Annotated in this window: 58 protein-coding genes (2 of these 58 cut by a window edge); 41 read left to right on the plus strand and 17 right to left on the minus strand. The window is 63.9% G+C overall.

All coding sequences use genetic code 11. From position 1 onward, the window contains the following. The 4 genes from petA to AQZ52_RS01275 all read left to right on the plus strand — a co-directional run. Nucleotides 1–48, plus strand: partial view of a ubiquinol-cytochrome c reductase iron-sulfur subunit gene (gene petA, locus AQZ52_RS01260; RefSeq protein WP_067906143.1) — the 3' end only. Its footprint begins 516 nt before the window's first position; only the last 48 of its 564 coding nucleotides appear in the window; the start codon falls outside the window, past its left edge; its stop codon occupies nt 46–48. Nucleotides 49–59: 11 nt separating this feature from the next. Further along, nucleotides 60–1,352: a cytochrome b gene (locus AQZ52_RS01265; protein ID WP_067906144.1), complete on the plus strand. Its 1,293-nt coding sequence runs from the start codon at nt 60–62 to the stop codon at nt 1,350–1,352. A 34-nt stretch (nt 1,353–1,386) separates the two neighbouring features. Further along, complete coding sequence (locus tag AQZ52_RS01270; protein ID WP_067906145.1) at nt 1,387–2,223, plus strand: cytochrome c1; 837 nt, start codon at nt 1,387–1,389, stop codon at nt 2,221–2,223. Nucleotides 2,224–2,300: 77 nt separating this feature from the next. Then, entirely contained in the window at nt 2,301–2,837 is a 537-nt protein-coding gene (locus AQZ52_RS01275) for an adenine phosphoribosyltransferase (RefSeq protein ID WP_067906146.1), read from the plus strand. A gap of 69 nt (nt 2,838–2,906) precedes the next feature. Here AQZ52_RS01275 and AQZ52_RS01280 read toward each other — a convergent pair whose 3' ends face one another. Then, a complete protein-coding gene (locus AQZ52_RS01280) occupies nt 2,907–3,551 on the minus strand; it encodes a YqaA family protein (RefSeq protein ID WP_067906147.1) in 645 nt (214 codons plus the stop codon). 267 nt (nt 3,552–3,818) lie between these two features. On the opposite strand from AQZ52_RS01280, the gene AQZ52_RS01285 reads away from it, so the two are divergent. The 18 genes from AQZ52_RS01285 (at nt 3,819) to AQZ52_RS01375 (ending at nt 19,339) form a co-directional block, all read left to right on the plus strand. Beyond that, nucleotides 3,819–4,349: a hypothetical protein gene (locus tag AQZ52_RS01285; RefSeq protein WP_067906148.1), complete on the plus strand. Its 531-nt coding sequence runs from the start codon at nt 3,819–3,821 to the stop codon at nt 4,347–4,349. Nucleotides 4,350–4,402: 53 nt separating this feature from the next. Then, a complete protein-coding gene (locus tag AQZ52_RS01290; RefSeq protein WP_240481511.1) occupies nt 4,403–5,677 on the plus strand; it encodes a DNA-packaging protein in 1,275 nt (424 codons plus the stop codon). 77 nt (nt 5,678–5,754) lie between these two features. Further along, entirely contained in the window at nt 5,755–6,918 is a 1,164-nt protein-coding gene (locus tag AQZ52_RS01295) for a phage portal protein (RefSeq protein WP_067906150.1), read from the plus strand. Further along, nucleotides 6,915–7,220 carry a DUF6127 family protein gene (locus AQZ52_RS01300; RefSeq protein WP_067906151.1) on the plus strand — a complete coding sequence of 102 codons (306 nt, stop codon included), beginning with the start codon at nt 6,915–6,917 and terminating at the stop codon, nt 7,218–7,220. The genes AQZ52_RS01295 and AQZ52_RS01300 overlap by 4 nt, the downstream gene beginning before the upstream one ends. After that, nucleotides 7,220–7,678, plus strand: coding sequence for an HK97 family phage prohead protease (locus AQZ52_RS01305; RefSeq protein WP_067906152.1), 459 nt, complete (start codon nt 7,220–7,222; stop codon nt 7,676–7,678). Before AQZ52_RS01300 ends, AQZ52_RS01305 begins: the two co-directional genes overlap by 1 nt. A gap of 86 nt (nt 7,679–7,764) precedes the next feature. Then, nucleotides 7,765–8,943, plus strand: a complete 1,179-nt coding sequence (locus AQZ52_RS01310) for a phage major capsid protein (protein WP_067906153.1) — start codon at nt 7,765–7,767, stop codon at nt 8,941–8,943. A gap of 126 nt (nt 8,944–9,069) precedes the next feature. Then, a complete protein-coding gene (locus AQZ52_RS01315) occupies nt 9,070–9,618 on the plus strand; it encodes a head-tail connector protein (protein ID WP_067906154.1) in 549 nt (182 codons plus the stop codon). Between the two features lie 158 nt (nt 9,619–9,776). Then, entirely contained in the window at nt 9,777–10,172 is a 396-nt protein-coding gene (locus AQZ52_RS01325) for a DUF3168 domain-containing protein (RefSeq protein ID WP_067906156.1), read from the plus strand. A 54-nt stretch (nt 10,173–10,226) separates the two neighbouring features. Then, a complete protein-coding gene (locus AQZ52_RS01330) occupies nt 10,227–10,634 on the plus strand; it encodes a phage major tail protein, TP901-1 family (protein ID WP_067906157.1) in 408 nt (135 codons plus the stop codon). Further along, entirely contained in the window at nt 10,631–10,963 is a 333-nt protein-coding gene (locus tag AQZ52_RS01335) for a gene transfer agent family protein (RefSeq protein ID WP_067906158.1), read from the plus strand. Before AQZ52_RS01330 ends, AQZ52_RS01335 begins: the two co-directional genes overlap by 4 nt. Next, nucleotides 10,960–11,157 (plus strand): phage tail assembly chaperone, encoded by a 198-nt coding sequence (locus AQZ52_RS01340; protein ID WP_067906159.1) that lies wholly within the window; start codon nt 10,960–10,962, stop codon nt 11,155–11,157. Before AQZ52_RS01335 ends, AQZ52_RS01340 begins: the two co-directional genes overlap by 4 nt. Continuing rightward, a complete protein-coding gene (locus tag AQZ52_RS01345) occupies nt 11,150–11,728 on the plus strand; it encodes a tail tape measure protein (RefSeq protein WP_067906160.1) in 579 nt (192 codons plus the stop codon). Before AQZ52_RS01340 ends, AQZ52_RS01345 begins: the two co-directional genes overlap by 8 nt. Before the next feature lie 16 nt (nt 11,729–11,744). After that, a complete protein-coding gene (locus tag AQZ52_RS01350; protein WP_067906161.1) occupies nt 11,745–14,099 on the plus strand; it encodes a DUF2460 domain-containing protein in 2,355 nt (784 codons plus the stop codon). Between the two features lies 1 nt (nt 14,100). Further along, nucleotides 14,101–14,931, plus strand: coding sequence for a DUF2163 domain-containing protein (locus AQZ52_RS01355; protein ID WP_067909170.1), 831 nt, complete (start codon nt 14,101–14,103; stop codon nt 14,929–14,931). After that, nucleotides 14,928–15,338, plus strand: coding sequence for a hypothetical protein (locus AQZ52_RS01360; protein WP_067906162.1), 411 nt, complete (start codon nt 14,928–14,930; stop codon nt 15,336–15,338). Before AQZ52_RS01355 ends, AQZ52_RS01360 begins: the two co-directional genes overlap by 4 nt. Before the next feature lie 5 nt (nt 15,339–15,343). Continuing rightward, nucleotides 15,344–17,560: a GTA baseplate fiber-binding domain-containing protein gene (locus AQZ52_RS01365; protein ID WP_067906163.1), complete on the plus strand. Its 2,217-nt coding sequence runs from the start codon at nt 15,344–15,346 to the stop codon at nt 17,558–17,560. Between the two features lie 19 nt (nt 17,561–17,579). Next, a complete protein-coding gene (locus AQZ52_RS01370; RefSeq protein ID WP_067906164.1) occupies nt 17,580–18,035 on the plus strand; it encodes a DUF2793 domain-containing protein in 456 nt (151 codons plus the stop codon). 194 nt (nt 18,036–18,229) lie between these two features. Continuing rightward, a complete protein-coding gene (locus AQZ52_RS01375; protein WP_067906165.1) occupies nt 18,230–19,339 on the plus strand; it encodes an OmpA family protein in 1,110 nt (369 codons plus the stop codon). Nucleotides 19,340–19,530: 191 nt separating this feature from the next. Here AQZ52_RS01375 and AQZ52_RS01380 read toward each other — a convergent pair whose 3' ends face one another. The 7 genes from AQZ52_RS01380 to AQZ52_RS19190 form a co-directional block, all read right to left on the minus strand. Next, the gene (locus AQZ52_RS01380; RefSeq protein WP_240481400.1) at nt 19,531–21,093 is read right to left on the minus strand and encodes an MFS transporter; all 1,563 of its coding nucleotides are present in this window, start codon (nt 21,091–21,093) and stop codon (nt 19,531–19,533) included. Next, complete coding sequence (gene queC / locus AQZ52_RS01385; RefSeq protein WP_067906166.1) at nt 21,065–21,769, minus strand: 7-cyano-7-deazaguanine synthase QueC; 705 nt, start codon at nt 21,767–21,769, stop codon at nt 21,065–21,067. The genes AQZ52_RS01380 and queC overlap by 29 nt, the downstream gene beginning before the upstream one ends. 49 nt (nt 21,770–21,818) lie before the next feature. Further along, nucleotides 21,819–22,391: a DUF3617 domain-containing protein gene (locus AQZ52_RS18955; RefSeq protein WP_240481401.1), complete on the minus strand. Its 573-nt coding sequence runs from the start codon at nt 22,389–22,391 to the stop codon at nt 21,819–21,821. Continuing rightward, complete coding sequence (gene hslO / locus AQZ52_RS01395; RefSeq protein ID WP_067906168.1) at nt 22,388–23,296, minus strand: Hsp33 family molecular chaperone HslO; 909 nt, start codon at nt 23,294–23,296, stop codon at nt 22,388–22,390. The genes AQZ52_RS18955 and hslO overlap by 4 nt, the downstream gene beginning before the upstream one ends. A gap of 2 nt (nt 23,297–23,298) precedes the next feature. Further along, nucleotides 23,299–24,225, minus strand: coding sequence for an ornithine carbamoyltransferase (argF, locus tag AQZ52_RS01400; protein ID WP_067906169.1), 927 nt, complete (start codon nt 24,223–24,225; stop codon nt 23,299–23,301). Next, nucleotides 24,222–25,415, minus strand: a complete 1,194-nt coding sequence (locus AQZ52_RS01405; protein WP_067906170.1) for an aspartate aminotransferase family protein — start codon at nt 25,413–25,415, stop codon at nt 24,222–24,224. The genes argF and AQZ52_RS01405 overlap by 4 nt, the downstream gene beginning before the upstream one ends. A gap of 140 nt (nt 25,416–25,555) precedes the next feature. Next, entirely contained in the window at nt 25,556–26,338 is a 783-nt protein-coding gene (locus AQZ52_RS19190) for a cold-shock protein (RefSeq protein ID WP_067906171.1), read from the minus strand. Nucleotides 26,339–26,592: 254 nt separating this feature from the next. Between AQZ52_RS19190 and AQZ52_RS01415 the strand changes: the two genes are divergently transcribed. The 4 genes from AQZ52_RS01415 to AQZ52_RS01430 are packed head-to-tail and all read left to right on the plus strand — an operon-like array spanning nt 26,593 to nt 29,290. Beyond that, on the plus strand, nt 26,593–27,384 hold the full coding sequence (locus AQZ52_RS01415; RefSeq protein ID WP_067906172.1) for a TerC family protein: 792 nt from the start codon (nt 26,593–26,595) through the stop codon (nt 27,382–27,384). A gap of 28 nt (nt 27,385–27,412) precedes the next feature. Next, entirely contained in the window at nt 27,413–27,847 is a 435-nt protein-coding gene (locus tag AQZ52_RS01420; protein ID WP_067906173.1) for a protein tyrosine phosphatase family protein, read from the plus strand. Nucleotides 27,848–27,863: 16 nt separating this feature from the next. Further along, nucleotides 27,864–28,304, plus strand: a complete 441-nt coding sequence (locus AQZ52_RS01425; RefSeq protein ID WP_067906174.1) for a hypothetical protein — start codon at nt 27,864–27,866, stop codon at nt 28,302–28,304. Then, nucleotides 28,301–29,290 (plus strand): sterol desaturase family protein, encoded by a 990-nt coding sequence (locus AQZ52_RS01430; protein WP_082697487.1) that lies wholly within the window; start codon nt 28,301–28,303, stop codon nt 29,288–29,290. The genes AQZ52_RS01425 and AQZ52_RS01430 overlap by 4 nt, the downstream gene beginning before the upstream one ends. Here the strand turns inward: AQZ52_RS01430 and AQZ52_RS01435 are convergent. Genes AQZ52_RS01435 through AQZ52_RS01455 form a run of 5 tightly spaced genes read right to left on the minus strand, consistent with a single transcriptional unit; the run spans nt 29,231 to nt 35,907 of the window. Beyond that, nucleotides 29,231–30,700: a hypothetical protein gene (locus AQZ52_RS01435; protein WP_067906175.1), complete on the minus strand. Its 1,470-nt coding sequence runs from the start codon at nt 30,698–30,700 to the stop codon at nt 29,231–29,233. The two genes, AQZ52_RS01430 and AQZ52_RS01435, sit on opposite strands and share 60 nt — an antisense overlap. A 40-nt stretch (nt 30,701–30,740) precedes the next feature. Next, a complete protein-coding gene (gene wecC / locus AQZ52_RS01440) occupies nt 30,741–32,060 on the minus strand; it encodes a UDP-N-acetyl-D-mannosamine dehydrogenase (protein WP_067906176.1) in 1,320 nt (439 codons plus the stop codon). Further along, entirely contained in the window at nt 32,050–33,171 is a 1,122-nt protein-coding gene (gene wecB / locus AQZ52_RS01445; RefSeq protein WP_156424740.1) for a non-hydrolyzing UDP-N-acetylglucosamine 2-epimerase, read from the minus strand. The genes wecC and wecB overlap by 11 nt, the downstream gene beginning before the upstream one ends. A gap of 53 nt (nt 33,172–33,224) precedes the next feature. Next, on the minus strand, nt 33,225–34,211 hold the full coding sequence (locus tag AQZ52_RS01450; RefSeq protein ID WP_067906178.1) for an agmatine deiminase family protein: 987 nt from the start codon (nt 34,209–34,211) through the stop codon (nt 33,225–33,227). 4 nt (nt 34,212–34,215) lie between these two features. Then, on the minus strand, nt 34,216–35,907 hold the full coding sequence (locus AQZ52_RS01455; protein ID WP_082697488.1) for a M28 family metallopeptidase: 1,692 nt from the start codon (nt 35,905–35,907) through the stop codon (nt 34,216–34,218). Between the two features lie 128 nt (nt 35,908–36,035). Here AQZ52_RS01455 and glnE point away from each other — a divergent pair, with 128 nt between their 5' ends. The 6 genes from glnE (at nt 36,036) to AQZ52_RS01485 (ending at nt 43,990) form a co-directional block, all read left to right on the plus strand. After that, the gene (gene glnE / locus AQZ52_RS01460) at nt 36,036–38,765 is read left to right on the plus strand and encodes a bifunctional [glutamate--ammonia ligase]-adenylyl-L-tyrosine phosphorylase/[glutamate--ammonia-ligase] adenylyltransferase (RefSeq protein WP_067906180.1); all 2,730 of its coding nucleotides are present in this window, start codon (nt 36,036–36,038) and stop codon (nt 38,763–38,765) included. Continuing rightward, on the plus strand, nt 38,762–39,235 hold the full coding sequence (locus AQZ52_RS01465) for a peroxiredoxin (RefSeq protein WP_067906181.1): 474 nt from the start codon (nt 38,762–38,764) through the stop codon (nt 39,233–39,235). Before glnE ends, AQZ52_RS01465 begins: the two co-directional genes overlap by 4 nt. A 7-nt stretch (nt 39,236–39,242) precedes the next feature. After that, nucleotides 39,243–40,037: a ferritin-like domain-containing protein gene (locus AQZ52_RS01470; RefSeq protein WP_067906182.1), complete on the plus strand. Its 795-nt coding sequence runs from the start codon at nt 39,243–39,245 to the stop codon at nt 40,035–40,037. 190 nt (nt 40,038–40,227) lie between these two features. Next, entirely contained in the window at nt 40,228–40,947 is a 720-nt protein-coding gene (locus AQZ52_RS01475; protein ID WP_067906183.1) for a M23 family metallopeptidase, read from the plus strand. 178 nt (nt 40,948–41,125) lie between these two features. Then, nucleotides 41,126–42,664 (plus strand): acyl-CoA synthetase, encoded by a 1,539-nt coding sequence (locus tag AQZ52_RS01480; RefSeq protein WP_067906184.1) that lies wholly within the window; start codon nt 41,126–41,128, stop codon nt 42,662–42,664. Between the two features lie 24 nt (nt 42,665–42,688). Beyond that, entirely contained in the window at nt 42,689–43,990 is a 1,302-nt protein-coding gene (locus AQZ52_RS01485; RefSeq protein ID WP_067906185.1) for a cytochrome P450, read from the plus strand. A 9-nt stretch (nt 43,991–43,999) separates the two neighbouring features. Here the strand turns inward: AQZ52_RS01485 and galU are convergent, their stop codons facing one another. Then, entirely contained in the window at nt 44,000–44,899 is a 900-nt protein-coding gene (gene galU, locus AQZ52_RS01490; protein ID WP_067906186.1) for a UTP--glucose-1-phosphate uridylyltransferase GalU, read from the minus strand. A gap of 126 nt (nt 44,900–45,025) precedes the next feature. On the opposite strand from galU, the gene murA reads away from it, so the two are divergent. The 3 genes from murA (at nt 45,026) to AQZ52_RS01500 (ending at nt 47,234) form a co-directional block, all read left to right on the plus strand. Then, the gene (gene murA, locus AQZ52_RS01495) at nt 45,026–46,309 is read left to right on the plus strand and encodes a UDP-N-acetylglucosamine 1-carboxyvinyltransferase (protein WP_067906187.1); all 1,284 of its coding nucleotides are present in this window, start codon (nt 45,026–45,028) and stop codon (nt 46,307–46,309) included. Beyond that, entirely contained in the window at nt 46,309–46,479 is a 171-nt protein-coding gene (locus AQZ52_RS18355) for a hypothetical protein (RefSeq protein ID WP_156424741.1), read from the plus strand. The genes murA and AQZ52_RS18355 overlap by 1 nt, the downstream gene beginning before the upstream one ends. Before the next feature lie 158 nt (nt 46,480–46,637). After that, nucleotides 46,638–47,234: a chromate transporter gene (locus tag AQZ52_RS01500; protein WP_240481402.1), complete on the plus strand. Its 597-nt coding sequence runs from the start codon at nt 46,638–46,640 to the stop codon at nt 47,232–47,234. Here the strand turns inward: AQZ52_RS01500 and AQZ52_RS01505 are convergent. After that, nucleotides 47,223–47,459, minus strand: a complete 237-nt coding sequence (locus AQZ52_RS01505; RefSeq protein ID WP_067906189.1) for a ribbon-helix-helix domain-containing protein — start codon at nt 47,457–47,459, stop codon at nt 47,223–47,225. The genes AQZ52_RS01500 and AQZ52_RS01505 overlap by 12 nt on opposite strands. A 61-nt stretch (nt 47,460–47,520) precedes the next feature. Here AQZ52_RS01505 and AQZ52_RS01510 point away from each other — a divergent pair, with 61 nt between their 5' ends. Next, nucleotides 47,521–48,288 carry a helix-turn-helix domain-containing protein gene (locus AQZ52_RS01510; RefSeq protein WP_067906190.1) on the plus strand — a complete coding sequence of 256 codons (768 nt, stop codon included), beginning with the start codon at nt 47,521–47,523 and terminating at the stop codon, nt 48,286–48,288. Between the two features lie 44 nt (nt 48,289–48,332). On the opposite strand, the gene phbB is transcribed toward AQZ52_RS01510, so the two are convergent. Both phbB and AQZ52_RS01520 read right to left on the minus strand, forming a co-directional pair. After that, nucleotides 48,333–49,055: an acetoacetyl-CoA reductase gene (gene phbB / locus AQZ52_RS01515; RefSeq protein ID WP_067906191.1), complete on the minus strand. Its 723-nt coding sequence runs from the start codon at nt 49,053–49,055 to the stop codon at nt 48,333–48,335. A 113-nt stretch (nt 49,056–49,168) separates the two neighbouring features. After that, nucleotides 49,169–49,990 carry a hypothetical protein gene (locus AQZ52_RS01520; protein ID WP_067906192.1) on the minus strand — a complete coding sequence of 274 codons (822 nt, stop codon included), beginning with the start codon at nt 49,988–49,990 and terminating at the stop codon, nt 49,169–49,171. Between the two features lie 349 nt (nt 49,991–50,339). Here AQZ52_RS01520 and AQZ52_RS01525 point away from each other — a divergent pair, with 349 nt between their 5' ends. The 5 genes from AQZ52_RS01525 to AQZ52_RS18970 form a co-directional block, all read left to right on the plus strand. Further along, entirely contained in the window at nt 50,340–50,807 is a 468-nt protein-coding gene (locus AQZ52_RS01525; protein WP_067906193.1) for a DUF3576 domain-containing protein, read from the plus strand. Nucleotides 50,808–50,872: 65 nt separating this feature from the next. Then, entirely contained in the window at nt 50,873–53,419 is a 2,547-nt protein-coding gene (gene leuS / locus AQZ52_RS01530) for a leucine--tRNA ligase (protein ID WP_067906194.1), read from the plus strand. A gap of 58 nt (nt 53,420–53,477) precedes the next feature. Then, nucleotides 53,478–53,906, plus strand: coding sequence for an LPS assembly lipoprotein LptE (gene lptE / locus AQZ52_RS01535; RefSeq protein WP_082697489.1), 429 nt, complete (start codon nt 53,478–53,480; stop codon nt 53,904–53,906). A gap of 7 nt (nt 53,907–53,913) precedes the next feature. Beyond that, nucleotides 53,914–54,948, plus strand: coding sequence for a DNA polymerase III subunit delta (gene holA, locus AQZ52_RS01540; protein ID WP_067906196.1), 1,035 nt, complete (start codon nt 53,914–53,916; stop codon nt 54,946–54,948). Between the two features lie 198 nt (nt 54,949–55,146). Then, nucleotides 55,147–55,580, plus strand: partial view of a sugar transferase gene (locus AQZ52_RS18970; protein WP_240481403.1) — the 5' end (the start) only. Its footprint extends 1,000 nt past the window's final position; 434 of the gene's 1,434 nt are visible here — the first part of the coding sequence; its start codon is at nt 55,147–55,149; the stop codon falls past the right edge of the window.

Below are 55,580 nucleotides of genomic sequence, written 5' to 3' on the forward strand. Positions count from 1 at the left end.
GTGCCCCCCCATGAATTTTCTTCCGACACTGTCGTGAAGATCGGCTGAGGACTGACACGATGAGCTTTCCCTGGGCGAACGAATACAAGCCGACCAACCCGCTGATGCAGTGGGTCGACGACCGGCTTCCCCTCCCCCGCTTTGTCTACAACGCGGTCGGCGCCGGCTATCCTGTGCCGCGCAACCTCAACTACATGTGGAACTTTGGCATTCTTGCCGGTTTTGCGCTGGTTCTGCAGATTGTGACGGGTGTTGTCCTCGCGATGCACTACGCCGCTAATGCCGGCGTGGCTTTTGACAGCGTCGAGCACATCATGCGCGACGTGAACTGGGGCTGGATGCTCCGCTATGGCCACGCCAACGGCGCCAGCATGTTCTTCATCGTGGTCTACACCCACATCTTCCGCGGCTTCTTCTATTCCTCGTACAAGGCCCCGCGCGAGATGATCTGGCTCTTGGGCGTGGTGATCTTCCTGCTCATGATGGCAACCGCCTTCATGGGCTACGTGCTGCCCTGGGGCCAGATGAGCTTCTGGGGCGCCAAGGTGATCACCGGCCTGTTCTCGGCGATCCCGCTGGTCGGCACGCCGCTGCAGCAGTGGCTGCTGGGCGGCTTCGCGCCGGACAACGCCGCGCTCAACCGCTTCTTCTCGCTGCACTTCCTCCTGCCCTTCGTGATCCTGGGTGTGATCATCCTCCACGTCTGGGCGCTGCACATCCCCGGCTCGTCGAACCCGACCGGCGTGGAAGTGAAGCAGGAATCGGACACGGTGCCGTTCCACCCCTACTACACCGCCAAGGACGGCTTCGGCCTCGGCATCTTCCTGATGGTCTACTGCGCGCTGGTGTTCTTTGCGCCGAACCTGCTGGGCCACCCGGACAACTACATTCCGGCGAACCCGCTCTCGACCCCGGCGCACATCGTTCCCGAATGGTATTTCTGGCCGTTCTACGCGATCCTGCGCGCCTTCACCTCGGACTTCCTGTTCATCCCGGCCAAGCTGATGGGCGTGCTCGCGATGTTCAGCGCGATCCTGGTGTGGTTCTTTCTGCCCTGGCTCGACACGAGCCCGGTCCGCTCGGGCCACTACCGGCCGCTGTTCCGCAAGTTCTTCTACCTGCTCGTCGTCGACGTGCTGGTGCTGGGCTACTGCGGTGGCGCCCCGGCGGCAGAGCCCTACGTGATGATCTCGCAGATCGCAGCGATGTACTACTTCCTGCACTTCCTCGTGATCCTGCCGGTTGTCTCGTCAATCGAAACGCCGCAGCCGCTGCCGTTCTCGATTACCGAGGCGGTGCTGGGCAAGGACGAGCACGCCACCCTCGCTCCCGCAACCCCGGCTGTCGCCTGAGCCTGCCAACCCGGCACATCCAAAGGGAAACCTCATGGTCCGTCTATTTGGCCCGCTCGTTGGCCTCTTCTTCGCAGTCGCGCTGCTCTGGTCGTTCGGTAACGGCGCCTACAACGCGGTTACCCAGCCCTCTCCGCCGACCGCGGAAGCGCTGTTCCACAAGCATCCGAAGGAAGTCGCGTTCTCGTTCGACGGCGCCTTCGGCACCTTCGACAAGGCGCAGCTTCAACGCGGCTTCAAGGTGTACCAGGAAGTCTGCTCGAACTGCCACAGCCTGAAACAGGTGGCCTTCCGCGATCTGACGCAGCTTGGCTACAATGAAGCCGAAGTGAAGGCGATCGCCAAGAACTGGGGCAACAAGGCCCAGACCTTCGATCCCAAGACGGGTGACCGTGGTGACCGTCCGAACCTGCCTTCGGATCACTTCCCGCCGGTGTATTACGCTGGCCAGGGCAATCCCCCGGATCTTTCGCTGGTCGCGAAGTCGCGTCACGGCGGAGCGCAGTACATCCACTCGCTGCTGACCGGCTACACCGATCAGGTGGGCTACAAGAACGGACAGGGCCAGGAACTGCTGAAGATGTTCCCGGATGCGAAGACCCCCGATGGGCTGTACTTCAACCCTTACTTCGCCAACCTGAACCTTGCCATGCCGCAGCCTTTGACCAGCGACGGCCAGGTGACCTACAGCGACGGCAAGGCCGCGACGGTCGACCAGATGGCGCTGGACGTGTCTGCGTTCCTGACCTGGACCGCCGAACCCAAGCTCGACAAGCGCAAGCAGACGGGCTGGCCGGTGCTGGGCTTCCTGCTCGCGGCGACCGTGCTGGCTTACCTCGCCAAGCGGAATGTCTGGGCTGACAAGCACTGATCTTCCCCACCCGGGAAACAAACAAAGGCCGCCGGCAACGGTGGCCTTTTTTGTGTGCGCGCGTATGAGAGCACACCATGACAAGGGATGAAATCAAGGCGCTGGTGCGCACGGTGCCCGACTTCCCCGCCAAGGGTATCCTGTTTCGCGACGTGACCACGCTGATCCGCCATGGCGACGGCTTTGCCGCCTGCATCGCGCATCTGGCGCGGATGGCGGAAGCGGCGGGTGCCGAGGTGATTGCCGGAATGGAAGCCCGTGGGTTCATCTTCGGCGCGGCCGTGGCGGCGCATATGCGGTTGGGGTTCGTGCCGGTGCGCAAGCCGGGCAAGCTGCCGGTCCGCACCGTGGGCATCGACTATGCGCTGGAATACGGCCGCGACCGTCTGGAGATCGATCCCGGCGCGATCGACAAGGGTGCGCGCGTGGTGATCGTGGATGATCTTATCGCGACGGGCGGTACGGCGCTGGCAGCGACCGAACTGCTACGCGGCGCAGGGGCCAGGGTCGATCACGCGCTGTTCGTGATCGATCTACCCGACCTGCATGGTGCCGAGCGCCTGCGCGGAGCGGGCGTGAGCGTGGAAGCGCTGATGGACTTTCCAGGGCACTGAGGCCCGGGCGAGGCTTTCTGACCGGCCCTGTGGCCTCTGCCGCATGTGGGGAGAGGGCGGGCCGAGCGGTCAGAAATTGGCGAGCGTCGCGCTCGCGCAGCGGACAGCCTCGGGATCGGTCCCGCCGCTACCGCCGGTCAGCATACCGGCAAGCACGAACCCACCGACAACAAAGACCACGAAGCCGATCGTAACGAGCCCGAGGTACTTGTCGATCACGCGCTTGATCGGTGCACCAAACACCTGAAACAGCCCGCCGACAATCATGAAGCTGATCGAGCGGCTGATGATGCTGGCGAACAGGAACGTCACCAACGACATCTTGATGAAACCGGCGCTGATCGTGATCAGCTTGAACGGTATCGGCAAGACGCCCTTGACGATGATGATTTCCCAGCCGTGCGCACGCAGATAGCAGGCGGCCTGCGGGAAGCTTTCAGCCAGATGGAGCATCGTGAGCAACTGCTTGCCGACGCTGGCAAACAGGAAATAGCCGATCGCATAGCCAAGCAAGCCGCCCAGCACCGAACCGGCGGTGGCGACTGCGGAGAAACGGACCGCCTTCTTGGGTTCCGCAAGGCACATGACCCCGAGCAGCGGGTGCGGCGGAACCGGGAAGAAGCTGGCCTCCATCGCCGAAAACAGTGCCAGCCAGACTTCGGCGAGCGGGTGCGTGGCCTTGGCCATGGTCCAGTTGTAAAGGCGGCGAAGCATCGGGCAGGGTACTCGTTTGGGCGATCGTGCGCCTCAGGACGGGATCGGGACGTGTCCCGCTCAAGCTCCCTATCAGCGCAATGCGAACAATCCCTAAGCGAGCGAGGATCAAAGCGCTAGTAGGTGCGCCATTAACCATATCGGTACAAAATACTTGACAGCGTGACGCTGTTTGAGTACATATCAAGAACATCGCGATGGACCGAGTCGCTGCCACCTCGCAGCGGAGAGCTTCACGCTTCCCCCTCCCCCAGCGACGGAAAGCCCATGGCACAGCGACCCAATGCGCCGCGGCCGCATCGCGCCGCGACCCATGAGCACACCCATGCGGAAACCGCGACGCACTGGATGGGCGAGTTTCTGGAAGCCCTTGCCGATACCTCGAACGTCTCGGCGGCAGCGCGCAAGGCCAGCATCGATGTGTCCACAGCCTATCAGCGGCGACGGCACGACCACGAGTTCAACCGTCGCTGGCAGATCGCGCTCTGCGAAGGGTATGACAACCTCGAGATGGAGCTGCTCTACCGGCTCCGCACTGGCGAACTGAAGCCGGTGACGAGCACCAAACGGGCAAGCCGAACGTTTGACAATGCCACCGCTTTCCGGTTGCTCGCCGCGCACCGCGAATCGGCGGCGCGTGAACGGGCACGGCGTGATCACGTGAGCGCGGAGGAAATCCGGGCGGCCATTGACCGGAAGGTCGACGAATTGCGCAAGCGGGTGATGGACGCCAAGGCCCAGCGAGAGGCTGCGGCTCTGGCACCGGCCATCCTGCCCAAACCCAGGGACCCGGCGTGAGCCAGGACCGGCTCGACTTCCTGCGGCACGATGAAGAGCAGCTTGCTCATGAACTGCCCGACATGCTCGACCCGAGCGAGCGGGATGCGGTGTTGTGGAACTGGCCGATGTGGGCGCGGGCATCGCAGCTGCCGCCGCCAGGCGACTGGCGAATCTGGCTGATCATGGCAGGCCGCGGGTTCGGCAAGACCCGCACCGGTGCCGAATGGGTGCGCATGGTGGCCGAGAGTGACCATTCTGCGCGAATTGCTCTGGTGGGATCCTCGCTCCACGAAGCACGCAGCGTGATGGTGGAGGGCGAAAGCGGGTTGATGGCAGTGAGCCCGCCCCACCTGAGACCGCGCTACGAGCCATCGCTGCGCCGGATCGTGTGGCCGGGCGGGGCGCAGGCCCTGCTCTATTCGGCTGCCGAGGCCGAAGCCTTGCGCGGGCCGCAGCACAGCCATGCCTGGTGCGACGAGATTGCCAAGTGGGACGACAACCAGGGGCAGGCCCGGCGGTGCTGGGACAACCTGCTGCTGGGCCTGCGGCTGGGCGACTTGCCGCAGATCGTGGCGACCACGACGCCGCGCGCAATGCCGCTGGTGCGGCGGTTGATGGCGCAAGTCGGGGCCGAAGACGATGTGGTGCTGACGCGCGGCTCGACGCTGGAAAATGAAGCCAACCTGCCGGGGCGGTTCATCACGGATGTGACGCGCGAGTTTGGCGGGACTCTGCTGGGGCGCCAGGAACTGGACGGCGAACTGATCGACGACCTGCCCGGTGCGCTGTGGACCCGCTCGCGGATCGAGCAGTGCCGCGAACCGATCGGGACCACGGCCATGACCCGGGTGATAGTGGGGGTGGACCCGCCGGCGAGTGCCGAAGGGGATGCCTGCGGGATCGTTGTCTGCGGTCTTGGCGAAGACGGTGTGGCACGGGTGCTGGCGGACGCTTCGGTCGAGAAGGCAAGCCCCGAGCGCTGGGCGCGTGCCGTGGCCGAGGCAGCGCGGGCCTGGTCTGCCGACCGCGTGGTTGCCGAGGCCAACCAGGGCGGGGCGATGGTGGAAGCGGTGCTGCGCGCTGCCAACGCCGCGCTGCCGCTGCGACTGGTGCACGCAGTGCGCGGCAAGGTGGCCAGAGCAGAGCCGGTCGCGGCGCTCTACGAGGCTGGACGGGTACGCCATGCCGGACTCTTCACCCGGCTCGAGGACGAGCTGTGCGGGCTCCTGCCGGGGGGGACCTATCAGGGTCCCGGCAGATCACCCGACCGGGCCGATGCCTGCGTCTGGGCGCTGACCGAGCTGATGCTCGGCCGTGCCGGGGAGCCGCGTATCTGGATTGACTGAGGGACTGGTGCCCACCCGGAACTCATCCCGCATGCGGGAGGGACGGTAACCGCTTCGAGCGATTTGAAAGGCTGGACATGTCGATTTTGCAAAGCCTGGCGGCGGCCTTCAAGGGCGCTGCCGTATCCGACCGCGCGCCGCTGGCACGCGGGTTCATCTCGCCATGGGCAGAAGCCTTCCAGTGGAGCGGGGGCGACGCGCGAGGCCCGCTCAACTACCCTGCGGCCATCCGCGAGGCATACCTCAAGAACCCGGTGGCACAGCGCGCGGTGCGGCTGGTGGCCGAAGGCGTGGGCAGCGCCCCGATCAAGGCTTCCGATCCGGAACTCGTTCGGTTGGTCAGCGCAACAAGCGCGGGCCAGGCCTTGCTCGAGACGCTGGCGAGCCAGATGCTGCTGCACGGCAACGGCTATGTGCAGGTCTTGCGCGATGCCGACGGCCAGGTCGCCGAACTTTTTGCACTGCGGCCGGAGCGGGTGCGGATCGTGCCAGATGCGAAGGGCTGGCCTGCCGCCTTCACATATACGCTTGGCGACACGGCGCTGCAGATTGACGCAATAGACGAGTTCGGTCGGCCCAATCTGATCCACATGCGCGCGTTCCATCCCCTGGACGACCACTATGGGGCGGGCTGCCTCGAGGCGGCGGATGAAGCGGTGGCGATCCACAATGCTGCGGCACGGTGGAACAGGGCGCTGCTGGAAAATGCCGCGCGGCCTTCGGGAGCGCTTGTGTATGATCCGGGAGAGCCGGGTGCTGCGCTCAGCACCGACCAGTTCGAGCGGATCAAGACAGAGCTTTCCGCCGCGTTCTCCGGCGAGAGCAATGCCGGGCGACCGATGCTGCTGGAAGGCGGGCTGAAGTGGCAGACTCTGGCGCTGAGCCCGGCGGACATGGATTTCGCGACGCTGAAGGCCGCCGCAGCGCGAGACGTTGCGCTCGCATTCGGGGTGCCTCCGATGCTGCTCGGCCTGCCGGGCGACAACACCTATGCCAACTACCGCGAAGCCAACCGCGCCTTATGGCGGCTCACCCTCCTGCCGCTGGCCGGCAAGATCCTTGATGCGCTCGCCGAAGGACTGGCCCCGTGGTTCGCCGAGGCGAAGTTCTCGGTCGATCTCGACCGGGTGCCGGCATTGGCGGAGGACCGCCAGGCGCTGTGGTCGCAAGTCTCGGCGGCCGACTTCCTGACCCCGGCCGAAAAGCGGCAGATGCTGGGCCTGGCGGAGAAACCAGCATGAGACGCGAAGACATGCTGGCCGGGCTGCTTGCCCAGGCCGGGAGCGAAGGCTCTGAACTCATCACGCTACGCGCGGTGGTCGAGGAAGCAAGCGAGCTCGGTGCGGCGCGGGCGCTCGAGCAAATGGGACTTGCCGACGACACGGCGCATGAAGACCTCGCCGAATTGCGCGAACTGCTGCGCGCCTGGCGCGACGCCAAGGCCAGCGCATGGAAGGCCGTGGTCGGCTGGGTGGTTCGCGCCGTGCTGGCGCTGCTGCTGCTCGGAATTGCGGTGCGGCTTGGCTCGAAGGATGTGCTGTAATGGGCGCTGAACCGGGGACTGCCAACGAAGTACTCCGTTTTGCCGGCTATGCGGCGGTATTCGGCAAGCGGGACAGCGGCGGCGATGTGATCGCTCCGGGGGCCTTTGCCGGGACACTGGCTGCCCGCAAGGAGGCCGGACTGCGGCTCCCACTCCTGTGGCAACACCGGGTTGGCAATCAAATCGGCTGGGTCGATCTCGCCGAAGAGGACCGCCACGGCCTTCGCGTGATCGCCTCGCTCTCTCCCGACGCGGGACCTGCCGCCAAGGCCTTGGCGGACGGCGCCGTGAACGGGCTCTCATTTGGATACCGGGTCCGCGATGCGGCACCCCAGGGCGGTGGCCGCGAATTGCGCGCCGTCGACCTGATCGAAGTCAGCCTGGTGACCCGCCCCATGCAGCAGCTGGCGCGAGTCCACTACGTCGACAGCAAAGGCGGCCGATTGGCGCCGGCGTAACCCCCCACGTTTTGTGACCCAGAAAGGCCGCAGTGGCGGGCCAGCCCACCAATGACGGTCACCATCAAGAAAGGACGTTCGGTTCCATGGACATCAACACCCCCGAAAGCGCCATTACCGGTGCAATCGAGACCAAGGCCGACGCGTTCGACGCGTCGTTCGACATCGTGACGCGCCAGGATGAGGCCACTGCGGCCATCGAAGCGCTGCGCGGTGACATTGCCGAAGTGAAGGGCCGGCTCGACAAGGTGAACCGCGCGGTTGTCCGCCCGGTGATCGGCGGCGCCGAGGCCGCAACCGAAACCTCGCCCGAACTTAAGGGCTTCGTCGACGGATACCTGCGTTCGGGCCGCGAGACCGAGCTCAAGTCGCTCTCGATCGGTTCGCCTGCGGACGGCGGCTTTGCCGTGCCTCGCCCGATCGATGCCGAAATCGCACGCCGCCTGGTGCGGCTGAGCCCGGTTCGCAGCGTGGCGAACGTGGTGCAGACCAGCACGAGTGGCTTCCGCCGCCTGATCTCGATCGGCGGCACGGCTTCGGGCTGGGCAAGCGAAACCGGCTCGCGCATCGAAACGGCCAGCCCGAAACTTGCCGAAATCGTGCCCCCGCTCGGTGAGCTCTATGCCAACCCCTCGGCCACGCAACAGATGCTCGACGATGCGGCGTTCGATGTGAGCGGCTGGCTGGCGAGCGAGATTGCCACCGAGTTTGCCCGTGCCGAGGGCGCCGCCTTCATCAATGGCACTGGCACCAACCAGCCGCGGGGTTTCCTCGCTGGTCCGACCGCGGCTCAGAACGACGCTGCGCGCCCCTTCGGCACGCTGCAGTTCATCGCCTCTGGCAATGCCACGACCTTCGACACCGCGCCTGAAGCGAAACTGATCGACCTCGTCTTCTCGATGAAGGCCGCGCTGCGCCAGGGCGCGGTATGGATGATGAACTCGGCGACGCTTGCGGCTGTGCGCAAGTTCAAGGCAGCCGATGGTTCGTTCCTGTGGCAGGCGGGCATCGTCGATGGTCAGCCGAGCCGTTTGCTCGGATACCCGGTGATCGAGGCGGAAGATATGCCCGACATTGGCGCCGGCAACTTCCCGATCGCGTTCGGCAACTTCAAGGCCGGCTACCTGATCGCCGAACGAACCGCCACGACGATCCTGCGCGATCCCTACACAAACAAGCCGTACGTGCAGTTCTACGCGACGCGCCGGGTGGGTGGCCAGGTGCTCGACAGCGACGCGATCAAGCTCCTCAAGATCTCGACCTGATCCGGATCGGGCAGGCGCGCGCTCCCCTGGCGCGCCTGCCCCGCGCCCGCGGTGGCCCCCCTCACGCCGCGGGCGCTCTTCTTTCCTGCCGAGGATGCTTTCATCCCCATAACACCGGAGATTGCCATGAAGCGGGCAATTACCGCGCCGCCGACGCTGGCACCGACGGCGCTCGCCGAGCTCAAGGCATGGCTTGGCATCAGCACGACCCGCGAGGACGCGGAGCTGACTGGTCTGATCAGGGCCGCGCTCGAGCTGTGCGAAGGATTTATCGGCGCAATGCCGCTGGCGTCGGGCTGCGAAGAGATTCTGCCAGCGATCGGCGAATGGCAGGCGCTGGCAACCCGGCCGGTACTGACGATCTCCGGCATCCTTGCGATTTCAGCGGACGGTACGCGCAGCGCGCTGGGCGTGGCCGACTACGAGATCGACATCGCCGCTGACGGAACCGGCCGGGTGCGGATCGCCAGTCCGCTCGCTCAGACACGCGTGGCCGTGAGCTTCACCGCCGGAATGGCGGAAGGGTGGGACACCCTGCCCGACGCCATCCAGCAGGGCCTGGTGCGCTGGGCCGCGCACCAGCACCGGACGCGCGACAACGACAAGGCCATGGCCGGAACGCCGGCTTCGGTGGCTGCCTTGTGGCGACCCTGGCGGCGGATGCGCATCGCATGATGCGTTCGGACAGCAATTTCGCCGAAGTGCAGCGGCAACTGCTCGCCGCCGCAAGGCGCATTGCGGAAGCGCGGGGTGCCCGCCGAGCCGCGCCCGACAATACCACCAACTGGCGATCCGCAAGGTGGCTTTGGCCGCTGCTGTGACGGGAGTAAGCGATGGAACTGGCTTTTCGCGCCGTAGTGGTGTCCTGGCTCGCGGCTGACGCGACGCTTGCCGCCGGGCTGAATGCGATCGTCGAGGAAGCACCTATCAGGACGGCGCTGCCATGGCTGGCGCTTACGGCAAGCGCCAGCACCGACTGGAGCACCAAGAGTGGGCGCGGGCGCGAGATCCGCGTGGCGCTGGAACTCAACTATCGCGGTTACGAGCAGGTGGCCGAAGCCGGGCTGATCAGTGCGATCGAAGCACGGATGGAAAGCCTGCCGGCAGATCAGAGCGCAGCCGGTTTCCAGATTGCCAGCCTGAATTTCCTGAAGGCCCGCGCCGAACAGCGCGGCGAGGCGTTGCGCTCGCTCGTGCTCGAATACCGGGCGCGGGTTCTGGCGGCCTGACCGCCGGACCGCGCATCTGCCCCCGACATCGTCCTTTCAACCAGGAGAACCGAGATGCCCGCACAGAAGGGAAGCGCCTTTCTGCTGAAGATCAGCGATGGCGCGGCGACGCCGACCTACAACACCGTGGCCGGACTGCGCACCACGCAGATGTCAATCAATGGCGAGCTGGTCGTGGTGACGAGCAAGGATTCGGGCGGCTGGCGCGAACTGCTTTCCGGCGCCGGGACGCGCTCGGTGAGTGTGAGCGCGGCCGGAATATTCCTTGGCAGCGCAGCCGAGGGCCAGGTGCGGGGCAACGCTCTGGCAGGCACGATCGCCGACTATGAGCTTTCGTTCGAGGGCGGCGAGAAGATGCGCGGCAAGTTCCTCGTCCAGCGGCTCGACTACGCCGGGGATTTCAACGGCGAACGCAACTACACCCTCTCGCTCGAGAGTTCTGGCGTGGTGGTGCAGGTATGAGCGCGACGCCCATAGCCCCTGCATCCGCCAATCCGCATCGCGGCGAGGCGGAGTTGCTGCTCGACGGCGTGCGCCACGTGCTGCGTCCGAGCTTCGCGGCGCTGGTGGCTGCCGAAGAAGAGCTCGGCCCGCTATTCGCCATGGTCGAGCGGGCCAGCGGCGGCGAGCTCAAGCTGGGCGAGATGGTGGCGCTGTTCTGGCATTGCCTGGCCCATCCTTCCGACCAGACCCGCGAAGCATTTGCCGAGGCTGTGACCCGCGCCGGCCTTGCTGCATGTGCGCCCGCGCTGCGCAGTTTGCTTGTGCAAGTGCTGAAGGGCGCAGGATGAACGAGCGCTTCGGCGAGGCGGCTACTCGGCTTGCTGGCCAGGCGGCCCTGCTGATCGGCTGGACACCCGATACCTTCTGGGCAGCGACGCCCGCGGAACTGGCAATGATCGTGGAGGCCGCCGCACCGCCGCCCGCAGGCGGGATCGACCGGACCACCTTGACCGCGATGATGGAGCACGACGCGCATGGATAGTCTTTCTACGCTGGTCGTCGATGTGCGGGCCAGCACCGACGGGTTTGCCGCGGACATCGGCCAGATGCGCAGCAGCTTCGATTCGATTCTGGTCGATGGGTTCAGCCGTGGCGGCGATGTGCTGGAACGCGGCCTGCTTGGCGCGATCCGGCGGGGAAGCCTCGGCTTCGAGGACCTGCGCCGCACCGGCTTGCGCGTGATCGATGACATCGCCGCACAGGCACTGCGCGGCGGCCTTGCCTCGATCGGCATCGGCAGCGCGGGTGGTGGCGGCCTTGGTGGCGGCGTTCTTGGTCTGGGCAGTCTGATCGGCTCGATCTTCGGGCTGCCGGGGCGGGCAACGGGCGGACCGGTCGCGCCTGGGCGCCCCTATCTCGTCGGCGAGCGCGGTCCCGAACTGTTCGTGCCGACTTCTGCCGGGCAGATCGATGCCGGGAGCGGCGGCGGTGCCCGCTCCGTCAACGTCTCGATCCGCGTTGTGGCGCCGGAAGGCAGCAGCAGTCCGGAAAGCCTGCGCCGGTCAAGCCGCCAGGTAGCGCAGGCTGTGCGCCGCGCGTTGACCGAATACTGAAGAGGAACGAGGGGTCATGAGCTTCTGGTTGGCAAGCCGCCGCACCGTACAGACGACCGATACAATCCAGCGGTTCGATCCGCGCTTCTGGACTGTCGACTTCCCGCGCCCTGCGATGGCTGCAGTCGTGACCACAGCGGCCGACGCATTGCGCGTAGACGCTGTCTTTCAAAAGACGGACGATCTCATCGGGCTGATCTGGGAGAGCGCCGACCGCTGGGACCATCCGCTGCTCGCTTATGACACCGACCGCGACTACGCGCGGCTGACACTCTCGTTCCGCTGGCGCTCGAGCGGTGTCCTGCCACTCGATGCGGTGAATGGGCCAACCCTGACAATCGAAGGCCGCGATGCGGCGGGCAACCCCAGGGGCTGGTATGTGCGCCTATGGAACTATGCCGTGGGGATCCCCACCGATGCGGTGATCACGCTGCCGTTCTCGTCTTTGTCGGGTGGCTTCCTGCTGCCGGGCGAGGCAGATCCGGTCTATCCTTCGGACATCGACCGGATGTTCATTTCGCTTGTGGCGCCGGGCTATTCGGCCAGCACAGCGACAGCCTTCTCGCCTGCGGCAACAGGTTGGGTCGAACTGACGGCGATGCGTTGCAGCGGCCACAAACCCATGCTGACCATCGGTGATGTGATGGTGCCGCCACACGGGATCAGCATGGCAACCGGGTATGACGATGGCTATAACCAGACTCCTGCGCGGCTGCTGCGCTCGATCCGGGGGCTCGGCTACCGTGGCAGCATCAATCACTATCTGGGGATGAGCCACTTTTTCCCGCTGGCACCCGACGGTGCCGGCGGGCTCATCGTCGATCCCGCTCTGCCTGCGCTCAATGCGGCGGCGGAGCGTTGGCATGCTGCGTACCTTGCGGGCGCGAAGGCCATGGGATTCACCGTAATCCTCTCGCAATCCTATGAACTGCTGGCGCAGCACTGCCCGCCTGCCTGGCAGCAGCGCGCAGCAGACGGAAGCCCGGCGCGCACAGGCTGGTCACCACCATCGGCGCTGCTTTCACCCGCCAGCACCGCGGCGACGGGCTGGCTGCGCAAGGTGGCAACGCGGCTTGCCGGTCTGCTTGTCGAAGCGGGTCTGCCGGTGCGCTACCAGGTGGGCGAGCCCTGGTGGTGGGTCACCGCTGACCGGAAGATCTGCCTCTACGACGATGCCGCCAAAGCGGCGCTGGGCGGCAGTCCGGTCGTGATCCCGGACCTTGGCGGCACCTTGAGCGCCGCGCAGAAGGCATTGCTCGATGCAGCAGGCGCCTTGCTTGCAAACTCGACGGCGACCCTGACCGCTGCGGTGCGATCGGCGGCGGGGAGCGCGCCGTGCGAAACGCTGCTCCTTGCATTTCTGCCGACGGTGCTCGACCCTGCCATGCCCGAAGCCCGGCGAGCCAACCTGCCGGTGGGCTGGGCTTCGCCGGCATTCGATACGCTGCAGATCGAGGACTACGACTGGCTGACGGCGGGCTTCGAAGCGCGCCGGACCAGGGGGCGAGCCGAAGCCGAAGCACGGCTGGGTTACCCGCGCAATCGGCAGCACTACCTCTCGGGCTTCGTGCTGAATGCTGCCGATGCCACCGCGATGTGGTCGCTGATCGATGCCGCAGCGAGCGAGGCGCAACTGCAGGGCGTTGCCGAGACTTTCATATGGGCGCTGCCCCAGGTGGCGCGGGACGGCTTTACCCGTCTTCCCTCTGCGGCAGCGGGGGCAGCCAGCGAGGACGACATGATGCAGCCTTTTGACGACGTGCTCTTCCCCATCGCGATAGGCCGGTCTGCGACGGTGACGCCCGAATTCTCGACCAATGTGACGATCACGGCATCGGGGTTCGAACGGCGCAACAGCCTCTGGGCCGACGCCCGCCTGCGCTTCGACGTCGGCCCCGGTGTGCGATCGGAAGCGGAACTGGGTGAACTTATCGCATTCTTCAGAGCAAGGCGCGGACAGGCGCGCGGCTTTCGCCTGCGCGACCCTTCGGACTACAGTTCGAGCGCGATGACGGGTGTACCCAGCGCGCTCGACCAGGTCATCGGGACCGGCAACGGGGCGACGGCACGCTTTCCCCTGGTCAAAGCCTATGGCGCGGCGGCCGACGCACAATTGCGGCGGATTACGCGGCCGCGCCCGGAGAGTTTGCTGGTGAGCGTGGACGGCGTGGCCGCGACGGGCTGGACGCTCGACCCGCTGGGCGAGATCGTGTTTGCCGATGCGCCAGCGGCAGGCAAGGTCATTCGTGCAGGCTACCTGTTCGATGTACCGGTGCGCTTTGCCGAGGATCGGCTGGATGTGTCAGGCGCAGCCTTTGCGGCGGGCGAGGCCCCTAGCGTGCCGCTCATTGAACTGCGTGAGGATGCCTGACATGGCCGAGAGCTCGCGAACCTGGTTTAGCCAGCCACTCGAGACCGTGGCAATCTGGTGGCGGCTCGAACGACGCGACGGGGTGACGCTGGGCTTCACCAGTCACGACCGGAACCTCGAATTTGACGGGCTGGTCCATCGTACCGCGCCGGGCATGGTGCCTTCCGCCATCCGGCGAACAGCCGACTTCGAGGCCGATAGCGCAGAAGTGGCCGGTGCATTGAGCCACGATTCGATCCGCGAGGCAGACCTTGCTGCCGGCCGGTTCGACGGCGGATCAATTGCGATGGGGCTGGTCGACTGGGAGACACTCGAGCACACGACGCTCTATGCGGGGACGATTGGCGCGGTCAGCCATGAGGGGGCAGGATTTTCCGCCGAGTTGCGCTCGGTGAAGGACCTGCTCGCGCGCCAGATTGTGCCTCGCACAGCACCGACCTGCCGAGCCGAGTTCTGCGGCACCGGTTGCACGCTATCGGCAATCGGGTTCACGCATCAGGCGACTCTTGCCGAGATTTCGGCCGACGGAACTTCGGTCAGGGTGACGGGCGGGCCAGCTGCCGCACTGCTGACCTTCGGGATGCTGCGTTGGATCGGCGGCCCGGAGGCAGGACTGACGCGACGAATCGAGGCGATTGACGGGACCTGGCTCGTACTCGACCGCAGCACCTCTGCAGACGTTGCAATCGGCACGGGTATCGAACTTCGGGAGGGGTGTGACCACACTTTGGAGACCTGTGCCAGCCGCTTCGACAACGCGATCAATTTTCAGGGCGAGCCATTCCTGCCGGGGAACGACCTGCTGACCCGCTACCCAGCGGCGCAGCCATGAATGCGGCACTCGCCGCAGCTGCAACGGGTCTGATCGGCGTGCGATTTCGCCTTCACGGCCGCGATCCGGATACGGGCCTCGACTGCGTCGGGGTGGTGGCCGAGGCAATGCGGCTGGCAGCGCTCACGCCTGTCGTACCACAGGGATATCGCTTGCGAACCCTTACCATGAACGATCTGGAGCCCTTCGCGCAGGCCAACGGATTCGAGACGGTTGGCGAAGCGGATGCCGATGTTGTGCTGGCGATGGTGAGCCCGGTGCAGCTGCATCTGGCAATCAACGTGCCGGGTGGTTTCGTCCATGCCCATGCGGGGATCGGACGGGTCACCTTCCTCCCCGGCGTTCTGCCTTGGCCCGTCGCGTGCAGTTGGCGCGTGCCGATCACAATGCCAACAATCAGGAACTGACCAGTATGGCTACCTTGCTGCTGACCGCCGTGGGCACTGTTTTCGGTGGCCCGCTGGGCGGCGCGATCGGAGCGCTTGTCGGCCGCCAGATCGACACCGCGATCATCGGCGGACGCCGGGTCGAAGGACCGCGGCTGAAAGACATTACCGTCCAGACATCGAGCTATGGTTCCGCACTGCCGCTTCACTTTGGCAAGATGCGTGCGGCAGGAAGCGTGATCTGGGCGACCGAACTGGTTGAGCACAAGGATACCGCCAGCAGCGGCAAGGGCCGACCCTCCATCACCAGCTACACCTACACCTCATCGTTTGCGGTAGCCGTTGCGAGCCGACCGATCGCCGGAATTGGCCGGATCTGGGCCGACGGCAATCTCCTTCGCGGTGCTAATGGCGATCTGAAAGTTGGCGGCACCATGCGCGTCCATCTTGGATATGCCGATCAGGCAGCTGATCCGCTCATGGTTCAGGCAGAAGGAACAACGCGCTGTCCCGCATATCGCGGGATCGCTTATGTGGTGTTCGAAGATCTTGAGTTGGGCGACTACGGCAATCGCATCCCCTCGCTCACATTCGAAATTCTTGCAGACCCTGCCGACACGTCGATCGGTGCAGTGGCGCGCACAATCCTGCCAGATGCGACCGTAGGCAATCTCGATACAAGCCTTGCCGGGTTCAGCATCGATCAGGGCTCGGCCGGAGACGCCCTGGCAGTGATCGCTGATGCGGTACCTATTGCCTGCGCGGTCTCGGGCGGAACACTGCGGATCCACGCGGCCGAGCCGGACGCTGCGACCAGCACGGTGCTGCTGCCCGGGCCGGCTGCGGCGAACAAGGAAAGCCCATCATCGGAGATCAAGGCGAGTGGCTGGTCTCGAAAGCGAGAGCCGCTGCCGCGCGTGCGCCAATGTGGTGTGCGCTACTACGATGTGGCACGCGACTACCAGCCCGGCTTGCAGCGCGGCATTGGCCGCAGCGAGCAAGGTGATCTCGACGTGATCGAACTGCCCGCCGCGCTCACGGCTGGCGCTGCCCAGGCCCTTGCCGGCGCAGCGAGCCGGCGCAGCGCGCGGCCAGCGGATACGATCAGCTACCGCGTCACGGAGATCGATCCGGCTGTCGAGCCCGGCGCGTTCGTGCAGGTTCCGATCGCGTCCGGGCTTTGGCGGGTTGCCCAATGGGAGTGGCAGCAGGACGGTGTCCTGCTCTCGCTTGCGGCCTGCTCCCTATCCGGGTCATCGGCACCATTGTTCACGCCGGTCGCGGATCCGGGCCGTTTCAACGCGGCGATTGACTTGCCGCGCTCGCCGACCGCGCTCGCCGCGTTCGCACTCCCCTGGGATGGAACCGGTAGTGGGACAGCGCCTGCCGTCTTTGTTGCCGCATCCGGTGAAAGCGCTGGTTGGACCGGGGCCGCATTGCTTGCGGATCTGGGCGGCGATGGCGGCGCGCTCACGTCGATCGGCTCGACCGGGCGTACGAGGGCGCGCATGGGCAGAACACTCGGTGTCCTGCCCACAGCATCGCCGCTGCTGCTTGATAGGCGTTCCGCAGTCGATGTCGCATTGGTCGGCATCGATCAGATGCTGGTCGATGCAAATCTGAGCCAGTTGCTGCAGGGCGCGAATCGGGTTCGGATCGGAAGCGAGATTGCCCAGTATGGCACTGCCGTTCCGCTCGGAGGCGGGAAGTGGCGGCTAAGCAACTGGCTGCGCGGCCGGGGAGGAACCGAATGGGCAATCGGCACCCACGCCGTCGACGAGCCTTTCGTGCTGATCGACGACGCCCTTGTCCGGCTCGATCCAGCCACGATCGGAGATCCGGCAACAACGCGGGTCGTTGGGGTAGGCCTTGGCGACACAGCGGCCATCGGCGTGCCAATAGCAGATCCTTTGGCGACACAGCGTCCGCTCGTCCCAGTGAGCGGCAAGGCGGTGAGACAGCCGGATGGCTCGGTCTCGTTGCGCTGGACACGGCGCGCCAGGGGATCATGGCAGTGGCTCGACGGCGTAGAAACGCCGCTCAACGAGGAAGCCGAACTCTGGGAAATCACCGTCGGCGATCCCGCAGCCCCCGCCATGCGCTGGCAAACGAACAGTGCCGCACTGACAGTGACAGCAGGCCAGATTTCAAGTCTGCCGGCTGGCGCGTCGACCTATTTCGCCGTGCGTCAGATTGGCCGGATTGCTGCCTCGATGGCACTTCGTATCGATTTTCCGACCTGACCAGCCACAGGAACCGATCATGACCGATCCCATCAGTTTCTCCTCCGCCTCGCCACGCTTTGCGCTTCCGCTGCTCTTCGCCGGACAGAGCCAGAAGGAAACCACCGTCAACGAAGCCCTGCTGGCTGCTGATTTTCTGATGCACCCCGCGGTCGAAGCGGTGGTTGCGACGCCGCCGACGGCACCAGGGAACGGCCAATGCTGGTTGGTGGGCAGCAGCCCCACCGGAGCCTTCAGCGGCCAGTCCGACCGGATTGCGGCGTGGAGCGAGGGCGGCTGGCGATTCATCGCACCCCGGGAAGGCATGCGAGCCTACGATGTTACCGCAGCGGCTTATCGTCACTATGCTGGCGGGAGCTGGCACCTGATCGCAGCACCTGCAGGACCTTCCGGGGGCAGCGTAATCGACAGTCAGGCGCGTTCAGCCATTGCAGCGATCTTGGCAGCCCTTCGTAGTACGGGAGCCCTTTCCTGATTTGATGCCTCAACTGTCAAATCAGCGCAACACGGGTACATCCGCAGCCCCCTCACCTCGGGATTGTTGCTTAGGGTTCTGGTTTTAGTTGCCTTTTGGCCACACAGACCACTCACGTTTGCTTGCAAGCAAAAACGAGAGCCGCTAATGGCGGAACCACCCGAGGCATGACTTCGAATAAAGGGGAAATGAGAATGCGGAAACTGCTCGTGGGCTTGGCCCTGGCATCGACGGCGCTCGCAACGCCGGCGCTGGCCAAGAAGGATTCCTGGTACGTCGAGGTCGATGCTGGCGCGATGATCGTCGAAAAGACGGACCTGGCAATTGCTGGCGTCGCCAACGCCGCCACTCTGAAGAGTGATACAGGTTATGACGTAGGTGGTATTGTCGGTTATGACTTCGGCGGCTTCCGCCTCGAAACCGAAGTCGGCTACCGCCGCGCACGCGCTAGCCGCCTCACCGACAGCAGCGGTGCGACCGCTGACCGCGCCTCCAACACGCTGAACGGCCGCGCGCACGCACTGAGCTACATGGTCAACGGCCTGCTGGACTTCGGCAGCGACGACGGCATGCAGGCTTTCGTCGGCGGCGGTGTCGGCATCGCCAACGTCAAGTACGCCATCTCGACGACAGGCTTCGGCGGCGCAAACGACTCGGACACGAACTTTGCGTGGCAGGCCCTCGCCGGCGTGCGCGCTCCTCTTTCGAAGCACTGGGACGTGGGTCTGAAGTATCGCTACTTCAACGTCAGCAAGCTCGATCTTATCGGCAATGGCGCGCTGACCGGCAAGAACATCAACGGTCAGTGGCGCTCGCACTCGATCCTCGGCACCCTGGCTTACAACTTCGGTGGCGCCGAACCGGCTCCGATGCCGGAACCGCCGGCTCCGCCGCCGCCCCCGCCGCCCCCGCCGCCCCCGCCACCCCCGCCGCCCCCGCCTCCGGCTCCTGTCTGCAACAAGGGTCCGTACATCGTGTTCTTCGACTGGGATAAGTCGGCCATCACGCCTGAAGCGGCAACGATCCTCGACAACGCGGTTACTGCTTACGGCAACTGCGCCAACGTTCCGATCATGCTGGCCGGCTACACCGACCGCTCGGGTACGCCGAAGTACAACCTCGGTCTCTCGCAGCGCCGCAACGCTTCGGTCCGCGCCTACCTGACAGCCCACGGTATCCCGGATGGGTCGATCACGAACCAGGCGTTCGGTGAAGCCAACCCGCGCGTTCCGACCGCCGACGGCGTTCGCGAACTCCAGAACCGTCGCGTGGAAATCTCGTACGGTCCGGGTTCGGGCATGTAAGCTGCGGCATCACGCCAAGAAGAAACGGGGGGCTGGAGCAATCCAGCCCCCTTTTTCTATGGCCGCCTGCCACGGAAAATGACGCCGGACCTGAAAGTGCCAAATCAGGTGGACGTGATCAGTCCGCTCGCCACAGAGGCAAACGGCACACAACACTCCCCCGCGTCTTACCTTGCAGCCACGGCTGATAACTAAGCGCGTTCGCGGCGGATCAGATCGCGACGGCAAACCTCGAGAGCGACGAGCGCAAACGGAACGACAACCAGTATTCCGGCAAGTCCAATGCGCAAGTTCGCACCGAATGCCCCGGAGATCTTGCCAGCAGCGTATGGACCGAGCGCAAGACCGATCATCGTCGCGAAAAGGAAGAATGCCGCCGTGGCGGTGGCACGGGTCACCGCCGGCACGATGTTGACAATGGTTCCCGCAGCGCCGCCGAGTGCGCAACTTGCAAGGAACCACATGGGGAAGACGCAGAAGTAGACGACCATGACCGAATGTGTCGCCAGCATGATGCAGTTGGGCACCAGCGATGCCAGCAGCGACACGGTCACCACAAGGATGCGCCGCGAGTGATAGCGGTCGCCCGCCAAGCGATCCCCGATTGCGCCACCTGCGATCACGCCGAGCGCGCCGCCAAGGGCCGCTGATCCGCCGACGATCAGGGCCACCGCACCTGCGGAAGCGCCAAACTCTCGCATTACCAGCGACGGCCCGAACGCAGAGTTCGCATAAGTGATCACGCACATGAGGCCGTAGCCGAGATTGAGCCCCACCACCGCTTTCGAGGCCCAGATCACCTTGAAGGCTTGGAGGTCATCGTGGCGCAAAGCAACAGCCCACGAGGCGATCGCGTAGGTTCCGATGCCGAGCGCGATCCATTGCACGGGATCACCGATGAGGACCGACAGCACCGCGCCAACCGCTGAAATAGCGGCTGCGATCCCGAGATTGCCTAACATAGCCCGGGTACCACGCCGAGCTGCGGCAAGCAGGGTAAAAGGTGGGACGATGGCTGCCAAATCGCGCACGAAAGCGGCAGCCGTCGCGGGCTGAGTCTCGGGTGGTTCAGCACCATCGAGCGGCGCGACCTCAAAGCGGCCGCGCAGTGGCTCTCTCAAGCTGCGCACCCACAGCGCCAGCAGCAAACCGGGAAGACCCACGGCCAGAAAAGCCGCTTGCCACCCAGCGAGGCCGAAGGGGCGCTCGCCAAGCAGGAAGGCGTGGTTCCAGCCGCCCGCGATCGTCGTGCCGATGTAGAGGGAAAAACCGCCGCCGAGGTAAATCCCGGAGGAAAAAATCGCCACAGCGGTAGCCCGGCGGTGTGCGGGAAAATAATCACTCAGCAGCGAATAAGAACACGGCCCGGCGGTTGCCTCGCCCACACCGACACCGATCCTTGCGAAGCCGAGTTGCCAGAAGCCGCGGGAAAGGCCGGAAAGCGCAGTCATTGTCGACCAAAGCGCAAGCCCGACCGCCAGCACGCGAGTCCGTACCGCTCGGTCAGCGAGCTTGCCCAGCGGAATCCCGAACAAAGCGTAGAACACGCCAAACGCAGTGCCATAGAGGAAGCCAAACTGGGCGTCCGAGATGCCAAGGTCGTGCTTGATATCAACAGCAAGGATCGTCAGCAGTTGCCGATCCACGAAGTTGATGATGTAGACGACGACGAGGACCGAGAGAGCGTACCAGCTATAGCGGTCAACGCCGAACCATTGCTTCGGCTTATCCGTCATCTCCATATTGCGTGCCATCCTCTATCCCGGCTGCATCGAATCCCGCGCGTCGCAGACGGCAGCTGTCGCAGACGCCGCAGGCCCGTCCATCGGGCTGCGGGTCGTAACACGACCAGCTGGCCGCAGGATCGAGCCCAAGACGGGCTGCTTCTTGCGCGATTTCGCTTTTCTTGAGATGCTGAAGCGGAGCGTGCACCCGCACGGTGCCGCCCCTGTCGCCCCGCGCGGTGGCGACACGGGCCAGATTTTCGAAACCGCCGATGAACTCGGGGCGACAATCGGGATAGCCTGAGTAGTCGAGCGCATTGACGCCAATGAAGAGGTCACCCGAGCCAGCAGCCTCGGCCCATGCCAGCGCGAGCGAGAGAAACACGAGGTTTCTGGCCGGGACATAGGTGACAGGGATGTCCTCACCGAGCCCACCCTTCGGGACAGCAATATCCGCAGTGAGAGCCGATCCACCGAACTGGCGCAAGTCCAGCGGCAGAACGATATGGCGTTCAACGCCGAGCGATTGGGCTATTCCCCGTGCCGCATCGATCTCCACGCGGTGGCGCTGGTTGTAATCGATGGTAAGTGCAAGGACTCGAAAGCCCTGCTCGAGCGCAAGAGCTGCGCACACCATGGAATCAAGCCCCCCGGACAGCAGGACGACGGCAAGAGGCGGCTGTTCTGAAACGGCTTTTGCGACCATGTCGCAGAGCTATAGGGATGGATCGCCCGTGGCAATCCTCGCCGCGAAATCAGGACGGGCAGGGGCCGAGCCGACGCACCTCGGCCCGCAAGTTGAACGGCAGACTCTGGGCAATACCCTGGGTCTCCAGCTGTACCAGCTGCGCGCTCTCGAAGCGGATCGATGTCTGCCCGTAGCCATTGCCAGGACAGGTGTAGTGCACGGTCACCATGTCCGGCGTATCCTGAAGCGTGAAGCTGCGGCAGAGGTCCCGCATATGCCGGATCTGGATGAGGCGCCGACCATTATCGATGCATAGCCGTGTCCGACCGCCGGCAAGCTCTCGATCGCGTACTTCCCACTGCCCGGGCTGAAGCCGGTCGAGCATTGCCAATGCCGGACGTTGGGCTGTCAGCGCGGACGGCACGAAGCCCATAAAGGCGGCCACGGCACAGCCTGTCATCCGGCCGAACGACCATAAGTCGGGTGGAAGGAAACGACGCGGCAGGCGGTTCATCTTATCAGGCGCGTCCAAAAGTGGCCGACCCCGCACCATGCCGGACCCGCCTTCGATGTTTATACGCCGATTTCTCTTTGCGTTAAAGTGTTCTCTGGAAGCGATGAACCGAATCGGATCGATCAATCGAGGTCAATCTCGAAGACCCGCGAACAAAACGCGCAATCAACCAGTATCAACCCCTCCTCATTGCGCATCTCTTCACGTTCGGCAGCGCCGAACCGCGACAGGACTGAGCGATAATAGTCGCTCGTGCAGCGGCACCCCTTGCTTACTCTCACCCCTTGCTCGACGCGGACTTCGCGCTCCTCATGAAAGAGCCGCCAAAGCAGGCTTTCGAGATCGAGTGCGGGATCGACAAGTTCCCCGGGCGTGACTGCGCCCCCCATGATCCGCATATGCTCCCACTCCGGATGGTCTAGCTGCACGTGCAGGCGTTCGCGGCCTTCCTCGCCTTCAGGAAGATGCTGAATGAGCAAGCCACCTGCGATGCAACCGGCGCTGCCGCTGCGTACGCCAACGCGAATGAGGGTCGGAATCTGCTCGGACTGGAAGAAATAACTCTCGCACGCAGCGGCGAGCGTTTCACCTTCGAGTGGCACGATCCCCTGATAGCGCTGCCCGGTGGTTACGAGATCAAAGGTGATAGCAAGGTAGCCATCACCAAACAGCGCATGCAGCGTGGGACTAGGGCCAAGATCGTCGAGGCGTGCGCGATCGAAACGGGCATAGCCGCGCAATTCCCCAGCCCGATAATCGCAGACGAGCAGATCGACGACGCCGTCCTGAGTCTGCGCCTGCATGGTGAGTTGCCCCTGATCGTCCTTGAGCAACGACCCCAACAGCGCCGCGAGCACCAGCGCCTCGGCGAGCAAATGACGGATCGGTGCCGGATAGGAATGCGCCGCGATCACGTCGTCAAGCACGGGCCCAAGCCGCACCACACGGCCGCGCGCGTTGCGCTCTGCCACCGTGAACGCCAAGACCTGATCAAAACCGGTTGAGCTCGGCGAAGCCGCAATGCCTGCCATGGTCAGATCTGACCGAACGCCCAGCGCAGGATCGACTTCTGCGCGTGGATGCGGTTTTCCGCTTCATCCCAGACGAGCGACTGCGGACCGTCGATCACGTCATCGGTCACTTCCTCGCCACGGTGCGCGGGAAGGCAATGAAGCAGCACTGCATCGTGTTTCGCTTCGGCCATCAACGCTGCATTCACTTGGAAGGGCGTCATTGCGGCCAGCTTCGCGTCGGCATGAGCCTGCCCCATCGAGATCCAGGTGTCAGTAACTACCACGTCGGCCCCGCGTACTGCCTCCGCTGCGTTACGATGGAGCGTAATATTCGCACCCCCAGCCTGTGCTGCCGCGATGAAGCCCGCATCGCTCTCGTAGCCCTCGGGTACGCCGATGCGGACATTGAACTTCATCAGTCCGGCTGCTTCGACGAAAGAGTTGAGCACATTGTTGCCGTCGCCCAGCCAAGCCACTTCCAGTCCGGGCAGCGCCTTGCCGTGTTCCAGCAAGGTCTGAAGATCCGCCACGATCTGGCACGGATGCGAAAGATCAGTCAGACCGTTGATGACCGGCACTGTGGCGTGGTGCGACAGCTCCTCCAGCTTTGCGTGATCGTCGGTGCGCAACATGATGGCATCGGCCATGCGGCTCAGCACGCGGGCCGTATCGGCAATCGTTTCGCCGCGCCCCAGTTGCGTGGTGCCGGCATCGAGCACTATGCTGCTGCCACCCAATTGGCGGATCCCGATATCGAACGAGACCCGAGTACGGGTCGAGTTCTTCTCGAACACCATGGCGAGCACGTGCCCCGCGAGCGGCACATCGGCGTCATGCCGTCCCTTGGGATAGCCCCTGCGCGCAGCCTTCCGGTCCATGGCGTCGCCCAGAATGGCGGCAAGCGCATCACCGCCCGCATCGCTCAGGCTGAGGAAATGCCGGGTCATGCCGGCTCGGCCTCTACCGTGTAACTCGCCGTGGCGGCCGAGAGCTTCTCCATGAACTCGTCGATATGGCTATCATCGATGACGAGTGGCGGCAGGACGCGGAAGGTCATGTCGCCAGCGGCAACGGTCAGCAACTGGTGGTTGTCGCGCATGTGGGCGACGAAGGGGCGCGGCTCGATTTTCATCTTGACGCCGAGCATAAGGCCCCGGCCGCGGACGAGCTCGAACATATCAGGGTAGTTCCCGATGAACTGCTCCAGCCGACCGCGCAGGCGTTCCCCCTTCGCCTTGACCTCGGCGAGAAATGCCGGTTCGGCGACCACGTCAAGCACGGCCTCGGCAGCAGCCATCGCAAGCGGATTTCCGCCGTAAGTGCTGCCGTGCGTGCCGATGACCATGCCGCGAGCCGCTTTCTCGGTCGCAAGGCATGCGCCGAGCGGGAAACCACCGCCGATGCCCTTGGCACTCGCCATGATATCCGGGGTCACGCCATACTGTTCGTAGGCGTAAAGATCGCCAGTACGGGCAACGCCGCACTGCACTTCGTCGAAAATCAGCATGAGGTCATATTCGTCGGCCAGCGCGCGCAGACCCTGCAGGAACTCTGGCGACGCATCGCGAATGCCGCCCTCGCCCTGGATCGGCTCGACAAGGAAACCGGCCGTGCGCGGCCCGATCGCCGCGTTCACGCCTTCGAGATCGTCGAACTCGACATAACGGAAGCCCTCGAGCAGCGGCATGAAGCCCTTGTGCATCTTTTCCTGATTAGACGCGCTGATCGTTGCCATCGTGCGGCCGTGAAAGGCATTCTTGAACGTGATCAGCTCAAAGCGCTCGGTGTTTCCGGCATGCTGGTGGTAGGCGCGCGCGGTTTTGATCGCGCATTCGACCGCTTCGGCACCGGAGTTGGTAAAGAACACCGTATCGGCAAACGTGAGGTCGACCAGTCGCTGCGCGAGGTGCTCGCCCTGCGGGCTACCGTAAAGGTTGGAAACGTGCATCAGCGTAGCCGCCTGATGTTGGATCGCGCCGATCAGATGCTCATTGCTGTGGCCGAGCAGATTCACTGCAATTCCGCTGGCGAAATCAAGGTAGCGCGTACCGTCTTCGCTGATCAGGTGACAATGCTCTCCGCGCACCGGACGCACGCCACACCGGGGATAGACGGGCATCAACGGGGTGATCGACATGACACGGTTCCTTCCTGCTAGAGCTCCCGTTTCTGTGGGAGTATTGTCGCAAACGACAAATGGCGACCCCTGAGGGCCGCCACTTGCGGTTCTATGGAGACACAGGCCATCGGCACGCGGCCGATGGCGCTCTGCCAGTCTCAGTCTTGTCGCGGTACCAGGTTCACGGCCGAATACTTGCCGCGACGGTCCACTTCGAGATCAAACTCAAGCTTGTCGCCCTCGTTCAACTCGCGCATGCCTGAGCGCTCGACTGCGCTGATGTGCACGAACGCATCAGGCTGGCCGTCATCGCGCGTGATGAAGCCGAAGCCCTTCATGGCGTTGAAGAACTTGACTGTTCCGGTCGCCTTTTCGCCGGTCAGCTGGCGCTGCGGCGCGGCAGGCTTTGCCGCAACCGCAATCACATCGCCAACCACCTGCAGGTCTGCGGCCGAGACCTTCCCGCCGCGATCCACGAGGTTGAACTCGAGTTGCTGCCCCTCGGCCAGACCTTCAAGGCCTGCCCGCTCGACCGCGCTGATGTGAACGAACACGTCTTCGCCGCCGTCTTCACGCTGAATAAAGCCGAAGCCCTTCTGCGAGTTGAAGAACTTAACGACACCCTTGCCAGTGCCGACGACCTGGGCCGGCATACCGCCGCCAGCGCGCGGGCCGCCGAAGCCGCCGCCACCACCGCCGCCCCGCGGACCACCGCTGAAACCTCCGCGATCGCCGCCGCCGAAACCGCCACGGTCACCGCCGCCAAATCCGCCGCGATCACCGCCGCCGAAGCCGCCGCGACCACCACCGCCGCCAAAACCGCCACGGTCGAAGCCGCCGCCGCCGAAACCACCGCCGCCGTAAGGGTCGAAGCCGCCCTCGTCACCGAACCCATCGCGCTTGTCGCGTCCGCGACCCCGCCGCCCTCTGTCAAAACCCATAAAAACCAATAAACCTTCGTTCCGCCCCTGCTTTCCTGGGTGCCGCAAGCCGGACGCGGCTGCCGACGGCACAACAAGGGAAATACGCGAGACTCCGCTCGCCTGATCCTCTGCATCTAGCACTATAACCAACAAAAGCATCCAGCGCGAACGGATTCGTTGTTTGCTGAAATGGCCCGGTCCATGAGTGTGGCCATTCTACCATGATTGCGCGGCTCTTGCCCTTGGCAGAGGCTTTGGGCAAAGCTGCCGCAATGCACTTGCTATCCCTTCTGGCAGACCCTGCGGCGTGGGCGGCGCTTGTCACGCTCGTCCTGCTCGAGATCGTGCTCGGCATCGACAACCTCATCTTTATCGCGATTTTGTCGAACAAGCTGCCGGCTCATCAGCAAACCAGAGCACGCCGTATCGGTCTGCTGCTGGCGCTGGGCTTGCGGCTGGGGTTGCTGACACTTGTGGGCTGGATAGTCACGCTCACTACACCGCTGATCGATCTGGGCCTGTCCGGCGCTGTCGGCGAACATGGCGAGCCGGTATTCGAGACGGCGCTGTCCGGGCGCGATCTCATCCTGATCGGCGGCGGCCTGTTCCTGCTCTGGAAGGCGACCAAGGAAATCCATCACACGATCGACCCCGAACCCAGCGGCGAACTGCTCGATCACAAGGGCCATGGCAAAGTTGCTGCTGCCAATTTCGGCACCACAATCGCCCAGATCATCGCGCTCGATCTCGTGTTCTCGATCGATTCGATCCTCACCGCAGTCGGCATGACCGACGAGATCGCGATCATGATCGCTGCCGTGATCCTGACCGTCGGCCTCATGATGATCGCGGCCGATCCGCTTGCGAAGTTCATCGAAAAGAACCCGACGCTGGTGATGCTGGCGCTTGCGTTCCTGGTGATGATCGGCCTCGTCCTACTTGCCGACGGCTTCGGGATGCATATCCCCAAAGGCTACATCTATGCCGCAATGGGCTTCTCGGTCTTCGTCGAACTGCTCAACATAATCGGCCGCAACCGGCGTGCGCGCCGCAATAATGCCTGACGCACAGGTGCCAGAGGAGAGTTTGTCTATGTTCCGCCAGATCGACGAAACGACTTATGCCAGCCCGCAGATCGAGGTGGCCGACGTGGCTGAGGCACACGCGATGGGCATCGGCATGATCATCAACAATCGGCCCGAAGACGAGTCGCCCGATCAGACACCCGGTGCGGAAATCGAAGCAGCAGCGAAAGCCGCCGGCATTGCCTATGTCGCGATACCCGTGACTCATGCCGGATTCTCGATGCCGCAAGTCGAGGCCATGCAGACCGCCCTTGCCGAAGCGGGTGGCAAACCGGTTTTGGCCTATTGCCGCTCGGGCACCCGCTCCACCCTGCTATGGGCGCTCGCGCAGGCCCGCAGCGGGATGGCGACTGATGCCATTGCAGCCCATGCCGCCGGTGCCGGCTACGATGTGGGGCCGATCATGCCGCAGCTCGATTTCCTCGCCGCGCAGGCAAACTGAACCGGGATTCGAAGCCGTGTCTCCGCTCACTGCCCTCCTCGCTCTGCCCGGTGCGGCCATTGCCTTGCAGGCTGCGGGCTCGCTTGTCGCCGTGCTGCTCGTTTTCATGCTCGTCAATGCGCTCGACTTGGGCGGCGATGTCCGGATTGCCGATGAGGCGGAAGCGCGGGCTCTGGCCAACCAGGCAAGCTGCGGCTTCGATCCGGTCGATGTCGCACTGGACCGCGCGCGGATCGGCGCTCTCCTGCGCAACCGCGCGGGGGAAGTCATGTTGATCCGACGCCATGGCGCCCGCTTTGCCGCTCGTGTGCTGACCTCGCATGCCGGGGCTCGTCTGGACCGCGGTTTCCTGACACTGTCGACCGACGATACTCATTTCGGCAGCATCACGCTGGATCTTGGTGACAAGGCGCAGGTCTGGGCTGCCAGTCTCCGCCGGCTGGGAGCCCGGGCATGAAGGCCCTGCTCGAGCCCGTCATCACGGCACTTAGCCAACCGATCACGCACCCGATCGATGTGATCGCCTATGCGGTGCCGGCCTTTGTCGCGCTGATCCTGATCGAGATCGCGTGGGCCCGCCGTCACGCCCCCGCGGCGTACGAGGCGCGCGACATGCTGACCTCGCTACTTATGGGTCTTGGCAGCACGATCGCCGGGGCGTTGGTGGCTGGCGCAATCTATGCGGCAGCCACATGGCTTTTCGCGCACCGTGTTGCGACGGTACCATTTGCCTGGTGGTCATGGATCGCGGTGCTGCTGCTCGATGATTTCAACTATTACTGGGCGCATCGCACCGGCCACCGGGTGCGCTGGTTCTGGGCGGCACACGTCAACCACCATACCAGCCAGCACTACAACCTCAGCACTGCGCTGCGGCAGACATGGACAGGCTTCTTCGCGCTGTCATTCGTCTTCCGCATTTGGCCTGCTTTCATCGGCGTGCCGCCCGAGATGCTGTTGACCATCGGTGCGGCAAACACGGTGGGCCAGTTCTGGATCCATACCGAAGCGGTCCGCCGCATGCCGGCCTGGTTCGAGTGGGTGTTCAACACGCCTTCGCACCACCGTGTCCACCATGCGACGAACCCGCTCTATCTCGACCGCAATTACGCGGGCGTGTTCATGTTCTGGGATCGGCTGTTCGGCACCTTCCAGCCTGAACTCGATGAGGAGCCGGCTAGCTATGGCGTGATTCGCCAGCTCGGCACCTTCAATCTGCTTCACAGCGTGTTCCACGAATGGAAGGCCATGCTCAGGGATTTCGCCGTCGCTCCCTTGCGCTACAAGATTGCCTATCTGGTGCGCGAACCTGGCTGGAGCCACGACGGCAGCCGCGAAAGCAGCGATACAATCCGGTCTCGCTGGCTGGAACGGAACACCGCTTCAGCGCCCGATCAGGCCCAACGCATGGCGAATGAAGGCATCGCGGTCAGCCACCCATAACATTTGCTGCGGCAGGCTCGGGTCCGCATAGGTCCAACCGTCAGCCGAGTAGACTTTGCCGAACGTCCCGTGGGTGTCGAACGCGAGGGAGACTGCGCGCTGTTCGGATCGTGTGGTGAGCCCTTCGCCCAAGATCGTCGGTGTGCCGGGCTGGAATCCCCGCCCCCAGGGTCGTAACGCGAAAACGTAGGGCTCCTTGCGGTAGCTCAGCACCGAAGTGTTGAAGAACACGGAGAGGTATACCTTGTCGAGCACGGCCAGCGGTGCGGGCGGCATGCTCCACGCGGATGTGGCAATCACCGGCCAGGGGTAGTGCTGAGGTGCGCCGTAAAGAATCTCGCTGCGCAGATCGACCAGGGCATCGCGCGGCTCCTGCGGCGAAGGAACGCGTTCGATCCGCAGATTGTTGGACCAGGTGAAGCCGAACGAGGAGGCATCGATGAGCGGCATGGCCGAGGGCGGTCCGCGTCCCGGCGCGTTCGACGCCGTGACGTTCTCGTATATCCGCAGGTAGGCCTTGTCCTTCAGCTGATGCCCGCTTGCGATGTTGCTCCAGCCTTGCTGGCCCTGCCAACGCGAGTTGCGGAAATGCGAGACCAATGTGCCGTTGATATAGCTGCCGTGTTCTTGATCGGCATTGGTGCCGACATTGCCGGTGATCTCACTGTCCTCGACATAGAGCATGGTCTCGCCGCCCGGCACGAAGATTGCGTTCTTCCCGCCGAATATCTTCGACCGGCGCACGACGGCCGTGAACAGTCCCGGCGGTGTGCCCCCGAAGGTTTCGAGATGAAGGGCGCCCATCGGCTGGATCGCGCCGGGAAAATCGAGCTCGATGTCGCGCATCTCGAAATGGATCCGTGCCCGGCCCATCTCGAGTGCCCGCATCCCGAGAACGGCCCACTGGTCGCCGCTGCGGAAGGTCACACGCTCCCCAGGGACAGACGAGCGGAAGATGTACTGCGTGCCGTCGAGATTGCCGACAATGTCCGGCAGGCTCGGCGCGAAGGGGTAGACGCAGGGCCGCCCCGCCCGGTCCCGCGCCTCGTAGACGAATTCCATCCCGCCCTCGGCACGGCCATAGAGCGAGCTGACATCGTTGCCCTGATAGACCTCGCGGCCAGCCTCCTGCGAGGCATCACACTTCACGAAGAAGCGATTGGCGGGCCGGCGCAGCCCCTGCATCGGCATGTAGAAGGGATAGCTCGCATCGTGCGCGGCATAGCCAGCCGGTGTTGTTGGTGGCGGCAAGTCCGGAGGGACCACGGGCTGCAGCGGCGGCACAGCTGGCGGCTGCCCGGCACCCGCACCGCGCGCTGCGGTTTGCGCGTTGGATTCGCTGTCCAATCCGCTGCAGCCGATCATGCCAAGGACCGCGAGGCCGGCGGCCAGCCAGAGGGGGAATCTCATGGCGATCTTTCTGGCCACGGGCAGGCTCGCCCGCACGCGCTCAGCTGGCGAGCCGCAGCGCGGTGCCGGCGGTGTCCGCGTCCGGCTGGTCTGGCCAGATGCCGCGCGTATCGTAGACCACCTTGCCGCTGCGTTCAGCCAGCGGGACGACCTTGAACACATCGTGATCGACCAGCACGATCAGCAGGTCGCAGGTCTCGAGTGCATCGTCGAGGTCGATCAGGTCCGCGCCAGTGTCGGTGAACTCGACGGGCAGCGCAATGGCGTAGGGCTCCACGATGCTCACGCGGTTGCCATACTTGCGGGCGATCCGCGCCGCAACGAAGCGCGCCGGGCTCTCGCGGAAGTCGTCGATATTGGCCTTAAAGGCGAGGCCGAGGCAACCAATCCGCGCATTGGGGTGGGCTTCGATCAGATCGGTGGCCCGCGCGATCACGTGGTGCATTTTCTGGTCGTTGACCCCCCGCGCGGTGCGGATTAGCGGCGTATCCTCAGGCGCGCTCGCCACGATGAACCACGGATCCACAGCGATGCAGTGACCACCGACACCGGGACCTGGTTGCAGGATGTTGACGCGCGGGTGGCGGTTGGCCAACCGGATCACTTCCCAAACGTCGAGGCCCATGCGATCCGCCACGATAGAGAGTTCGTTGGCGAAGGCGATATTCACGTCGCGGTAGGCGTTCTCGACGAGCTTGGTCATTTCGGCACTGCGCGCGTCGGTCGTGACGCAAGTCCCGCGCACGAAGCGCTTGTAGAAGGCCAGCGCCTTGCGGGCGCAACGCGGGGTAATGCCGCCGATGGAGCGGTCGTTGTTGGTGAGTTCCTCGAGAATGCGGCCCGGCAGCACGCGCTCGGGGCAATAGGCGATCGAGACGTCCGGCGTCTCGCGGGTGAGGCCCGGAAACTTCAGGTCGGGACGCAAGCCCGCCATCAGATCGCGCATCGCATGCGTGGTACCGACAGGGCTGGTTGATTCGAGAATGACCACGTCGCCGGGCTTGAGAACGCCGGCCACTTCGCTCGCGGCGGCCTGGACATAGGACACGTCGGGGGTGTGGTGGCCGTCCTTCGCAAACGGCGTCGGCACCGCGATGACAAAAACGTCGGCGGGTTCGATCTGGGTCGATGCGCGCAGCAGGCCGCGCTGGACAACGCCTTGCACCAGCCCGTCGAGATCGACTTCCTCGATATGGATTTCACCGCGATTGATCGTGTCGACCACGCTCTGCGTGACATCGAGGCCCAGCACCGGGCAGCCCGAACGAGCGATGATCGCAGCCGTGGGAAGTCCGATATAGCCGAGGCCGACAACGCAGACCTGTGGCTTCTGATCGCCGTTTCCGATTTTAGCGGACATTCCCCAAGAGCTCCACGATACGCCGCGCGGCGCGCCCATCCCCGAAGGGATTGTGCGCGCGCGCCATGGCCGAATAGGCAGCCTTATCGTCGAGCAGGGTAAAGATTTCGGAAACTATGCGGGCTGTTTCGGTGCCGACGAGCTTCGCCGTGCCCGCCTCGACACCCTCAGGCCGCTCGGTCGTCTCGCGCATCACAAGAACGGGTTTGCCGAGGGCAGGCGCTTCTTCCTGAACACCGCCGCTGTCGGTCAACATGATCTCGGCAAGGCCGAGCAGGCGGGCAAAGTGCGGGTAATCAAGAGGCTCGATCAGCGCGACATTGGGAAGGTTGCCAAGCGCGTTTTCCATGACCCTGCGGACATTGGGATTGGGGTGGACCGGGAAGATCAGCGCCACATCCTCGCGCGCGGCGATCTGTCGGATTGCCTCGGCAATGGCCTCCAGCCCGCCACCGAAGTTCTCGCGCCGATGGCTGGTCACGCCGATGATCCGCTTGCCCGCGAACCGTGCTTCGAGCTCGGCCAGGCCGCTCGCCAGCGAAGGCTCGGCGACAATCCGGTCCGAAACCCACTGCAGCGCGTCGATCACCGTGTTTCCGGTCACGTGGATCGCATCTGATGCGACGTTCTCCGCGCGGAGTGCCGCAGCAGACGTCTCGGTCGGCGCGAAGTGCAGGGCTGCAATCGTCCCGATGATCTTGCGGTTCACCTCTTCTGGCCAGGGGTGATAGATATTATGGCTACGCAGCCCCGCCTCGACATGCGCGACCGGAATCTTGCGATAATAGGCTGCCAGTGCCCCGGCCATCGCCGTTGCCGTATCGCCCTGGACCACAACCCAGTCAGGCTTCTCGGCATCCATCACCCCGCCAAGGCCGGTGAGCAAGGCGGCGGTGAGGCCATCGAGAGTCTGATCGGGCTTCATCAGATCGAGATCGTGATCCGGCACGATCCCCGCTATCGCGAGTACCTGATCGAGCATGCCGCGATGCTGCGCCGAAACGCAGGTCACCACGCGAAAGCGCGGGTCGGCGGCAAGCGCATGCACTACCGGAAACATCTTGATCGCTTCCGGGCGGGTTCCGAAAACCACGAGAATTGTCTGGGTCATGCACTGCCCCATACCATCAGCGGGTTAAGGGGCACATAACCGGGTTTGGCGGTTCAGGCCGAAGGCATCTGCTGGCTGGAGCAATGGAAACCACCGCCGCCCGCGAGCACCGCATCGGCTATGAGCCCGATGACCGCGCGGCCGGGGAAGAGTTCGGCAATCGCTGCGACGCCATCTTCGTCGTGCTGGGTTCCGAACACCGGCACAATAACCACATTGTTGGCAATAACGAAGTTCATGTAGCTCGCCGGCTGGACCATGCCGCCCCATTCCACGAGGCCGGGCGAGGGCACTTCGACCACCTCCACACCGAAATCGCGCGCCCGTGTCGCTGCATCGGCATAGATCGCGGCATTGGGATCGCCTGGTCCCGTCGCACGCGGCAGTGCCAAGCGGTTGGGTGCGACAAAGCGCGCCAGATTGTCGACATGGCCATCGGTATGGTCGTTGATAAGGCCATCCCCGAGCCACAGCACGCGGTCAAACCCCAGATCGCGTGCGAGCCGCTGTTCGAGATCGGCTTTGGCCAGCGCCGGATTGCGATTGGCATTGAACAAGCATTGCGCCGTTGTTGCGACCAGCCCTGTTCCGTCACCATCAAGTGCGCCGCCTTCCAGAATCCAGTCGCTGCGGTCCGCCTCAAGCCCCGCACTTGCTGCCAGATCAGCGCCGATGGCCTCATCTCCCGGCATCAGGTACTTGCCGCCCCAGCCGTTGAAACCGAACAGCCGTGCGCGGCGCTCCCCGCTGCCACAAACCACCAGCGGCCCCGTATCGCGCAGCCAGACGTCTCCATAGACCCGGCGCTCCAACGTGACGGCGCTAGAAACCAGGCTGCGTGCGCGCGCCTCGTTCGCCGCATCGCGCACGATCAGGCGCACCTGCTGCCCGCTATCGGCAACGGCGCTCGCAAACGCGGCAATCTGCTCCTGCGCGGTATCGATCACGCCGGACCATTCCTCCGCAAGATGCGGAAAGCCGATCCAGAGCCAGTCCTGCGGATGCCATTCAGGGGGCATACGCAGCGTGGTGTCGGTCATGGGATTATTTGCCCTTCGCTTCGGCCAGGCTCTTGTCGCGGATGGCGCGGAATTCGTCGTTCGGGTGCCAATTGGGCCAGACGGTGCTGTCGGCCAGTTCGCGGCCAAGCCGGTAAAACAGCTTCACATCCTGAACCATGCCCGAAATGTCCCAGCTTTCCTGATACTGGTCGCTAGGCTGGTGATAGCGGACATTGACGTAGTCATCCGCAGCAGCCTGGCCTGCAGCCTTGCCGCCCACCACGAGATCGGTACCGCGACCGAGATCGAACATCGGCACACCGCGCTTGGCCAGGCTGAAGTGGTCCGAACGGTAGTAGTGCCCGCGCTCGGGATGTTCCTCGGGCGCTTCGCTGAGGCCCATATCGCCCTCAACCTTGCGCAGAATCGTGGTTAATTCGGACTTGTCACCGCCGGTCACCGTAATGTCTTTCGCGGGGCCGCCGACAGCCAAAGCGTCCATGTTCACGCCCCCGACGGTTTTCGCCAGCGGATAGACCGGGTTCTGCGCGTAATATTCGGATCCGAGCAGACCGGACTCCTCGAGCGTAACAGCAAGGAACACCTGGCTGCGCGCGGCGGCGCCCGCTGCCTTGTTCATCTTGGCGAGAGCCGCCAGCGCGGCAACGCCGGTCGCGTTGTCGACCGCGCCGTTGCAAATGTCATCACCCGTCGCGTCGGCTTTGCAGTGGCCGAGGTGGTCCCAATGCGCGCTGTAGAGCACGTATTCATCAGGCCGCGTCTTGCCAGGTAACACGCCGATCACATTGTGCGAGTTGGCCTTCTCGATCGTGTTGTCGAACTTGAGGCTGGCTTTTAGGCCCAACGGCACCGGCTTGAAGCCCTTCGCTTGCGCAGCGGCCGTCAGTACGGCGAGGTCCTTGCCCGCAGCCCTGAGGATCGCTTCGGCAACCGGCTTCTGGATCCAGCCATTGGCCACAGTCTGATCAGCGCCATCATTCGCGGTCTGCACGAAGTGCTGCGCTCCTGACCAGCTCGATTCGACCACCTGCCAGCCGTAGGCCGCAGGGAACGTATCATGGATGATGAGCGCCCCGGTCGCGCCCTGCCGCGCGGCCTCCTCAAACTTGTAGGTCCAGCGGCCGTAGTAGGTCATCCGGCGCCCCCGGAAGAGACCGTTCTCGCCTTCCAGTGCATAGTCCGGATCGTTGACGAGGATGACGGCGGTCTTCCCATGCATGTCGAGGCCGGCGTAATCGTTCCAGCCCAGTTCGGGCGCATTGATTCCATAACCGACGAATACAAGTTCACTATCCTTGACCGCTGTGTGCGGCGTAATTCGATAGCTGCCCGCCACGAAATCGGTTGAGGGTTTGAAGGTGAGCGTCTGTGCGCTGCCCGTAATAGTAAGCGGGCTGCGGTTGATCGCGGTGATTGTTGCAGTCGGGACGTCCTGCAACCACGTCGGTTTGCCCTCCGGTCCCTTGTTGCCGGGACGAAGACCCGCTGCCTCGAACCGAGCGATAATTGCATCGAGTGTCTTTGGCTCGACAGCAGTCCCCGGCCCACGCCCCTCGAACGCGTCCGAAGCCAGCGTGCGAATGGTGTCACGCATCAGCCCCTCGTCTACCGGGGGGACCGCAGGCGTGGCATGGCCGGCGGCCAGCGGCATGGCTAAAACAGCACCGCTCAGCAGGTTTAAAACCTTGCTAACGAACGATTTTCTGTTCTTCATCCTAATTCTCTCATCATGTTTGCAGACGCCGCGTGCGACCATACGCGCACTCGTGGCAGACCCCCTGCCCGCTGACAAGACGAACGCTTGCGCTTGATCGCCCGCGGCCATCCGGGCATCGCAGCAGGATGACCGCCAGCTCCGCAGCTCCGGACTGGGCAAGTGCCCTCCACCGCGCCCGCACGGAAGCGCCGTTCCTGTGCCGCGGTCTCGACCGCTTGCCCGATCTTGCTGCCATTCTCGAAGCCGGCAGGATCGAGGAAGCCCTTGCAGTTGCCCATACTGCCGGCTCGAACGAACCTGACGCCGGCATCGCGCTGCGCCGTGAACGATTTGCGCTCGCCGTGGCCCTCGCAGTCGGCGATCTTGCTGGCGCGCTGCCGCTTTCCCGCGTCATGACCGAACTTTCCGTCTTTGCCGACCGCGCACTCGACACGGCCATTTCGGCCGCCATGCGCCGCCGTGTGCCAGATGCGCAGCCGCAGGGATTTTCCGCTATTGCTTTGGGAAAGCATGGCGCGGGCGAACTCAACTACTCGTCCGACATCGATCCGATCCTGCTCTACGACCCCGAACTGTTGCCCCGCCGGGAGCGCGACGATCCCGCCGAAACCGCACAGCGGATCGCGCGTACCGTGGTCGAACTCATGAGCGCCGTCACCAGCGAAGGCTACGTGTTTCGCATCGACTTGCGCCTCCGCCCCGCCGCCGAAGTCACGCCGCTGGCGCTGCCTTTTGCCGCGGCGATGGCGCATTACGAATCAAGCGCCCTCGCATGGGAGCGCGCCGCCTTCATCCGCGCTCGTCCCGCCTCCGGCGACATCGCGGCGGGCCAGGTATTCCTCGATGCCATTCGCCCGTTCGTTTGGCGCCGCAGCCTTGATTTCGGCGCGATTGCCGAGATCGGGCGCCTCACAACCCGCATTCGCGAGCACTATGCCGGTGGACAGTCTGTCGGCCCGGGATACGACCTGAAGCGCGGACGCGGCGGCATCCGCGAGGTTGAGTTCTTTGCCCAGACACACCAGCTGATCCACGGTGGTCGCAATCCGGCACTGCGCCAGCGCGGCACGCGCGCAGCGCTCGATGCGTTGGCAGAAGCCGGCATCGTTTCGACCAGCGACGCAGAACTCCTAGGCACCAGTTACGACCGACTGCGCACGCTGGAGCACCGCCTCCAGATGATCGCCGACCAGCAGACCCACAGCCTTCCGACTGATCAGGCCCTGCTGGAGGCGGTCGCCCGCCTCGATGGCCTCCCCTCAGGCGCTGTGCTCGTGGAAGAACTTGCGCACATTTCCGATGCCGTTGGGAGCCGCTTCGACACGCTGATCGCTACATATGCTCCGACCGGCGCAGTCCCGGTCGCGACCCACCCACTAGAACTGGAACTGAAGGCACTCGGTTTTGCCGATCCCGGCGCACTCGCGACACGCATAGAAAGCTGGGACAATGGTCAATACCGCGCTCTGCGCAGCGCAGAAGCCCGCTCGGCCTTCGCGCGCCTGCGCGACACTCTGCTCGGCGCGCTCGCCGCTGCGCCCGATCCGGAGCGAGCCCTGCTGCGCTGGGAAGGCCTTCTCGCCGGGTTGCCGAGCGCAATCAACGTGTTCCAGCTCCTCGAAGCCCGCCCTGCACTTCTCGGCGTGGTGATGCGCGTACTTGCCCATGCCCCCACCCTCGCAGACGAGCTAGCCCGCCGCTCGGACCTCCTCGACACGCTGATCGACCACAGCGCCTTCGAACTCCCTGGCAGCGCAGAAGACCTCGCGGCCGAATATCGCTGTGGAGAGGCGGGCGATGACTACCAGTGCCTGCTCGATGCCGTACGCCGCAAGGTAGGCGAATGGCGCTTTGCTCTTGGCGTCCAGCTGATCGAAAGCCAGGCAGGCAAAGCATGGCGCGATCCGCTCGATGTTGCGGCAGCCTTGTCGCGGATCGCCGAAGCGGCGATCGCGGTTCTCGCCGAGGCAGCGCGCGACGAGTTTGTTCGTCCACACGGCCAGATTTCGGGCAGCGATCTCATGATACTCGGGCTGGGCCGACTAGGCGGCGGCGCGCTGACCCATGCCTCGGACCTCGATATCGTGTTTCTATTTAGCGGTGATCATACCGGCGAGTCCGACGGAGCCCGCCCTCTGGGCAGCACGCTTTACTACAATCGCCTCGCACAACGTGTGATCGCAGCACTTTCTGTCCCCACCGCTGCAGGTGCGCTCTACGAGGTCGACGTGCGCCTGCGCCCGAGCGGCGAGCAAGGACCGCTTGCCGTGAGCCTTGAAAGTTTCGCGCGCTATCAGCGCGAGGACGCCTGGACCTGGGAGCATATGGCGCTGTGCCGGGCACGGCCCTTGTTCGGCAAGCCGGCAGATTGCGCCCTGCTCTCGGCCATCATCGCCACTGTACTGAACCGTCCGCGCGATCCCGAGAAGCTCCGCGCCGACGTGCTCGCGATGCGCGCAGAGATGGCCCTGCACAAACCGCCAGGCGGACCGCTCGATGTGAAACTCGCACGCGGCGGGCTCGTCGATCTGGAATTCCTCGTCCACTACCTGCAGCTATGCGAGCGCACAGCGCTTGATCCCGATCTCGGCTGCGCCCTTGACGGACTGATTGCCAGCGGCGTGCTGACACCGCCCTTGCGCGCAGCGCACGATCTGCTCGCGCGCTTGCTGGTTGTGGTGCGTCTGGTTGCCCCTGACGGACGCTTTCCGCCCGAGGCGAGCCGCGTTATCGTTGCGCGTGCGTGCGGCCTTCGCGACTGGACGGGACTGCAAGCGGCCGTGCTGGCAGCGCGATGCGACATCGCAGCCTGCTGGCGCAGCGTGTTTGGCGAAGAACTGGAGATTTCTGAATGAGCGAGACCATCGGCGCGGGCACTAAGCTGCCGGATGTTGCCATGACCACACCCGAGGGCGGCACCGTGAAGCCGTCTGATTTTCTCGGCCGCAAGCTGGTGCTGTTTTTCTATCCAAAGGACGACACGCCGGGCTGCACGACCGAGAACAAGGACTTCTCGGCTTTGGCTGCCGAGTTCGAGGGAGCAGGCACGGCGCTGCTCGGCGTGAGCAAGGATCCGCCGAAGAAGCACCTCAAGTTCATCGAGAAGCACGGCCTTGCCGCCCCGCTCGCTACCGATGCCGAGGAAGGCGGCTTGTCCGACGCGCTTGGTATATGGACCGAGAAGTCGATGTATGGCCGCACATACATGGGCATGGAGCGCACCACGTACCTGATCGGAACGGATGGGAAGATCGCGCAGGTCTGGTCCAAGGTGAAGGTCAAGGACCACGCGGAAGAGGTGCTCGCCGCCGCCAGGTCGCTCTGAGCGATCGATGACCTACCCTTCTGTTGCCGCAGCGATTCGGGCGGCGATGCTGACCGCCCAGCCTGCGGCCAAGGCTATGGCGGCGCGCTCAGTTCGGCGGGACTGGGCAGCCGGACGGCTGACCTTTGCATTTGATGTGACCATGCCCGAAGCGCCGGCGCGTCCGGCGCGACCTGAACTGCTGCCGCCCAATGCTATGCCAAAGCGCGGGCGCGGAGGATCGGAGCGCGGACGGATCGCGCTGCTCCATGCGCTGGCACATATCGAGTTTGTCGCGATCGACCTGGCGCTCGATGCTGCGGGTCGTTTCGGCCGCGAACGCGGCGCGCAATTCGTAACAGACTGGCTTGATGTTGCAGCCGACGAGGCGATGCACTTCTCGCTGCTTGCGCGCCGCCTGCTCACGCTTGGTTCGAATTATGGGGCGCTGCCGGCCCATGATGGGCTGTGGGATGCGGCGCGAGAGACGGCTCATGATCTTGCTGCGCGCCTTGCCGTGGTTCCGATGGTGCTGGAAGCGCGCGGACTGGATGTTACACCAGTAACTATCGAGCGTTTTATGGCTGCGGGAGACCTACGCTCGGCGCGCATTCTCGAACGTATCCTGACCGATGAGATCAGGCATGTGCGCTGCGGCACAACCTACTTCCTTGCCCTGTGCGATGAACGCGGAGAATCGCCCCCGGCGCTGTGGGGAACCCTTGTCGCGCGGCATTTCCGCGGGGCTGTTAAGCCACCGTTCAACGACTCGGCGCGTCGTGCAGCCGGTTTATCGTACGAATTGATGACAGGGGTTGTCTGATTAAGACACTTCCCACTAACCGATTTCGGTCGGGGTTGCGGGAAGGATTTCCGCTTAGGCCTCAGGGAAGTTACCAGGCAGACCGGAACGATCCGGCAGGTTGTTGGCAGCTTTCAAACGGTTTGCCGGTTGGTCGAAGCTGCACGGATGATGCTGCGGACCGAAGGCGAAAAGGGGTTAGCGGGTCGTAATGCTCAACAACAGAATTTTGAAACTGGTGCTCGGCTCGATCAGTGCCGCCGCCTGTTTCTTTTCGGCCCCCGCCATGGCCAACAGCGCTGCTTCCGCGGATATTGCCGCGCCGCTACGCGCTGCCGAGGCTGCCCGCACCGGCACGTCCGCCACGCCCGCCGATGATGAATTCCACAAGCTCTTCGCCAGCTGGAAGGCGCTTGAAGGCAGCTCCCAGATTGCCGCAGCCGCTTCGTCGCAGCGCAGCAACGGTGTTTCGATCCCCTCGCTGGTCCCTGTTACATCGAACCGCGCCATGAGCAGCGGGTTTGGCATGCGCGTCCACCCGGTGCTCGGCGGTCTGCGCGCCCACAAGGGCATAGATCTTCCCGCCACCACCGGCACCCCGATTCACGCCTCGGCTGATGGGGTGGTTGGCAAGGCTGACTGGTTTGGCGGCTATGGCCTCTTTGTCGAGCTTGAGCATGGCGGAAGCATGGAAACCCGTTACGGCCACATGTCCCGCATCGCCGTTGCCGAAGGCCAGCACGTTCGCAAGGGCGACGTGATCGGCTATGTCGGTTCGACGGGCCGTTCGACGGGATCTCACCTTCACTACGAAGTGCGTATTGGCGGTGAAGCCGTCAATCCTATTCCCTACATGCAGACTGTTGCCCCCGGCATCGCGACCGACACCGTGCTGGCGCAGAGCGATGCGCCGGCCGCATTCGTGCGCTGAGCGGCTGCAGCACCCACATCTTGGAGAGGATGGGAAGAAGGCGGCGGAAACGCCGCCTTCTTCTTTTATGGCATCCGGAAACCGCCACAGCTGACGAATCCCGTTGCGCACTTTAATCGAGCGGTTAAACTCAGTGCGAACGCGGCCTGATCGAGCCGCCGATCCTGAGAGGATGCGCATGCACTACCACCCAAGTTTCCACGCGCGGACCAATCCCGAAAAGCCGGCCGTGATCATGTCCGGCAGCGGCGAGGTGGTCACCTATGGTGAGCTGGAAGCGCAGAGCAACCGCTTCGCCCAGTTGCTCCGAGCACGTGGGATCGGGATCGGCGATACCATCGCACTGTGTTTCGAAAATCATCCCGTCTTCTTCTCGCTCTGCTGGGGCGCGCAACGTGCCGGCATCGTCTATGTCGCCATCTCGTCGCGCCTTGCTCCGCCCGAGGTGGCCTATATTGCGCGCGACAGCGGCTCCCGGCTCCTCGTGGGCAGCGGCACGCTCACACCACTGCTCGATGCCGTGGCCGAAGCGGCACCCGAAGTGCCGCAATTGCGGCTCGGTGGATCGGGTGACCATGATCTTGCCGCTGCGCTGGGCGCCATGCCGATCGAGCCCATTGCCGATGAACGTGCCGGTTGCGACATGCTCTATTCCTCAGGCACCACCGGCAAGCCCAAGGGCGTGCGTGTACCCCTCCCTGAAGATCCGGCGATCGGCGGTGCCAATTCGCTGATCATGCTCGCTGGCGGACCGTTTGGCATCCGGCCCGATGCGGTCTATCTCTCACCCGCGCCGCTCTATCATGCTGCACCGCTGCGCTGGTCAATGACGATCCACCGGTTTGGCGGCACTGTCGTCTGCATGGAAAAGTTCGATGCCGAGAAGGCGCTGGAAGCCATCGAACGCTACAAGGTTACCGATAGCCAGTGGGTGCCAACGCACTTCGTGCGCATGCTCAAGCTGCCGGAGGAGGTCCGCGCGCGCTACGATCTTTCGTCGCTCCGCGGCGCGATCCATGCGGCCGCGCCCTGCCCTGTACCGGTGAAGCGCGCGATGATCGAATGGTGGGGGCCGGTGCTCAACGAGTACTACGCCGGCACCGAGGGCAACGGCTTCACCTTCATCTCGAGCCCGGAATGGCTGGCGCGACCCGGCTCAGTCGGCCGCGCGCTGCTCGGCACGATCCGCATCTGCGACGAAAACGGCGATGAAGTGCCGCGGGGCACCGAGGGTCAGGTCTTCTTCGAGGGTGGCAATCCATTTGCCTATCACAACGATCCGGACAAGACGCGCGATGCCACGAACAAGCATGGCTGGACCAGCCTTGGCGATGTGGGCTGGGAAGACGAGGACGGCTACCTGTTCCTCACCGACCGCAAGAGCTTCATGATCATCTCGGGCGGGGTCAACATCTACCCGCAGGAGATCGAGAACCTCCTGATCACCCATCCGAAAGTGGCCGATGTGGCGGTTATCGGCGCCCCCGATGCTGATATGGGCGAGCGTGTTGTCGCCGTTGTGAAACCGCATGACATCAGCGAAGCGGGCCCCGAACTGTCCGAGGAACTCACCGCCTGGCTCGCCCCCCAGCTTAGCCGCGTGAAACTGCCCCGCCAGATCGATTTCCGCGCGGAGCTGCCGCGCGAGCCGACCGGCAAGCTGTTCAAGCGCCTGCTGCGCGACGAGTACAAAGCCGCAGCAGCCTCTGCCGCCTGATTCCCATTATCAAGGACCCTCACCATGGCCGCTACTGCTGACCGCGTCGTTCCAGAGGAAATCGGCCGGGCCGTGATAGATCCCGCCGCCTATGCTGCGTGGGATCCACTGCTCGACCAGTTCGATACGCTGCGCGAGGAAGGTCTGCAGGTCGCACAGGTCGTGTCGTCTGCAGATCTCCACGAACCGTTCTGGCTGGTGAGCGGGTTCGATGAAGTCATGGCTGCGAGCAAGGACAACGCGACCTTCCTCAACCACCCGAAGCCGACCGTTTTCACGTTGCGCAGCACCGATGTGCTGGCCCGGGCGATTACCGGGGGCAGCCCGCACCTCGTACAGTCGCTGGTCCAGCTTGATGCGCCGCTGCACCCCAAGCTACGGCGACTTACGCAGGACTGGTTCATGCCGAAGAACCTGCGTACGATCGAGGAGCGCACCCGAAAGATTGCCGAAGCGACCGTCGACCGCCTGCTGGCGGCGGACGGTGAGGGCGATTTCACAAAGCTGGTCTCCTCTCCCTACCCGCTCCATGTCGTGATGCAGATCCTAGGCGTACCGGAGGAGGACGAGCAGCGCATGCTGGTCCTGACCCAGCAGATGTTCGGCGGGCAGGATGAGGATCTCAACCAGTCGGGCATCAAGGACTTGCCGCCCGAGATGATAACCCAGATCGTTGCCGGCGCGGTCAGGGACTTCGAGGCCTACTTCGCCGCTCTCGCGGCAGAACGTCGCAAGAACCCTACGGATGATGTGGCAACCGTGATCGCTAACGGCACGATCGACGGCGAGCCGCTCGATGACGTTGTCACCGCCGGCTACTACATCATCACAGCGAGCGCCGGGCACGACACCACTAGTGCCTCGACCGCGGGAGCGATGCTCGCCCTCGCACGTGATCCCGCGCAGTTCGCTCGCGTCAAGGCTGATCGCAGTCTGCTGGCTGGCATTGTCGAAGAAGCGATCCGATGGACCACGCCGGTGCAGCACTTCATGCGCACCGCTGCAGCAGATACCGAGCTTGGCGGGCAGAAGATCGCCAAGGACGATTGGCTGATGCTCAACTACGTGGCAGCCAATCACGATCCGGCGCAGTTCCGCGATCCGCGGCGGTTCGACGCGGCGCGCGAGGGCAATCGCCATCTAGCCTTCGGGGCCGGCGCCCACCAGTGCCTAGGCCTTCATCTCGCGCGACTCGAGATGCGCATCCTGTTCGAGGTACTGCTTGACCGGTTGGAGAGCGTGGAGCTCGCCGGAGACCCGGCGCGGGCCAAGTCGACCTTCGTAGGCGGGCTCAAGCGCCTCCCGCTGCGGTGGAAGGCGTCCTGAACCTAACTGTTATTGGGCTAGCAGTCGGCGCATGATGGCGCGAACGTCGTCCGCCATGTCGGGCCGTTCAAGCGCAAGCGCAAGCGTCGCCTCGACGAAGCCAGCCTTGCTGCCACAGTCGAAGCGTCGGCCGGTAAAGGTCACTGCGTGGAACGGCTGGCTACCGATCATCCGGGCCATCGCATCGGTCAACTGGATTTCACCGCCTGCTCCCTTTTCCTGGCCTTCCAGGGTGCGCATCACTTCCGGTTGCAGAATATAGCGCCCGGAAATGATGAGATTTGAGGGTGCGTTCTCGCGCTTCGGCTTCTCGACCAGTCCGGTGACTTCGGTGAGCTTGTCCGAAACCCGCGCGCCAGGAGCGATCACACCGTAGCTGGAAACCTCCTCTTCCGGTACTTCGAGCACACTGATCAGATTGCCCCCCACTTCATTGTAGGCATCGACCATTTCCTTCATGCAGCCAGGCGTGCCGATCATCAATTCGTCCGGCAGGAAAATAGCGAACGGCTCGTCGCCAACGATCGCGCGCGCGCACCAGATCGCGTGACCGAGACCCATCGGAACCTGCTGACGGACAGTCACAAGATTGCCTGGAAGGATGCGGGTCGGATCGAGAATCGAGAGATCCTTGCCACGATCGCTGAGCGTGCGTTCGAGTTCGAATGCCGTGTCGAAATGCTCGACGATCGCGGTCTTGCCGCGGCCGGTCACGAAGATGAGCTGTTCAATGCCTGCCTCGCGCGCTTCGTCCACCGCGTACTGGATCAGGGGGCGGTCGATGATCGGCAGCATTTCCTTGGGAATCGCCTTCGTCGCGGGAAGAAAGCGCGTGCCCATGCCCGCAACGGGAAAGACTGCTTTGCGGATAGGCTTGCGAAGCGCCTGCCAAGCGGTGCTGACGGTCATTTGGTGTATTGTCCCCTCGATATCCGGTCGGGCTTTGTCCCCGGTTGCACTGTGACATAACGTAGGCCTGTTGCGCCATCATTTCGACCCTGTTGCGCCGCATGGCAAACAAGCTAAACGACCGCGATGGACAAGATCATTATTCGCGGCGGCAATCGCCTTTCCGGCACGGTTCCAGTCTCTGGCGCCAAGAACGCCGCCTTGACCCTTCTGCCATGTGCGCTTCTGACCGAAGAGCCGGTCACCTTGCGCAACCTGCCCCGTCTTGCCGACATCGACGGCTTCCAGCATCTGCTGAACCAGTTCGGCGTCTCCACTTCGATCGCCGGGGCAAGGCCGGAGGATTTCGGCCGAGTGATGACCTTGCAGGCCACCCGGCTAACTTCGACCGTCGCGCCCTACGACCTGGTTCGCAAGATGCGCGCCTCAATCCTAGTGCTCGGACCTCTACTGGCGCGCGCAGGAGAGGCCACAGTTTCGCTGCCTGGGGGCTGTGCAATCGGCAATCGTCCGATCGACCTCCATCTCAAAGCACTTGAGGCATTCGGCGCCCATATCGAACTCGCCGCCGGATATGTTCGCGCCATCGCGCCGGATGGGGGATTGCCGGGTGGTGCCTACAGCTTCCCCGTCGTCTCGGTCGGCGCGACAGAGAACGCCTTGATGGCAGCGGTGCTCGCACAAGGCACCAGCACTCTTCACAACGCCGCGCGCGAGCCCGAGATAGTCGATCTGTGCAATCTGCTTGTCGCCATGGGCGCGCAGATCGAAGGCATCGGCACATCCGATCTCACCATTCATGGCGTTTCCCGCCTGCACGGGGCGACCTACATGGTCATGCCTGACCGCATCGAAGCCGGCAGCTATGCCTGCGCTGCGGCCATCACCGGAGGCGACATCACCCTCGCGGGCGCACGCGCGGAAGACATGGCTGCGACGATCCAGGCGCTGCATGATGCGGGAGTGTTGGTTGAACAAGTGCGCGGAGGCATCCGTGTCGCAAGCGATGGGCAGCTGCGCCCGGTCACCCTCTCCACCGCTCCCTATCCGGGCCTTGCAACCGATATGCAGGCACAGCTCATGGCGATGCTGTGCCTAGCCAACGGCTCGAGTGTCCTGACCGAGACGATCTTTGAAAACCGCTATATGCACGTGCCCGAACTCAACCGGATGGGCGCACATATCGAGACAAAGGGCCGCACGGCGATCGTCCACGGTGTTGATCGCCTCACCGGAGCCCAGGTCATGGCCACAGATCTGCGAGCTTCCATGAGCCTCGTGATCGCGGGGCTTGCCGCAGAAGGCGAAACGACCGTGCACCGGCTCTATCACCTCGACCGCGGCTACGAGCGGCTTGAGGAGAAGTTCGCACTGATCGGTGCGGACGTGGAGCGCGTCGGCGGCGACTGATGGCTACGCCGATGCTGGCGGAGCTGACGCGGGTCGCGCGGCGGGCACTGGGAACCCGCTTCAAGCTGGCGTTGGCGGGTACTGGCCGCACGTGCCTGGGCCTGCTGCACACGCTCTTCCCGCCGGTGATCCTCGGTGCTGGCCTGATCGGGGCAGCAGCTGCCAAGTAGTCGCGCAGTGGCTCGGCGTGCATCATGCCGCGTCTGGACATGGCCCGCTTCCGGCGGCGGGCGCGCTTGCCGCTCTGCCCGTCCGAACCGTCGCACTGTGGCTCCTCATCTGGGCGCTGCCGCTCGTGATGGTATTGGTCGCACTCGGTCCAGACCACGTGCTGTGGCAGATCGGCCTTTTTTTCTCTCGCATCGCCGTCGTGACCTTCGGAGGAGCCTGTGCGGTGCTCGCCGACATGACACAGGAAGCCGTCGGCGGATTTGGCTGGTTGTCGCCCGGCGAGATGGCCGACGGCCTCTTCCTCGCCGAGACAACCCCCGGCCCGCTAATCATGGCAACGCAGTTCGCAGGCTTTATCGCCGCTGGGAGCCATCCGGGCAGTCTCTCGTCGCATGCGGCTGGCCTCCTCGGTGCGGGCCTGACGACGTGGGTCACATTTGCACCATGTTTTCTGTGGATCTTCGCCTGCGCACCATGGATGGAGCGGTTGGAGCGGGCCGAGCGTCTTCAGGGCGCACTTGCGGCGATAACGGCCGCAATCGGCGGCTTGATCGCCAATCTCGCGCTATGGTTCGCGCTTCACGTGCTGTTCCGCAGCGTTTCGGTGGCAGGTCTGCCCGTGCTCTCCAGCCTTGATTGGCGAGCGACCGTGATTGCTGCCGGCGCAGCGCTCCTGCTCTTCCCTCTGAAGTGCGGGATCATGCCAACCCTCGCCCTGTCCGCAGCGGCGGGTCTGGCCTTCTCAGCCTTCTAGCGCACGCGCCGCCAGCCAGAGCCGGATCGCCCCGGCGAGACCTGGTGGCGTTTCGGCGCGGATGCGCTCCGCATCGATCCGCGCCACCAGAGCGTTGATCGGCACGCCCTCGTCTTCCGCAACGCCCCGTAGCATGTCCCAGAACAGCGGCTCGAGGCTGATCGAGGTCTTGTGCCCCGCGATCTCGACCGAGCGCTTGACCGGAGGGTGATAGGGCGAGTTCATTCGGACAGGGTACGAGAAATTCGGGGTGGCCCGCAAGTTGGACGGATCCTACAGCTGGTGCATGACCGGCAAATACCAGGCGCTGAGCGAAAAGGAAAAAGAGACGCTGCGACTGCTGCTGGCCGGCCATGACGCCAAGTCGATGGCTCGCCACTTCGGGTTATCTGTGCACACGGTCAACGAACGCCTGCGGGAAGCGCGCCGCAAGCTCGCCGTTTCGAGCAGTCGCGAAGCTGCGCGCCTGTTGCACGAGATCGAAGGACAGGCCCCCGAATCGCTCGGGGACAAGGCTTTGGGGGCTGTGGGCGTGATCGATCAGGCGCAACCGTCTGATCCACCAGCCCAGGACAGCGGCCGTCGGGGCCGTCCCGGCTGGATTGCAGGAGGAATTGCCATGTTCTTGAGCCTGACTCTCGCCGGTGCACTTGTCGCCGCCGGCGGTACCGATCCGATTCCGCAGCCGACGTTTGCCGCTGCCAACGCAGCGCCGCACAGCACCGCCGAAACCGAAGCCGTCGCCGCCGCACGCCACTGGCTGGAACTTGTCGATGCGCGGGACTGGACGACAAGCTATGATCTTACCACCCGCGCCTTCCGCACCAGCAATACGCTCGACGGTTGGACAAAGGCCGCGCTTGGTGTGCACGGCAAGTTCGGACCGGCCAGCAGTCGCGAGCTGCTCTCGGCCGAGCAAACGCCTGCGCCGCCCGACGGCAACGTGGTGGTCAAGTTCCGCGCCCGTTACGCCAATCATCCAGAAGGCTCTGAACTGCTGACGCTCGTGCGCGAAGACGGAGTCTGGAAAGTGTCGGGGATCTACATCGGCTGATCCCGAAAGGCAGGCCCGCCGCATTGCGCGGCGGGCCTTGCAGATCAATACATGTGCTGGCCGCCGTTGATGCTCATGGTCGAGCCAGTGACGAAAGCGCCGTCTTCAGAAGTCAGGAACGCCACGCCGCGCGCAATCTCGTCGGCCTGGCCGAGGCGGCCGACCGGGATCTTGGCGACGATCTTCTCCAGCACCGGCGCTGGCACGGCGGCGACCATGTCGGTGTCGATATAGCCCGGCGCGATCGCATTCACGGTGACCCCATACTTGGCACCTTCCTGCGCCAGCGCCTTGGTGAAGCCGTGAATCCCGGATTTCGCAGCGGCATAGTTGACCTGACCATACTGGCCTGCCTGACCATTGATCGAGCCGATGTTGACGATGCGACCCCAGCCGCGTTCTCGCATCCCCGGGAACGTGGCCTTCGCCATATTGAAGCAACCGCCGAGATTGATGCGCATCACTTCGTTCCAGTCTTCGAAGCTCATCTTGTGGAGCACACCATCGCGCGTGATGCCGGCGTTGTTGACGACGATGTCGATCGGGCCGACTTCTTCGGCAATCTGCGCGCACCTGGTAAGGGTTGCCTCGTGGTCGCCGACATCCCAGCGATAGGCCTTGATCCCGGTGCGCTCCGTAAAGGCGCGCGCCCTCTCATCGTTACCTCCGTAGTTGGCAACAACCGTGCGGCCTTGCGCCTGGAGAGCGAGGGAAATGGCTTCACCGATACCCCGGGTACCCCCGGTCACCACTGCAACGCGCGTCATCCTCATCTCCCTCGCCAGTCTATGTGGAAGAGCGTAACGGCAAGGCTGCTGACGGACAAGCGGTTAGGGCACACTCAAATGACTGCACCGCACCGACTAAAGTTAGAAGGAATTCAGAACCGGAACTGGGTCCCGACATAGACCGCCTGGCTATCCTTCTTGCCGTCGGTCAAAGGACGGAGGCGATCACGCTCGGGCGAATAACGAACACCTGCGGTAACATCGAGGTTGCGCGTCAGGCTATAGCTGCCACCCAGATCAACCTGATAATCGGCCTGGCCTTCGAAAGTGCGCGGCGCATGCCCCATACGGTCACGCGTATCAAGTTCAATCCGGGGAGCAAGCCGCGCGGGGGCGCTCGCTGATGAAGCAGCGAAGCTATCCTTGCTACGTCCGATCGCACGCAGATCAGGCATCTCGAGCCGCTGAATATCCATCCGCGGGCTTTCACGGACAAAACCAGGCGTAGCTGCGAAGCTCTGGTAACCACGGGCAAGGCCAAGGTTATAAACCGTCGGCGCAATACGGATCGGCGCGGCACCGGGCGAACCACCCGCAACTGCAGTCCGCACCACAAGATTTTGCGAACCAACCTCACCGACGCGAACGGCGACCGTCACTGCACGATCAGGGCGGTTGTCCATGCCGGCAGGCGTAAAACGGAACAGGCGGACGTGCCCTGGCTTGTGGCCTTCGATCTGGGCGGCGAGTTGCGACACAAGCTGCTGATCAATCGACGCGGGCGTGAACGAACCGACCCCACCACGCGCTGAAAGGCTGACAGGAACATTATCAAAACCAAGGGAGATCGCACCGGCAAGCGCAGGCGCCGCCGCCAAGCCAATTAGCGCGCAGCCAATCAAAGGCAGCGCACGCGTGCGGAGCGAACCGCGCGACTTGCCTCCCTTGACTGCCTTCCCACTCATGGCCAGCATTGACTTTCTTGCTGTGGAACCTCGGGAACATAAATTCCCCGCGGCTCCAAATGTTTCGACTCTGTACGCAAGGCATACGGTGGCCCTGCGATAATTTCCAGTCACATAACGATTTTCCGATCATTTCCACACCGGACACGCAAAACCTGTTGCGCACAGCCCACAGGCTTGCATGGTGCGCGAGCCGCAGTTGGGCAGTGCCGGTGCGTCAAGTTCGCTGGATGGCCCTTGCAGCGCGCGGCGCCGGGGTGATAGAGCCCGTTCTTATATCGCGCGACCGGCGCGGAATTCATCGGCAGTTCGAGCGGCGCGGCCGCGCGGAAACCCGCCAGTCAAGGACAGTACGCAAGTGACGACACACCCCCGTATTTTCAGCACGTTCGCCCGGGGTCTTGCAACCGCCGTGCTTGCCCTTGCAGCGACTGGCTTGGTGGCGGGCTGCTCGCAGAAGGCACGACCCAAACTCGATCTGGCCGCCAGCAAGGTGACGACGATCGGTGTCAACGCCTATCTGTGGCGCGCCACGCTGGAAACGCTCTCGTTCATGCCTCTTGTGCAGACTGACAGCAATGGTGGCGTGGTCGTCACCGACTGGTATGCCAACCCGCGCAATCCGGGTGAGCGCATGAAGCTGACGGTCTCGATTCTCGATCAGGACCTGCGCGCTGACGCATTGCGCCTCGCAGCAAGCCGTCAGGTAAGTCAGGGCGGCAACTGGGTCGATGCCCCGGTTCAGGCAGCCACTGTGCAAAAGCTGGAAGATATTATTCTGACCAAGGCGCGCGATCTGCGGCGCCAGACGCTGGTCAAGGGCTGATTCCAGGCACGTTTGCCATCGCCTGACAGTTGCACCGGTTCGCGCCGCTCCCTAGAGGGGGCGGCATGACCGCCGACCGACCCGAACCCAACCGTTTCGCCCCTGCCACCGCCGATCTGCGCTGGCAGCAAGCCTGGGACGAGCGCCAGACCTTCCGGGCTGACGACACCTCACTGAAGCCGCGCAGTTATGTGCTTGAGATGTTTCCCTATCCCTCGGGGCGCATCCATATCGGCCATGTGCGCAACTACACGATGGGTGACGTCCTCGCGCGCTACAAGCGCATGCGCGGATTTGAGGTGTTGCATCCGATGGGCTGGGACGCCTTTGGCATGCCCGCCGAGAATGCTGCGATGGAGAAGGGCGTCCATCCCGGCGGCTGGACCCGCGCCAACATCGCCAACATGAAGGCACAGCTGAAGCGCCTCGGCTTTGCGCTCGACTGGAGCCGTGAGCTGGCGACTTGCGAGCCTGACTATTATGGCCACGAACAGGCACTGTTCCTCGATCTCTATGCAGCAGGCCTCGTCTATAGAAAGGAGTCCACGGTCAACTGGGACCCGGTGGACATGACCGTACTAGCCAACGAGCAAGTCATCGACGGGCGCGGCTGGCGTTCGGGCGCTCCAGTCGAGAAGCGCAAGCTGAGCCAGTGGTTCCTCAGGATCACAGAGTTCGCCGATGAGTTGCTTGAGGGCCTCTCCGGCCTCGACAAGTGGCCCGAGAAAGTGCGGACGATGCAGGAAAACTGGATCGGCAAGAGCCAGGGCCTGCAATTCCGTTTCGCGCCGCTAGCCCCGCTGGCGGAACCGGTTGAGGTCTATTCGACTCGGCCAGATACGCTGTTCGGTGCGAGCTTCGTCGCCATCGCGGCGGACCATCCCATCGCGCAGGCCATTGCGTCGCGCTCGGCCGAGGCCGAAGCCTTCATTGCGAAGTGCAAACAGGGCGGGACGACCGCTGCGGAGCTTGAGACCGCCGAGAAACTGGGCTTCGATACCGGCTTCAAGGTCGTCCACCCGCTGGATCCGACGTGGTCTCTGCCGCTCTACATCGCCAACTTCGTGCTGATGGATTACGGAACCGGCGCCGTGTTTGGCTGTCCGGCGCACGACCAGCGCGACCTTGATTTCGCGCGCAAATACGGACTGCCGGTCACGCGTGTGGTGGCGGAGGGCGACAGCATCGCCCCGTTGTTCGAGGGCACCGAAGCCTACACCGGGCCAGGCCGCATCGTGAATTCGCGCTTCCTCGACGGGATGGATGTGACCGACGCCAAGGCCGCAGTAATTGCGCGCGCCGAGGCGGAAGGCTGGGGCGAGGGCAAGACCGTATGGCGCCTGCGCGACTGGGGCGTCAGCCGCCAGCGCTACTGGGGCACGCCGATCCCATTCATTCACTGCCAGGGTTGCGGCGTCGTGCCGGTACCCAAGGCGCAGCTGCCAGTAATACTGCCCGAGGACGTCACCTTTGACGTGCCAGGCAATCCGCTCGAGCGCCACCCGACGTGGAAACATGTCGATTGCCCGATGTGCGGCCAGCCCGCACAGCGCGAGACGGATACGCTCGACACATTCGTTGATTCTTCTTGGTACTTCCTGCGCTTCGCAAGCCAGCCGGGAGACGCCCCCTTCGACGCGGAGGCGATCAGGAAGTGGCTGCCGGTGGAGCAGTATATCGGAGGTATCGAGCACGCGATCCTGCACCTGCTCTACGCCCGGTTCTGGACCCGGGCACTCGCCCGCATCGGCAAGCTCGAGGTGAAGGAACCCTTCGCCAGCCTGTTCACGCAAGGCATGGTAACGCACGAGACCTACGAACGGCGCAACCCCGAAAACGGCCAACCAGTGTTCTTCTCGCCCAGTGAAGTCGAACGCACGGCGGACGGTGCGACGCTCAAGACCGATGGTGCGCGGGTCGAGGTTGGCCGCGTAATCAAGATGTCGAAGTCCAAAAAGAACGTGGTCGATCCGGACGAGATCGTTGCGCGCTATGGTGCCGATGCGATCCGCTGGTTCATGCTCTCCGACAGCCCGCCCGAGCGCGACCTGCCGTGGTCCGAAGCAGGCATCGAAGGCTGCTGGCGGTTTGTTCAGCGGCTCTGGCGCTTGTTCGGAGTGGCCGATGCGAGCGCGACGGGTGAAGATCTGCCCCTGCGTCGCAAGGCGCACCAGACCATCCATGCGGTAGCGCTTGATATCGAAGCGCTCAGCTTCAACAAGGCGGTCGCCCGGATCTACGAACTGACCGGCGCGACTGAAAAGGCCCTGCCGTCGGCCGACCGGACAGCTGCAGTTCGCACGTTGCTGCTGCTCGTCGCGCCGATGATGCCGCACCTTGCCGAAGAGGCCCATTCAGCCTTCGCCGAAGGTCTTGTCGCCGATGCTTCGTGGCCTGAAGTCGATCCCGCGCTGCTGATCGACGACGAGGTTACCGTGGCGGTCCAGGTAAAGGGCAAGCTGCGCGATACACTGACTGTCGCAAAGGGTACCCCCCGCGAAGAACTCGAACGGCTTGCTCTCGCATCGGACAAGGTGCAGCGTGCGCTAGACGGGGCTGAAGTGAAGAAGGTGATCGTTGTGCCAGATCGGCTGGTGAACCTTGTCGCATAAAATTCTGCTCGCCGCTTTTGCCGCAGGGGTGTTGCTGGGCGGCTGTGCCTTGCAACCTATGTACGCGGGCGGTGGAAGCGGGAGCGTTGCCAGAGCACTCGCTGGAGTGGACGTATCATCGATCGAGGGCAAGGCGGGCTGGCTTGTCCGTGCTGCGCTTGTGGGCCATCTTGGCGCTGGCGCACAAGCTACTCCGCGCTACCGCCTCGATGTGCGCCTTGATGAACAACTTCAAGGGCTCGGCCTCCTCTCCAACGACGCGGTTACGCGCGAGAGGCGGACGCTGCGGGCGCGCTACCAACTGGTCGACCTTTCAAGCGGCAAGATCGTTCTCGATGCCACCGCAGGCGCGGACGCGGGCATCGATATCGTCTCCAGTGAGTATGCCGTGATTGCGGCCGAGCAAACTGCGCTCGAGAACCTCAGTCACGAGGTCGCGGACCAGATCGTGACCCGCGTCGCCACAAAGCTGCGCCAGACAGGCTGATTGCGCCGTGAAGGCGACCCAGAAAAACTTTGCCAGCCAGATGACGCGCGCCGCGGCCGACGCCTCGCTGTTCTATTTCTGCGGACCGGACGAAGCCGGGGCGGCAGATGCGGCAGCGCGCTTGGCCGCGCACATTGCGACGAAGCAAGGGCAATACGAGCGGATCGAATTATCCGGTGCGGAGTTACGCCGTGACCCGGTGCGCCTTGCAGACGAAGCACGGTCGGTTTCTCTTTTCGGCGACCAGCGTCAGATCCACGTGCGCTGCGCAGGAGACGAAGCCTACGATGCGGTCGAAACGCTGCTGACGAGCCCGGTGAAGGGCTGGCCCGTGTTTGTTGTTGCCACATCAGCGACAGACAAATCGCGCATCGCCAAACTGCTGGCGGATCGGCCCGATGCCCTCGTGACGATGTTCCATCCGCCCGACATTGCGTCCGTGACGCGCGCGGTGCGCGAGATGGCAGGCCCGGCAGGGCTGCATCTGACCGACGAGTTAGCGGAACGGATCGCGCGCGGAGCGGCGCTGGATACGCGTATGGCACGCAGCGAAATCGACAAACTGGCGCTCTATCTCGACGCGAGCCCCGAATCGCCACGCCGAGCAGACGCTGCATCACTCGATGCAATCGGCGCGGTCAGCGAAGACGACAGCTTCTTGCCGCTTCTGAACACTGTCCTCGCCGGAGATACAGCACGGCTGGCAGCCGAGTTGGCACGGATGCAGGAACTGGAACTCAATCCTGTGGGTGTTCTGCTAGCTTTTGAGCGGCGTGCCGCACAGCTTGTCCAACTAGCCGGACGCATGCGTGGGCGCAGTGACATCAACGCATTCCTCGAGCAGGAGATGGCCGCGCGGCGTGTTTTTTTTCGGGACAAGCCCGACTTGTCTCAACAGCTAAGACGGTGGCGCGGCCGCAAGTTGGCGCGTCTCGTCGAGCGACTAACGATCCTTCACCGTCAATTGCTGGCCGACAATCGAAATGGCGAAATCGCTCTCTCTCAAGGACTTGCGGATATCGCGAGAGCCGCGGCACGCTGATCCCCTACGATCTGCCGCAACGGTCGGATTGGCTGAGCGCCATGCCTGAACGACTCACTTGTTTTTACTCTGCAACGCTGTACGTATTGCAACGCAGCATTCCTACCGATATCGAGGTAGCTGCTAATAAGAGCTTTTGTCGTCCGGGTCGCACAACCGGAGCGCTGATTCCAAGCGGTTCATGAAGGTGCATATGCGATGACGACGTTGCAGCGAGACAAGGATATTGTCACGTCGCTCACCGGGAAGGGGGGCGATGGAACGGCTGGCGTAAAACGACAGCTTAAGCTTCCGCTTGCACCTTCGCTCGAGAGGCGTCGGCTTCAGGCCTACCTCCTGCTGATGCTGACCGATGGTCTCATCATCGTCGGTGCGTCTTTGCTGGTCAGCCTGCTCTACCTGGGTCACGCTTACGATCCGCAAACCATCCAACAGATCAATTTGTGCGTTCCGCTGTATTGGGGTGCGGCCTTGATGACCCGCACTTACTCCATTCAGGCCCTTACATCGCTTCGCTTTTCACAGGCGCGTTCCATGCTTGCCATGGCGATCGCACTGACCATGTTGATCTTCATCGCTTTCTTCACGCGATCGAGCGAGCAGTTTTCACGCGTCTCCACCGTTGGCAGCCT

Source organism: Novosphingobium fuchskuhlense (assembly GCF_001519075.1).
GTDB classification, from domain to species: Bacteria; Pseudomonadota; Alphaproteobacteria; order Sphingomonadales; family Sphingomonadaceae; genus Novosphingobium; species Novosphingobium fuchskuhlense.

Excerpts from the sequence above, each read along its gene's own strand:
- AQZ52_RS01265 (WP_067906144.1), top strand. The coding sequence starts at position 60 with ATGAGCTTTCCCTGGGCGAACGAATACAAGCCGACCAACCCGCTGATG.
- AQZ52_RS01270 (WP_067906145.1), top strand. The coding sequence starts at position 1,387 with ATGGTCCGTCTATTTGGCCCGCTCGTTGGCCTCTTCTTCGCAGTCGCG.
- AQZ52_RS01275 (WP_067906146.1), top strand. The coding sequence starts at position 2,301 with ATGACAAGGGATGAAATCAAGGCGCTGGTGCGCACGGTGCCCGACTTC.
- AQZ52_RS01280 (WP_067906147.1), bottom strand. The coding sequence starts at position 3,551 with ATGCTTCGCCGCCTTTACAACTGGACCATGGCCAAGGCCACGCACCCG.
- AQZ52_RS01285 (WP_067906148.1), top strand. The coding sequence starts at position 3,819 with ATGGCACAGCGACCCAATGCGCCGCGGCCGCATCGCGCCGCGACCCAT.
- AQZ52_RS01295 (WP_067906150.1), top strand. The coding sequence starts at position 5,755 with ATGTCGATTTTGCAAAGCCTGGCGGCGGCCTTCAAGGGCGCTGCCGTA.
- AQZ52_RS01300 (WP_067906151.1), top strand. The coding sequence starts at position 6,915 with ATGAGACGCGAAGACATGCTGGCCGGGCTGCTTGCCCAGGCCGGGAGC.
- AQZ52_RS01305 (WP_067906152.1), top strand. The coding sequence starts at position 7,220 with ATGGGCGCTGAACCGGGGACTGCCAACGAAGTACTCCGTTTTGCCGGC.
- AQZ52_RS01310 (WP_067906153.1), top strand. The coding sequence starts at position 7,765 with ATGGACATCAACACCCCCGAAAGCGCCATTACCGGTGCAATCGAGACC.
- AQZ52_RS01315 (WP_067906154.1), top strand. The coding sequence starts at position 9,070 with ATGAAGCGGGCAATTACCGCGCCGCCGACGCTGGCACCGACGGCGCTC.
- AQZ52_RS01325 (WP_067906156.1), top strand. The coding sequence starts at position 9,777 with ATGGAACTGGCTTTTCGCGCCGTAGTGGTGTCCTGGCTCGCGGCTGAC.
- AQZ52_RS01330 (WP_067906157.1), top strand. The coding sequence starts at position 10,227 with ATGCCCGCACAGAAGGGAAGCGCCTTTCTGCTGAAGATCAGCGATGGC.
- AQZ52_RS01335 (WP_067906158.1), top strand. The coding sequence starts at position 10,631 with ATGAGCGCGACGCCCATAGCCCCTGCATCCGCCAATCCGCATCGCGGC.
- AQZ52_RS01340 (WP_067906159.1), top strand. The coding sequence starts at position 10,960 with ATGAACGAGCGCTTCGGCGAGGCGGCTACTCGGCTTGCTGGCCAGGCG.
- AQZ52_RS01345 (WP_067906160.1), top strand. The coding sequence starts at position 11,150 with ATGGATAGTCTTTCTACGCTGGTCGTCGATGTGCGGGCCAGCACCGAC.
- AQZ52_RS01350 (WP_067906161.1), top strand. The coding sequence starts at position 11,745 with ATGAGCTTCTGGTTGGCAAGCCGCCGCACCGTACAGACGACCGATACA.
- AQZ52_RS01355 (WP_067909170.1), top strand. The coding sequence starts at position 14,101 with ATGGCCGAGAGCTCGCGAACCTGGTTTAGCCAGCCACTCGAGACCGTG.
- AQZ52_RS01360 (WP_067906162.1), top strand. The coding sequence starts at position 14,928 with ATGAATGCGGCACTCGCCGCAGCTGCAACGGGTCTGATCGGCGTGCGA.
- AQZ52_RS01365 (WP_067906163.1), top strand. The coding sequence starts at position 15,344 with ATGGCTACCTTGCTGCTGACCGCCGTGGGCACTGTTTTCGGTGGCCCG.
- AQZ52_RS01370 (WP_067906164.1), top strand. The coding sequence starts at position 17,580 with ATGACCGATCCCATCAGTTTCTCCTCCGCCTCGCCACGCTTTGCGCTT.
- AQZ52_RS01375 (WP_067906165.1), top strand. The coding sequence starts at position 18,230 with ATGCGGAAACTGCTCGTGGGCTTGGCCCTGGCATCGACGGCGCTCGCA.
- AQZ52_RS01380 (WP_240481400.1), bottom strand. The coding sequence starts at position 21,093 with ATGGCACGCAATATGGAGATGACGGATAAGCCGAAGCAATGGTTCGGC.
- queC (WP_067906166.1), bottom strand. The coding sequence starts at position 21,769 with ATGGTCGCAAAAGCCGTTTCAGAACAGCCGCCTCTTGCCGTCGTCCTG.
- hslO (WP_067906168.1), bottom strand. The coding sequence starts at position 23,296 with ATGGCAGGCATTGCGGCTTCGCCGAGCTCAACCGGTTTTGATCAGGTC.
- argF (WP_067906169.1), bottom strand. The coding sequence starts at position 24,225 with ATGACCCGGCATTTCCTCAGCCTGAGCGATGCGGGCGGTGATGCGCTT.
- AQZ52_RS01405 (WP_067906170.1), bottom strand. The coding sequence starts at position 25,415 with ATGTCGATCACCCCGTTGATGCCCGTCTATCCCCGGTGTGGCGTGCGT.
- AQZ52_RS19190 (WP_067906171.1), bottom strand. The coding sequence starts at position 26,338 with ATGGGTTTTGACAGAGGGCGGCGGGGTCGCGGACGCGACAAGCGCGAT.
- AQZ52_RS01415 (WP_067906172.1), top strand. The coding sequence starts at position 26,593 with ATGCACTTGCTATCCCTTCTGGCAGACCCTGCGGCGTGGGCGGCGCTT.
- AQZ52_RS01420 (WP_067906173.1), top strand. The coding sequence starts at position 27,413 with ATGTTCCGCCAGATCGACGAAACGACTTATGCCAGCCCGCAGATCGAG.
- AQZ52_RS01430 (WP_082697487.1), top strand. The coding sequence starts at position 28,301 with ATGAAGGCCCTGCTCGAGCCCGTCATCACGGCACTTAGCCAACCGATC.
- AQZ52_RS01435 (WP_067906175.1), bottom strand. The coding sequence starts at position 30,700 with ATGAGATTCCCCCTCTGGCTGGCCGCCGGCCTCGCGGTCCTTGGCATG.
- wecC (WP_067906176.1), bottom strand. The coding sequence starts at position 32,060 with ATGTCCGCTAAAATCGGAAACGGCGATCAGAAGCCACAGGTCTGCGTT.
- wecB (WP_156424740.1), bottom strand. The coding sequence starts at position 33,171 with ATGACCCAGACAATTCTCGTGGTTTTCGGAACCCGCCCGGAAGCGATC.
- AQZ52_RS01450 (WP_067906178.1), bottom strand. The coding sequence starts at position 34,211 with ATGACCGACACCACGCTGCGTATGCCCCCTGAATGGCATCCGCAGGAC.
- AQZ52_RS01455 (WP_082697488.1), bottom strand. The coding sequence starts at position 35,907 with ATGAAGAACAGAAAATCGTTCGTTAGCAAGGTTTTAAACCTGCTGAGC.
- glnE (WP_067906180.1), top strand. The coding sequence starts at position 36,036 with ATGACCGCCAGCTCCGCAGCTCCGGACTGGGCAAGTGCCCTCCACCGC.
- AQZ52_RS01465 (WP_067906181.1), top strand. The coding sequence starts at position 38,762 with ATGAGCGAGACCATCGGCGCGGGCACTAAGCTGCCGGATGTTGCCATG.
- AQZ52_RS01470 (WP_067906182.1), top strand. The coding sequence starts at position 39,243 with ATGACCTACCCTTCTGTTGCCGCAGCGATTCGGGCGGCGATGCTGACC.
- AQZ52_RS01475 (WP_067906183.1), top strand. The coding sequence starts at position 40,228 with ATGCTCAACAACAGAATTTTGAAACTGGTGCTCGGCTCGATCAGTGCC.
- AQZ52_RS01480 (WP_067906184.1), top strand. The coding sequence starts at position 41,126 with ATGCACTACCACCCAAGTTTCCACGCGCGGACCAATCCCGAAAAGCCG.
- AQZ52_RS01485 (WP_067906185.1), top strand. The coding sequence starts at position 42,689 with ATGGCCGCTACTGCTGACCGCGTCGTTCCAGAGGAAATCGGCCGGGCC.
- galU (WP_067906186.1), bottom strand. The coding sequence starts at position 44,899 with ATGACCGTCAGCACCGCTTGGCAGGCGCTTCGCAAGCCTATCCGCAAA.
- murA (WP_067906187.1), top strand. The coding sequence starts at position 45,026 with ATGGACAAGATCATTATTCGCGGCGGCAATCGCCTTTCCGGCACGGTT.
- AQZ52_RS18355 (WP_156424741.1), top strand. The coding sequence starts at position 46,309 with ATGGCTACGCCGATGCTGGCGGAGCTGACGCGGGTCGCGCGGCGGGCA.
- AQZ52_RS01505 (WP_067906189.1), bottom strand. The coding sequence starts at position 47,459 with ATGAACTCGCCCTATCACCCTCCGGTCAAGCGCTCGGTCGAGATCGCG.
- AQZ52_RS01510 (WP_067906190.1), top strand. The coding sequence starts at position 47,521 with ATGACCGGCAAATACCAGGCGCTGAGCGAAAAGGAAAAAGAGACGCTG.
- phbB (WP_067906191.1), bottom strand. The coding sequence starts at position 49,055 with ATGACGCGCGTTGCAGTGGTGACCGGGGGTACCCGGGGTATCGGTGAA.
- AQZ52_RS01520 (WP_067906192.1), bottom strand. The coding sequence starts at position 49,990 with ATGCTGGCCATGAGTGGGAAGGCAGTCAAGGGAGGCAAGTCGCGCGGT.
- leuS (WP_067906194.1), top strand. The coding sequence starts at position 50,873 with ATGACCGCCGACCGACCCGAACCCAACCGTTTCGCCCCTGCCACCGCC.
- lptE (WP_082697489.1), top strand. The coding sequence starts at position 53,478 with ATGTACGCGGGCGGTGGAAGCGGGAGCGTTGCCAGAGCACTCGCTGGA.